Source organism: Rhodanobacter soli, from assembly GCF_040548735.1.
In the GTDB taxonomy this organism is placed as follows: Bacteria; Pseudomonadota; Gammaproteobacteria; order Xanthomonadales; family Rhodanobacteraceae; genus Rhodanobacter; species Rhodanobacter soli_A.
Genome location: NZ_JBEPSD010000005.1, coordinates 1 through 57,671, shown reverse-complemented (window position 1 = coordinate 57,671; position 57,671 = coordinate 1). Strand labels below are relative to the sequence as shown.

Sequence of the window (57,671 nt, the reverse complement as noted above, 5' to 3'; positions counted from 1 at the left end):
TGCTGCGGCTTGGCATTGGGTTCCGGTGATGATGTCGGGGGACTCCCGACTGGCACTTCGTTGCGGGAAGCCTGATCAGGCGAAACAACGCCGGCGTCTTGCGCCCCGGCAGTCCCGCCAGTCAACGCCAACGCCAACGCTGCCGCGAGGCAAACAGTTCGCACGATACATTCCCCCTGGTCGCATCATCATCCATTGACGGCGCGCCCCGAGACATCAGGGTCACGCCAACTGCGAAATTCCAAGCCCCCGGTAATCAGGCAATTGCTGCCTGTTGGCTCGTGTTACTTCTATCAGGATACACCTTTACGCGTTCAAAGGAAGCGTCGTTTGCGGTTGCAAAAAAGCGTGCAAACCAGATACGCAAACGCCGGCCCATGACTTCCGGCAAACCGGCTTTTCACGTTTGCCAAACTTCCGAGCGGTGCCGCGTGGCAGCTCCGGAAGTGGCTCCACAACGGGCTCCGCCGCGCGGGCGACCTGTCACCCCCATCGCGCATCGCAGCCTATTGCACAGCCCCCTCTTCATTGCACCACAGTCATGCACAAGCGCGTACGGGCGGCAGGCAACCGGATACCTGCCATGGACAGGATCGGCTTCATGCGGCGACTGCGATGGCAGGTATCTTCAGCCGCCCAGAAACAACCAGCACGCCACCAGTATCAGCAACGCGGCACCGCCCAGAAATGCGAGCAAGGGTTTCCATGCCACTGCCGGCCGCATCGACAGCAACGTCGTCAATGCATGCCCGGCATCGACCGACGTATCGCCGGACGGCATGGCATGGACACGGCGCGTACGCGACGTCGTGGTGGCCGATGGCAGCAGGGTCTTGCGCGCGGTGACGACGCTGCTGCTGTCGTGCAGCGACTGCAGTACGCGGCGGCGGCGCGCGCGGTATTCGGCGCGCGATAGCCGCCCCAGCCGATGCGCTTCGTCCAGGACATGCAGATCCTGATTGATGGCACGTTCCCGTTCGGTCATTTCAGCTCCCTGAGCACCCGGAAACCCACGTCCCGCTGCGGCGAACCACCGTCGGCGCGGCTGGTATCGACGCTGCAGTCCGACCAGTAGCTGCTGTAGCTGCCCCCGCGCACCATCACGCTGCCGCCGCTGACGACCCATTCCCAGACGTTGCCGGTCATGTTGACCAGGCCCCATGGGTTGCGCGAGCGGCCCCGCGCCGACACCGGCGCGCCGCTGCCGTCGCCGCCGCCGGCCGAAGGCAGCACGCAATTGCTGTCCTCGGCCTGCTTCCAGCCACCGCCACCCTTCGCCGCATGCACCCACTCCGCATCGGTGGGCAGGCGATAGGTGAATCCCCCACTGAGGTCGCTGAGCCAGCGCGCGTAGGCGCGGGCCTGGTCGAGGCTGATGTTGCTCACCGGCGCGTTGCCGAGGTCCTGGTCCGCGACCGTCATGGCGGCGCACTTGCCGCTGGCCCGGCAGAACTGATTGAACTCGTTGATGGATATCTCTGCGCGCGACATGGCATACGCCTTGCCGCCGCCGATACCGGGCACGACGACCAGCAGCGGTCCACGCGCACCGCTGATGCTGTCGGAACAGAACTTGCCCTTCCCGGCCAGTCCCGGCTTGGAGCACGAATCAGCCCCCGAGGGTGCCGCTGCTTCGGCAACGGCTGGCGGCTTGGCGCCCGGTGCGGCACCCGGCTTGCCGGTGGTCGTCGGCAAGCGCCCCGGGACCGCCGCCGGCGTTTCGGCGACAGGCGCGGTCACCGGCGCCTCGACGGACGGCCCCGCTGGCGCGGCGCTGGTGGGCTTGAGTTTGTCGAGCTGTTCGGCCAGCGACTTGGCGCTCAGCTGGCCGCGCATCTTCATGCTCGTCTCCAGTTTGCCAAGCTCCGTGGCGTCGGTCCTGCGGATGCCGTCGAGCTGCTTCTTCAACTGCGCATAATCTGCGCTGGCCAGCGGCTGCTTGCCCGCGGCCATGATCGCGGCGACCACGTCGTAGCGCGCCTTCGCCGCGCGCAGTTCCGGGTTCCCGCCAAGCGTGCCGAGGCCCTGCCCAAGCACGTCCGCCGCCCGCTGGTAGCGGCCTTTCTGGAACGTATCCTCGGCCTGGCCCAGATAGGCGTCGGCCAGCAGTTTCGGCCCCTCGGTCTTGAGGAACGGGTTGTCGGGCTGCAACGTCTTGATCCGCGCCAGCGACTGGCTGGCCTTGCCTACATCGCCAGCGGCCACCGCGCTCTTCATCGACTCGATGCGCGACTTCACTTCGGCGTCGGCGCTCTCCTGCGCCGCCTTGGCCTGCAGCTCCTGCTGAAGTGCATCGAGGGCAGCAGCCTGTGCAATCAGCTGCGTCGATTTCGGCACGTACTTGAGGCCGAAATCCACCGCGAGCCGGGCTTGCGGCAGATGCTGCGGGTCGGCGAGCCGGGCCGCCTCGTGCGCGATGGCGGCACCCAGCGCGTCGACCACACGCCTGGTCTCGGGTGACGTGTCGGCACGCAGCGTGTCCATCGCCGCCGCCACCGAATGCTGCCAGTCGGGCGTCAGTGTCGGTTTCGCGCCCAACCCGGCCAGCGTCGTGCGCGCATCGGCGAGGGCCTGCGCCTGTTGCTGCAGATTCTTCTGCTGGGCGGCGTTGCGCGCGCTGGTCACGTCGGCCAGGACTTTCGCATGACCGGCTTCGGCCGGATCGAGTTGCTGGCCGGCCTGGCCGATGCGCTCGGCGGCATCGAGATCGCCGGCGGCGATCCGCTCGCGCGCCAACTTGATGAGGCCGGCGTCGACCTGGCCGCGCACCGCGGCATAGTCCGGAGAATCGGCACCGATCTGGCTGCGCGCGTTGTTCAACGCGCTCTTGACGTCCTGCAGCCAGACCACGGTGCCGAGCGGATTGGCCAGCAGGTCGGTGACCCGGCTCTTGGCCAGCGCATTGCGCTGCGCCTCGGTGGCTGCCTTCTGCGCCAGCTGGTTCTGCTGCTCCAGCAAGCTCTGGCGCGTCGCCGAGAGGGCCGAGTCGCCGGGAAACAAGTCGATGCCGAAACCGGCGATGCCGATCGCGCCAGTCAGGTCGCCCGTACCCTGTTTCTCCGCCGCCTGCGCCGCCAGCGCCTGCTTCAAACGGGTGGCCTGCGCCGCCAGCCGCGGATCGTCGCCGAGCAGGCCCGCCGCGTCGTGATATGCCGTTGCCACCTTGGTGCGCCAGTCATCGGCGTTGCTCGCCTTGTCGAGCAGGCCGGTCAGGACCAGCAGGCTCTGCTCGCGCCGCTGCTGCAACTGCTGCGCCTGCTGTTCCTGCAGCCGTTGCGCCGCCAGCGCCTTGCCCATTTCGTCCAACTGCGCGCCGCGCTGCTTCAGGCGGGCGGAATCCGGAAACAGGCTGCTGGCCAGCTTGAGTTCGCCGGCCGCTTCGTCGACGTGTCCGGCCTCCAGCGACTTGCCGATGGCCGTGTCGTACTTGAGCTCCAGCTCGGCGTTCTTCAGCAGGCTACTGTTCGGATCGATCGCGCGGATGTGCGCCAGCGTGGGAACGACGTTGTCCGGCTGGTTCTCGAAAATGGCGTTCGCGTCGATCTGCTGGGTGAGTTGCGTATCCAGTGAATTGAGCAGGTCGTTCTTCTGGTCATCCACGCTGCTGCGCTTGATGTCCAGCGCCGGCGAGTACAGCTTCAGATCGTCGCGCAGCTTGAATACCCGTTGCGCCCCGGCATAGTCGTAGCGATCCTTGGCGGGGTTCCAGTAGGCGTCGATCCGGCTCAGTAGGTAGTTCTGGATCAGCTCGCCCTGGTCGACGATGATGCGTTTGCGGTCGTCGTCGCCCAGCGTGTCCAGCGCCTGCAGCGCCTGGTTCTCGTTGGCGTAGTGATCCGGGCGCGCCGGCGTGAACCGCGCGATCACTTCGGCCACGTGGTGGCTGTGCCGGTAATTGGTCCACGCCCAGACGCCGCCGGCGATTACCAGGGCGGCCGGCACGCCATACATGAAGTACGGCATGGCCCGTTCGCGCAGGCCGACTTCGCGCAAACCCTCGACCAGGTCGTTCGCGCTCTTCAGGCGCTGACCCTTGGTGAAGGCGACGCTGGCGCACAACACCTTGTACTGGTGCTTGGTCAGACCCTTCACCGGCGGTGGCTTGCGCCCTTCCTTCATCGCCACTTCGGCGCTGGCCTTGTCGTACGGGTGCTTGCCGGTCAGCAGCTCGAACGTCACGCAGCCCAGCGCATAGACGTCGTCGCCGGGTACCGGGTCTTCGCCGCGGATCATCTCCAGGCTGGCGTAGGCTGGGGTCAGCGCGCCCAGCGTTCCGGCATCGAACACGGTCTGTTCGCCGACCGCGTCACCCATGTGCTTGCCGGCGCGGGCGATGCCGAAGTCGAACACCTTCGGCACGCCGTCGCGGGTGACCATGACGTTCGCGGGCTTGAAGTCGGAATGCACCACGCCGGCGGCGTGCGCGCGGCTCAGTGCCCGTGCCATGCCCTCGATCAGTGGTCGCGCCTGCGCCAGCGGCATGCCGTTGTAGGCGCGCTCGCGGATCAGCTGCTTGAGATCGGAGCCGTCGACGTATTCCATCGTCATGAAGACGATCGTGCGGTCCTTGTCGAAATCGTAGACGCGCACGATGTTGTCGTGCGCCAGCTGCTGCGAGCGTCGCGACTCGCGCTGCAGCGAGATCAGCGAATCGGGATGGCGGCGGAATTCGTCGTTCAGCACCTTCACCGCGACGTAGGGGTCGCGGTCGCGCGCCTCGACCTTGCGCTCGTCGCGCGCCTTGAACACCACGCCCATGCCGCCGCGGCCGATCTCCCGCTCGAGATGGAAGCGGCCCTTGAGCAGCGAGCCGACCGTGACGAAATCGCCGGCTTCCGCGTCGGCGATGTGATTCCAGCTGGAGCTGTTCATGCTGGAACTGGTGCCGGTCCTGCCCTGCTGCGTGCCCTGCGTGCCGGTGACGCCGGCGGTATGTCCGTCGGTCGGCGGACGCGGCGTACCCGAGGCCGGCTTGACGATCGTGGCCTCGTCCGTGACAGGCGGCGACGTGGGGCGCGAGGTCGGCTTGACCACGGTGGCATCGTCCACGTCAGCCGCCGCCGGCGCGCCCGGACGCGAGGTCGGCTGCACCCGGGTGGCCTCGTCGTCGTTGCTGCCTGCCGCTGGAACCGATGGCACGGCCGGCCGCTGGGTGGCCGGCTTGATCATGGTGACATCGTCGTCGGGCACCGTCGGCACCAGCGGCACCTGCACCGCGGCCAGCTTGGCCAGCAACGCCTTGGCGATCAGCGGGTCGAGCGCGCCTGCATCGCGCTGCTGCTCGAGCCACTCGCGCTCGGCCTGGTACTCGGCCTCCGCCAGTGCACCACGCGCGCCCAGCGCATCGAATACGGCGGGGAGCTTGAGTTTGTCGGCCTGGTAGGCGGAGACCAGTTCGGCTATGGAATTCATGACTGGGGACTTTTCATCATTCTTGGATGCTGACGACGACGGCAGAAATGTTGTCCCGTCCGGCGCGGCTCATCGCCAGGTCGAACAGGCTGGCAACGAGATCCTGCGGCTGCGGGTTGCGGCGACACTCGTCGTCGAGTTCGGCATCCGACATTTCCTTGTTGATGCCATCGGAACAAAGCACGAAGGCCGTGCCGGGCCGGTTGCCGGCGACAACCCAGTCGACGAAAAGGCTCTCCTCGGCGCCGACCGCGCGCGTGAGCACGCCGGAACCGGCTTGCGGCGGCGCCGGGGTGGCGCCGAAGTGGGTGACGTCATCGTCGCCGCCATGCACGTGGTCGCGCGTGATCTGGCGTAGCCGGCCATCCTCGAAGCAATAGGCACGACTGTCGCCGACCCAGCCGCACAGCATGAAATCGGCGTCGGACACCAGCACCACCACGGTCGAGCCGATCAGGTCGACGCCGCGCGTGGCGGCGGTCTGCAGCAGGTCGGTGTTGATCTGGACCAGGGTGTCCTCGATCGTTTCGATGAAGTCCAAGGCGCTGCCCGGCCGGGGCAAGGCACCCAGGCGCTCGACGATCATCGTGCTGGCATAGTCGCCGGCCGAATGACCGCCCAGGCCATCGGCGACGACCCACAGGCCGACCTCGTCGCGTACCAGGATGGCATCCTCGTTGTGCTTGCGTACCTTCCCGGTCACCGTGCGTCCGGCCGAAACGTATCGAGTCGTCATGCGTCAATCTCGATGATCGCCAACGGCCACCGGGCCGCATCCGTGCCGAGACCTGCAGCGGTGGCAATGTGCAGGCTTGCGTCGCCGCAGGACGGCATCGCAAGGCTGCGGGCAAGGATGTCCGGCGAAAGCTGCAACAGTGGCTGGGTGGCCATCAGCAGCAGGCGGTCGCCGGCGTCGACGGCACACAGAACCTCGCCGCAAGTCGGCTGGGCCGTGGCGCCGAGTCCGGGCGCGCTCAGCGCTACCCGGCTGAACAGCAGGTCGTCGAAATCGTCATCGCCGCCCGCACCGACGGCCGGTGGCGTGCTGCTGTTGGCGAAGAAGGGCTGTAGTCGTCCACGTCGCCAATGCCAGGCCGCCGCGGTGCCGATCCGCAGCAGGCCGACCTGGCCGCCGGCAACACGCGCGGCGATCACCGCGCAATCCTCCAGCACGGGGTCGATCAGGTCCTCGCTGGCCTGCCGCAGTTGCGGATTCAGCGCCATGATCCGTGCGCGCAGCGCCTGCATGCCGACAGCCAGTTCGGCGTAGGGCAGGTCGCGGGCAATCGCGGACACGGCGGCGACTGCCTGTTGCCGCCGGTCGGGATGCCCCGCCTCGGCTGCCACCAGGGTCAACGCACCATCCGGCCGATGCAACACCGCCACGCCGGCAGCAGGCGCCTCCGATATCACGCCCACGGCGACATGCGCGACCGGCGCCGCCAGCGTCGACGCCTCCGCTACCACGCCAAGGTCGGACAGCAGTTCGAGGTCGTCCGGCAGCCATGCCGCAGACGGCGCCGCTGGCGACGGCGATGTGGCCACGTCGATCAGGCCGGTGGCCGCTTCCGGCATCGCATGCCGGCGCGGCGCGGCACCTTCGAACATCCCCAGCGACTGCCACGGCGCGACACTGCGGCTGGCGTCGAGAAACCCCGCATACGCCGCCGGTTGCGGCAAGCCGTTGGTGACCAGCACGCTCGCGGGCACCCGTTCGCCACCGGCCGTCCACCACAAACACCAGTGGCCGGGCGCGGCAGCCAGGCGCGCCCACAAGCCGCCAAGGAACGAAGCGGCAGCGGCGCCGGTCGGCAGCGGCAGGCGCCAGTGGCTCGCCGCATTCCAGTCGATGCCGCGCAGAAACTCCGGCACCGGCGGCTGCGACACGTCGAGCGGACCAGCCAGCGCGGCAACCTGCTCGTCGAACAGGTCCACGCCGATCGCAGCGTCGACCTGAGCGGCGCCGTGTACCCGCTCGGCAGCATCGAACCAGCCGCCGCCTTCGGTCAGTGCACGGGTGCAGGACGCGACATCGGCGGCGATGGGGGCGGCGATGACCATCGGAAAGCAGCGGCCGACCCGGTCCACGCCCGGCCCCATGATCCCGGCCCAGGCCGATTCCCCGCATACCCCCGGGGCGAGCAGGAAGCGCCACACCGGACTGGCGTGATAGGCCTCATGCCAGCCGCCCCCCAGTGCGCCGCGGCTCTCCGCCACCGCGTTCTCGAAATGGCGGTCCCACACGTCGACGAAGCCCGGCGGCAACCGTCGTTGCACGAAATCCCCGGCACTGGGCAGCTTTCCGAAAAAGCCGGCGGCGGGATTCGGCATGCGCTTATCCCCCGCACCGGAAACTGGACAATGCGTTGCTCAGGAACGGGTTCTTCAGGTTGTTGGCCTGGATCGTCACCTTCGCCACATGGCCGCCGAAATTGAAGCTGGCCACGAAGCGCAGGTCGGACTGCTTCTGCAGGTTCGCCGCCTGCAGCGCGCGGAAGAACGCCCAGTCGCCGCGATAGTCGAATGTCGTCAGCAGCGTGCCGGCCGGATCGTAGGCGGAGATCGAGACGCGCCCCGGGGTCGGCCCCGGCCATTTCATGCTGACGTTGGTCGCGCCGCCCGGCTGGTATTCGTACTTCTGGCCGTCGACCTCGATCACCAGCTTGCCGATGCCGGCATCGAGCACCGGCGTGAGCAGGGTGAAATCGACCTCGGGCATGTTGCCGCTGCGGAAGAACATCTGCTTGATCCGGTCGGCGCCCTGCAGTTGCGCCAGCATGCCGGCCGAGCCGCTGACCGCGCCGGGCCCGGTCTTCCATTGCCAGTTGCGGCCGCTGGCATCGATCAGCTTGCCGACCGTCTGGTTGTAGAAGCTGTCGAAGCGGCCGCCGTAGCCGAACATCTCGCCGAAGTTCTGCAACGGGATGTCGTTGTTGCTGGACGGTGAGAACGGATAGCGGCCGCGGGTGAAGTCGGCGCAATCCTTCGCGACCGCCTGCTGGTACTGGTCATCCAGCGCACCCTTGGTGCCGCTGGCCACCAGCGCCTGGCTCTTGCCGGTCAGCGCGGCAAACCAGCCGGAGGCCGGCGCCGGCAACTGCGTGGCCGCCTGTTGTGCCATCAGCAGTTGCGGATTCGGCTGCCCCGCGGCGGAACTGAAATCGCCCATGGTCAGCAGGGTCTTGCTGAGATCGTCGAGCACCCTCAAGGTCTGGTCGATCGGCGCCGCGCCCGGGCCGCCCTCGCTGAGCTTGTTGATCTGCTCGAAGTGATCGCTGATCGCCTGCCCCGGCTTCTCGGTCGCCGCGTCCGCCCCCGGCGTGCCGGCACCCGCGCCGGCCTGGGCCAGCGCGCGGGCCAATGCGGTCTGCGTGGCCTTCTTCTGCGCCAGCTGCTTGGCCACGTCCTCGGCCTTGTCCGTGGCATCGGCGGGCGGCGCGCGCATCAGGTCGTTGGTGTTGTCGCGCACCACCTTCAGCAACAGCTTCATCGGCGAATTGGGCCCGGCCAGCTTGGCCGCGATCGTGCTGGCGTCCTGGATGTTGCCGATCGGCTGCAGTTCCAGGTCGGCCAGGATGCCGTCCCAGGCCTTGATGTAATCCTGCTCGTACAGCGCCAGCACCTGCTGCGCCAGATGGGCCTTCTGCAGCGAATCGATCTTGCTGGCGCCGAACACCCAGTCGTCCGTGGCGAACTGCGTCACCGCCTGCTCGATGCCCTTGTCGACTTCGTCCTTGAACACCGGCTGGGTGAACAGCGCCGGCAACGGATCGGACAGCGCCGCGCCGCTCTTGCGCCGGTATACGTTGCCGAGCAGGCCCAGTTCCTTGTCCAGCCGCAACGGCGGATAGGCACCGTTGTCCGCGGTCAGCTTGATGTTGCCGTAGATCAGGCTCGGCAGGTCCGCGGTGCGCAGCGTGTTGCGCGCCTGCTCCACCAGGCTGCCGTCCAGGCTCAGTGCGCGCAGGCGCCCCTCATGTCCGACCAGCGCGTCGAAGTGCTTGGTCAGCGCCTTCTGCAGGACTGGATCGCTGGGAAACAGACGGCGCCACTCGATGCCAGCCAGGGCCACGATCTGGTCATGATCGAGATGCTTGGGCTCGCCCAGCATCAGGTAGCCCTTCAGGTAGTAGTACAGCATCTGCGGATCGGCGGCGTTCACCGCCAGACCGGCGCGGAATTGCGACGCCACGCCCGGCAGCAACAGGCCGTTGAGCTCGCGGAAGTACGCGTCACGCACCTCGTCGCCGACCGCGTTGCCCTGATACAGACCGAAGCGCATCGACAGCGGCACGTCGCCCTTGTGCTGGTCGGCGACATCCACCGCGCCGGACAGCGACTCCAGCCGCTCCAGCACCATCGCGAAATACGCCTGCTGGTTCGGCGCCAGCGACAGGTCGCTCTGCGCCGGGTATTTCTGCAGCGCGGCCTGCACCTGGGTCAGGTAACCGCCGTTGCGCCGGTAGCTGCTGGCCAGCCCGAAGACCAGCAGCGCGCACACCAGCAGCACGCCGACGTAGGATGCCGCCTGCAGCAGGATCTTCTGGCGCTCCAGCTTCGGATCGGTGCCGGCGAAGCCCGACTCCTTGAACAGCACGTCCTTGAGCAGGCGCTCGACGAAGAACGTGCGGCTTTGCGCACCTGGCACGTGCAGGCGCGACGCATCCAGGCCGAACGTGCGCGCCACCGCGCCCATCATGCGGTCGATCGGCGTGCCTTCCTGCGTGCCCGAGGTGAAATAGGCGCCACGCAACAGCAGCGGCGAACCGTACTGATGGCCGGTAAACACGCCTTCGACGAACTGCCGGGTGATCTCGCGCAAGGCGCCGAGCTGCTGCGGAAACGACAGGATCGCCGCGCGCCGGGTACGGTCGCGCTCGCCGTGCAGGCGGTCGAGAATGCGCGTGTTGAGCCGGTCCAGCAGCAGGTTGAACTCGTCGAGGAACTGCTTCGCGGCGGTGCCGTCCATGGTCTTGTCGACCGGGAACGACATGCCCCAGACCTGGCTGCGCAACTCCGGGTTGAGGTCGTCGAAGAACTCGGTGAAGCCGGCGACCAGGTCGCACTTGGTGAACACCAGGTAGGCCGGCACGCCGATGCGCAGGTGCTTGGCCAATTCGTCCAGCCGCTGGCGAACCGCCAGGATGTGCTGCTGGCGGCCGTTGGCGTCCAGCGTCAGCAGGTCCGACAGGCTCATCGCCACGATCACGCCGTTGATCGGACGGCGCTTGCGGTACTTGCGCAGCAGGTTGAGGAATTCCTCCCACGCCGAGGCATCGGCGCCGCGGTCGGAATCCTGCGTGGTGTAGCGGCCGGCGGTGTCGAGGAACACGGCCTCGTCGGTGAACCACCAGTCGCAGTTGCGGGTGCCGCCGACGCCGCGGATGGCTTCCTTGCCGAACTTGTTCGACAACGGGAAATTGAGGCCCGAGTTCTGCAGCAGCGTGCTCTTGCCGGAACCCGGCGGGCCGATCACCACGTACCACGGCAATGCATACAGGTTGGTGCCGCCGCTGCGGTTCTTGCGCAGTGTCTCGACCGCCTCCTGGAAACGGCCCTGCAGTTGCGCGCGCTCGTTGGCGGAGCGCTCGTCGCGCTCGCCGCCGCCGGCCGGCGCGCCCTGCTCGCTCAGGTCGCTGGCCATCTGCTTGGCCTTGCCGCGCACGCGCATCTGCTGGACTTGCAGCCACACCGCCCAGATCACCACGATCACGATGATCACCAGCAGCCGCACGATCGGGCTGGCCAGCGGTTGCGATTCGCCGAAGCCGAGATAGGGACCGCCAAACCAGATCAGCAGCGACAGCAGCAACAGGCCGACGAGGGTGATGAACAGGCGGGATTTGAACAGCGCAAGAAGCTTGCCCACGATGTTCAGTCCTCCGGGCTGTAAAGGATTTCGACGCGGCGGTTGCGCGCGCGATTAACCGGAAGATCGGCCGGCAGCGCGATAGGCTGCGACGAACCGGCGCCACTGGATTCCAGCCGCCCGGCGTTGTCGATGCCGTCCCCGAGAATCTGCAGCACCGAGCGCGCGCGTTCCGCCGACAGCGCGTAGTTGTCCTTGAAGCGCAACGAATGCACCGGCTGGTCGTCGGTATGGCCGACCACGATCACCCGCCCCGGCACCTGGTTCAGCGCCGCGGTGATCGCATGCAGCATCGGGATCTGCCTGGCAGCCACTTCCGTGCCGCCCGAGGCGAACATGGCGGCCGCGTTGAGGCGCACCAGCGCGGAGCCGTCCGGCTTCTCGTCCACGGTCAGCGCACCGGCCTGCTCCTGCGGCGCCAGCAACTGCTTCAGGCTCTTGCGCGCGACGGCCGGCGCGGGCTTCGGTCCGTCGCCCGGCGGCACCGCGCCGCGCAGGCCGATCTGCGCGACCTGCGCGCTGACCGGCGACGACAGCTCGTTCAGCCGCGTATAGAAGTACAGGAAGGCGCCGAGCAGAAGGCAGGCGCCGGCGGCGACGATCACCCACAGCGGCACGTAGCGCACCAGCGGGTTGCGCCGGTCCTCGAGGCCTTTCCAGTGCGGCGCCAGCTCCTCCGCCGCGGGCGGCCGCTGCGACTTGATGCGTCGGTACAGTTCTTCCTGGATGTCGGCCAGCTTGGCGCGGCCGTCGGCCTCGATCTGGTAGCGCCCGCCGAAGCCGAGCGTGAGGCAGATGTACATCAGCTCGATCAGGTCGATGTGCCGCGCAAAATCGGCGCACAGCCGATCGAGGATGATGAAGAACTTCTCGCCGCCGTACGACTCGCCGTGGAAGACCACCAGCAGCGTCTTCGCCGCCCAGCCGCTCTGCTGGCCCCACGGCGTGTTCATCACCGATTCGTCGAGCGTCGAGCACAGCACGTAGCGCGCCGCGGTGACCGTCTGCGCGGCAATGCCGGCGGCCTGCGCGTGGCTCTCGAACTGGCGCACCTGCGCAATCACCTGCTCGCGCAGGTGGGCTGCATCGGGCTGCGACACGCTGTTGCGCAGTTGCACCGCCAGCAGCAGTAGCGGGCTCGCCGCCTGAACCAGCGCGTTCAGTCCGCCACCGAGAAAATCGCTGATCGCCGCCGGCGGTGCCGCGTCGGCACGCGGTGCAGGCCCCCTCACCGGCGCCGCGCCCGGCCATGCGGCAGGCGCCGGGGCTACCGGAGCAGGGGCCGGTGCGGGAGGCGTCGGCGCTCCGCGCGGACGGACTACCGTGGCGTCGCGCAGGGGATCGTCGTCATGGGGGCCGTTGCTGCTCATGCGCTCAACCTCTGATCGCCCACAGTTGCAGGTCGAGACCGGCGAACTCGCCACCGAAATGGAAGGCAATGCCGCCCGACGTCTTCAAGGTCCGCCACATCGGCGAATTCTTGTCGAACTCGAAATACAGATAGCCGGAGTTGTATGGAATCTGGCGTGGCGCCACCGGCATCGGCGACACCGGAATGCCGGGCAACTGCAGGTTCACCAGGTCGCGGATCTTCTCGACCGGGCCGATCTTGGATTGCGCCGGCAACTGCCGGCGCAGGTCCTCGGACTTCAGGTCGGCCTTGGCCGCGAGCACGAACGCGGCGGTATCGATCAGGCTGAGGTCCGGCACCACCGCCACCCATACGCCGAACTTGCGCTGCTGCAGCGGGATCGGGATGGCGGTCTGCTCCATCACCGCGCTGAGGCTGCCGCGCAGCGCGACGATCAGCGGTTCGAAGCTTTCATACAACGCCTCGTGCCGGTACGGCGGGAACGCCGGCGGCCGCTTGCCGGGTGCGGTGAACGTGGACAGCTCGCCGGCCATCTCCGTCAGCACCCGGTAGAAGTCTTCCGGGTGCAGGATCGGCGCAGCGGCCAGGTGTGCGATCAGCGGCTGGTAGCGATTCACCACCTGCAGCAACAGGAAGTCGGCGATCTCGGCGGCGCCGCCGCGGTCGGTCACCGCCACCCGGCTGGCCAGCGCTTCACCACGCTGGTGCAGCAGGCCGAGCAATTCGGTGAGGAAGGTCGTCAGCCGCGGCACGGCATGGCAACTGAGCGCCGTCGGCATGAAGGCGTCCTCGAGGATCACGCGCCGGTCGGAGCGGCACTCGACGATCCGCGCCAGCGGGATCTGCGCCAGGCCCTCCAGCGGCTGCGACTGCGGCAGCAGGCGGCTGTTGAGGCCGCCCACTTCCAGCGCGGTCAACCCGTCGACGCTGCCGGATGCGTCCCGCACTTCGGTTTCGCGCACGCGGAAGCGGAACAGTTTCTCGGCCGGTGCCTCGGGCCGGCCGCTGTCCGGCTGCGCCGGCGAGCGCAATGGCAGGGTCAGGAAGACGGTCTGGTCGCGCCAGTTGCCATCGACCTCCAGCGCCAGCGGCAGCGGGTCGTCGCCCGGCATCGCGAACGGCGTGCCGTCGGGGAACACGCCGCGCGCGCGCTTGATGCCCAGCTTGCCGATCGCCAGCAGATCGGTCTCCAGCTCCAGCTCGGAGAAGCCCCAGGTGTAGGGCCGCAGGCTGCCGGCGCGCAGTTCCACGAAACGCTCGAGGTAACGCTCCTGCTGCTGCAGGTGCTGGGGCCGAAGGAAGAGTCCCTCGCTCCAGACAACTTTGTTGTTATCCGTCATGCGTCGCGCCTGCCCCTGTGAGATTCCCCCGGCAGCGCTGCCGGGTATTCCGGTGTCGACGGCATGGCCCTCGACACACCCCCTGGATCCATTCCCCAGCCCGCGGCTGCGGCGCCCCCTGCGCGCCTAGCGATGTGACTGCTGCATTCTCCGCGCCGATTTCAGGCGTGACAACTGTTCCTCGTAGGCCCGCGCGAATTCGTCGCCGAACAACCGGCGGAAGCATTCGTCCGGATCCCGCGACAGCCCTTCGAAATGCTCGCGATACTTGTCCCAGTACTTGCCCTTGCCGGCAAACGCCGAACGTTTCGCGCCATCGGTTTCCTGCTCGAAACGATCCGGATTGAAATGCACCAGCAACGATTCGAACGCGGCGCGCACGCCGGCGAGCATCGCCATCTGGTGGCAGCGGATATCGTCGAAGGCATCCTCGAACGCGGCCGTGCCCGACATGAAGGCGCCGTTCGACGGCGCCATGATCTTCTGCAGCGCCTCATCCGGGTTCGGTGCGAATTTCAGCGGGTTGTTCTCGGAGCGCTGGATGATCGTGACCGGCAGGCGGAACGTGTTCTTGATCTCGGCGCGGGCGCGCAGCACATCCATGACGCCATCGACCACGACCCGGAAGATCTGGTCCACATCCGCCGGCAACGCCGTCGGACCGGCCGTCTCGGCGAATGGAGCCGCCGGCGGCGGTGCATACGGCGGATGCATCGCAGCAGCAGCTGGCGGCGGGGCCGCCGGAGCGGGCGGCGGCGGACTGGGCGGCGACGAGAAGTCGCCCATCGTCAGGTCCCAGTTTTCCGGCAGCGCATTCACGCTGGCCTGGCGCTGCCCGGTCGTCATGGGCGGGTGGAAGAAATCTTCCGTGCTGGCCGAATGGTTCCAGCTCGAGCTGGCGTTGCCGGTGGTCGCGCCGGACAGCAGACCGGATGAGGTGTCGGTCGGGCCGAGAAAGCTCAGCGGATCGAGCTCATCGGCGGAAGCCGTGCCGATCGCGCCGGGAATCAGCTCCGCGTCAAGCGGAATCCCCGCGGTCGGCGGCGGATAGGCAGGCGCGCGCGGTGCGGGATCCAGCAGGCCGAAGTCCAGCGGATCCAGCGCCGCTGCGGCTGGCGCAGCCAGGGGCTGCGGGTCCGACATACCGGGGGTGGCCAGCGCGCCTGCGGCATCCTGCAGGCGCACTTCCACTTCGAAGGTGTCGATCAGCAGCCGGTCGCCATGTTTCAGCGCGGAGGGGTCGCCCTTGATCAGCGGCGCGTCGTTCAGCAGCATGCCGTTGGTGCTGCGGTCCTCGATGAAATACATCCCGTTGAGGTAACGGATCATCGCGTGGACACGCGAGACGCCGGAGGCGCCGAGCACCCAGTCGCAATCCTCGGAACGGCCGATGCTGCCGCCTGCGGCCTCGAATGCCTTGCTGCTGCGGCTGCCGAATTGGGCAGCCTGACGACCAGCAACGGCAAGGATCAGAGTCTGCGACGTCGGCACGCTTGTATTTCCCCTGCAACTGTCAGCCCATCAGGACAGCGATGAATTGGATCGCCCGCACTCGTGAATCAGTATCCGGGTACGCGGAAAGCCGGCCTTGCTGATCGTTCGCGAGCAGCGCGCCTTGCCCTGGAGTTGGTCGAACGTGCAGATGATTCCCCCCATCCGCGACGGAGCATCCCACTCCCTGCCTGCATCCGTGATCCGGAACCCCTGTCGCTGATGACTGCCGCGCTTGGCGCTGCGCTGGTCCAACCCATCCCGGGGCAACGGAACCTCGCGACAGATTGGCTGATGAGCCAGTCGGGCGCGATCAAACTACCGTTCACAATCGTATCGCCCATCCGCGCAACGGGCAAGCCGGCAGGAACCGGGAACGAGCGGGTTCAGGCTCCGCCTGCAGCGGCTCCCCCCGCGTTGAGCAGGGTCATCGCCGGTTCGATGAAGCCGACGCGGCGAGCCTCGAACTTCTCGGCCACCAGTGCAGCCAGCATGTTGATCCCGGCCACCACCGCGCATGCAGTCAGGTGATCCGGCGGCGGCACCGGGGTTTCCTGCGAGGCCGGCGCCATGCTGCCACCGGACCATCCGGCGGCGGCAGCCAGCCACGCTCCGGTCGACTTGTAGCCGCCGGCATTGGCAAATTCGAACGCTGCACGTCGATTGCTTTCGTTCGGTTCGCGCACCCACTTTTCCGCCAACGACGCACCGGCCCTGTCTTCGGGGTTCAACGCCTGGTCGCGCGCGCACTGGCACAGCCATGCCACGGCGTAGCGCTTTGGCAACAACCGGGCAATCAGCTTCAAGGCGTCCTGCACCTGGCCGGCATCGACCAGGGCCCGAACTGCGACCGGTGCCGTCATCTCTGACCGCAGCAAGGCATTGGCCTGCTCGGACAATTCCATCTGGATCGACGCCTGCACGATTCCTGACATCTGCGTCCCCTCCCGTTCAGCCAATCATGATCAGGCCGCCGGACAACTGCGCCATGCCGTCGCCCTTGAGCGTCAGCATGGGACCCTTCACGGTCGCCATGGCACCGCCTGCCACCTCGAGCATGGCATCGGAGTGCATCTTCAGCGAGGCCCCCGCGCCAATATCCATCGTGGCGCCGGCCTTGATGCCGACTTCAACCTGGCCCTCGACTTTCACGCCCATGCTGCCGGTGACCTTGATGTTGACGCCCTTGATCTCGATCGTTCCATCGCTTTTCATGACGATGCTGGAGGCGCCGGTGACCAGTTCGATTTCGGTACCGGCGCTGAGCTTGAATTTCTGACCGATCGTGGTCGTGCCGTTCTGGGTGACGTCGAGCTTGTCGTCGTTGCCGACCTTGGTCTTGCGATCGTGCTTGACCTCCTCGGTCTGGTCGTTCTTGATCGTGATCGTCTCGTCGTGGTCGATCTGCACGAAGTGGTCGTTCTCCACTTCTTCGCGCATGTCCTTCTGCGCGTGCAGGAACAGCTCCTCGCTGCCCTTCTTGTCCTCGAAGCGGATCTCGTTGAAATCCGCCGCGGCGCCGCCCTCGTGACTGCGGCTCTTGATGCCGCTCTGGGTCTTGTTGTCGGGCAGCGCGTACGGCGGCATGTTGTCGGCGTTGTAGACGCTGCCGATGACCAGCGGCCGGTCCGGGTCGCCCTCCAGAAAACTGATCACCACTTCCTGGCCGACCCGGGGGATGTGTACCGCGCCCCAGTTCTTGCCGGCCCATGACGAGGCCACCCTGACCGGGCAGGAAATGTGCGCGTTCTTCTTGTCCGGCTTGTTCCAGTGGAACGTCACCTGGATGCGCCCGTACTTGTCCACCGCGATGTCTTCGGCCTTCTCGCTGCCCGCCACCACGGCCGTCTGCAGGCCCACGATCATCGGCTTCACCGCGGTCGGCATGGTGCGGAACGGCTGCCGGCTGCGGATCACCGAAAAGTTGCAGAAGAACAACTCGCCGCCCTGCTGTCCGGACGTGCGCGCGGCATTCTCGATGTGCACGGTCGAGCCGGTGACCAGGTACTCCTGGTTCAGTTCGGCGCGCGGGAATTTCGTCAGCTTGAACAACGCGCCGGTCAGCAGGCCGGGGGCATTGGTCGAACCCGAGCACTGCGACTGGGATACGTTGATCGCCTCGAGGCGAACCTGCGCGTAGTGCTTGCCGGCATCGCCGGTCTCGTGATCCCCGGGGAAATCAAACGACTCGAGGCCGGGCACCGGATGGTTGTCGTCGGCATTGCTGATCGCCTCGGTCCCCAGCAGCGAGGTCTTCGGCTTCAGCGGATCGTAGTCGGTCAGCGAATACTTGGTCGTCTGCACCGAGCGCGCCGACGAGAAATCGGTGATCGAGACTTCCAGCGCCGCGCGGCTGTCCGTCGACTGCGGCCGGTACGGAAGTTCCTCATACCCTCCGGTGGTGGCGTGCGCGCCCAGCGAATCCGCCAGCACCATGGTGTGCACGCCGTCGGTGTGCTGGAAGAAATAATAGATACCTTCCTGCTCCATCAGGCGACTGATGAAGTTGAAGTAATCCTCGCGATACTGCACGCAGTATTCGCGCGGCGAATAGTTTCCGCTGAGGCTCAGCTTGACGTCGCCATAGCCGATTTCGGACAGCACGGTCTTGACGATGTCGGGCACCGACATCTTGAGGTAGATGCGGCAATCCACTTTGTGCAGCAGCAGCCATGCCTTGGGCACCAGGGTCACCGCGTACTCGGCGTAGCGCTCTTCCTTGTAGCTCTCGAACCCGGTCTGGGAAATTTCCGAGACCATGCCGTTGAAGTGGCGCTTGTAGCCGTCCGACTCGAACGCCACCGTCATCGAACTGCCGAGCAGGGGAAGAAGCTTGACTTCGCTGTCCTTGCTGAGCAGCTTCAACTGGTAGGAAAAAAGCTTCCCGAGCTGCTCGCTGCCCGACAGGCTCGCAGGCAGCAATTTTTCACCGAGGTCTGACTTCAGTGTCATCCGATGCGTCATATCCGATCTCCCCCAGCGAGCCCGCGAAAGCGCTCATGCAATCCCGTCTGTTTATCATACTCGCGCCTTGCGCGGGAGGTCCTTCGAAGCGCAGTACCCGCCGCCGCGGCAGTGCCTCCTTCCCCAATACTCCCATGGCCTTGGCGCGCACCTCGCGTCGCACGGCCCGGGTTCCGATACGCCTTCATGCCTATCATCCGCGCCGGCTCTTGCGTGCCAGCACCACCCAACCGGCCACCGGCTTGCCCACTTCCTTGCGCAGTGCCGACGCGGCAATGCTCACCTCCACGAAACCGGCCGCATCCAGCACACGTTCGACGTAGCGGCGCGCATGCCGATAGCGTCCGCTGGAAGACAGCTCGGAACGGTCCTCGTCGGCATCCATGGCCTCCAGCGTGAAAGCCACCCGACCGCCAGCCCGCAGCGCCGCATGGGTCGCCGCAAGGACCTCCACCAGGTCGCCGAAGTAGACCAGCGTATCGGCGGACAACACGACGTCCCAGGTTTCCGGGTGATCCTGCAGGTACGCGGTCAGTTCGGCCGCCACGAGATCGTCATAGCCGCCGCGCAGGCGGGCCTTTTCGAGCATGCCGCCGGACAGGTCCACGCCGTCCAGCCGGCGCGCATGCGGCCTGATCAGCGGACCGCACAGGCCGGTGCCGCAACCGGCGTCGAGCACGTCAAGCGCGCCTTCGGCCACCCCAAGCACGCCGATCAATGCGTCGACCAGCACCTGCGGCGCCCGATAGTCCAGGTTCTTCAGCAACTGCTCGTCGAAGCTTTCGGCGAACCGGTCGAACACCTCGCGCACATAAGCGTCGTCCGCCCGTGGCGGTGCCGCTTCGCCGCCGCAAGCGGCGAGCATGTGCCGTGGCACGGGATTGTCCGGCTCGCGGCCGAGCCAGTCACGATAGGCCCCGACCGCCTCGTCCTGCCGGCCAAGCATGTAAAGGGTGACACCGAGCGCGTCGAGGGCACGCACATTGCTGCCGTCGCAGCGGACCGCGTTCCTGAAGCAGGCCACGGCGTGCTCCAGATCCCCGATTTCATTCACATGCCTGCGCAGGTACATGCCCATCAGGTAATGGGCGAGACTGAGTCGCGGCGCCCGTTCAAGCAGCTCGGCATAGGCCTCAAATGCTTCCTGGAAGCGCTGCTGCGCTTCCAGCACCAGCGCCAGGTTGCTCAACGCATCGTGATGCTGCCCGTTGTACGCCAGCGCCTGGCGATAGCAGGCCTCGGCGTCGGCGAGTTTGCCGGTTTCCTTGTGGATGTTGCCGAGATTATTGTGCGCGTCGGCATGCAGCGGCGCGGCCCGCAGAGCCATCCGGATCAGCCGGATGCCTTCGTCGCTGCGCCCGCGCTGATGGCACAGCACGCCGAGAAAATGCAGCGCATCGGGCTGCCCGGCCTGCATCTGCAGCGTCCTGCGGTAGAGCGCCTCCGCTGCATCCAGTTGCCCGGCCTGATGCACCTCGACCGCCTGGCGCAACATGGCGACCACGCCATGATCGACATCCGTCGCATGGCGCTTGTGCCTCGCCCGGCTGATCGACGCCCGCCTCACCCCGGCATCCGCAGGTCATTCATGATCGGCCTTCCAGCTGCCCGCCCTCATTGCCATCCTCCTTGCCGCCCGGATCAGTGTCGCGCGAAGTCGTTCCATGCCATACCGCCGGCACGCACGCCGCCACTCAGCTGATCAGTACCGTGGGACAACCCAGCACGATGCTTCCGCCATGCGCCGTCAAATCGCCCATGCGCGCCGCGGGCATCTTGTTGATGAGCACCTTGAACGAGCCCATGACGATGACATCGGGCGGCCCCACGCAGGTTGCCATGTCGCCGACCCGCGCAGCCGGCAAACCGCCGATCAGTACGGTAACCGCGCCCGGCGGCAGGATCGGACCACCCACGTGCGGCACCACGCCCGTCACCATCGGGCAGACATGCATGTCGGTGATTCTCGCTGCCGGGGGCATATGGGATCTCCTGCTGTGGATGAGCCTGAGACGACGGCTCGATGGGTTGTTCAGTGGCCTGCGACCAGGCGGGCAGTCGCGGCATTTCCGCCGGACACCGGAAGCACTTCAGCTCAGCCCGATCTGCTTCATCGCCTTGCTCTTGATTCCCGCGAAGAAGCCCTTCTTGGTGTGCGTTCCCTTGTCGCTGCCCAGCCCCTCCAACTGCAGTCGCGAACTGCTGATGTTCTTGGTGGCGATCTTCAGCATGGGATCCATCTGCTTCTTCTTCATCAGTTCGACCTTGTCCATCCAGCCCGGCAAACCGATATCGGCGATGAACATGTTGGCCACCGCCGACGTATCGGCACACGTCAGCAGGTAGCAGCCGAGGATCGGGCACTCGTTGAACACCGTGAGATTCAGCGTACTGGGCGCCGCCAGGCGTTTGTTGCCGGCACGCATGTCCTTGATGTCCAGGCCCAACCCGTAGAGCAGCAAGCCCAGGCTGGCCAGTGAATTGGCGACACCGATACCGGCCGTGGTGGCGGTGCCGAAATCCGCGAACAGCCCGCCGATCTTGGCGCCGGTGGCAAGCGTCTGCTGCCCCAGTTGCACCGAGTGTTTGGCGAGATCGCGCTTGATGATGAGCTGGATCGCCTCGGCCGCCGCACTGGGATCACCCAAGCGGAAGCCGGCCTTGTAGTCGTCGCTCTTGTACAGATGGTAACCGTCCTCGGCCACGGCCTTGCCGGCCTTGACCAGCTTCACGCCGCTGGTCACCACCCCGAGGATCGGGGTGATCTCGTGCACCAGGTTCGCCAGCACTTCTCCGGTGATCGCCGCGATCACCTCGTGGATGTTGTCCACGTCGGCACATTCGACGATGAAATCCTGCACCGCCTCCTTCATGCCCGGCAGGCTTGCCACCGTGCTGGCTGCCTTGCCGCCTTTCGCAAGCTTGCTGCCGGACGAGACGATCTTCTTGCCCGTGGACAGCACCTGCTTGGCCGTGGACAGCTGGCTGCTGGTGCCGAACTTCAGCTTGGTGCCGCCGAACATGTTGACGACCAGCTGCTGGCGCGCGCGCGCCAGCTCGCCCATGGCCTTGAACTCGCCCATGCTTAGTGGTTTGGATGGCATAGTCTGTATCCCCTGATGTCTGAACTCTGAGTACCGCATGGATGAATCGGGTCGAGACACTTATTACCTGAACCAAGAAGTGCGCCTAAGGTGGCCCGACATGCGGCAGGCATTCCCTGACCGCACACCACTCGCTTGCTAGACCGCGTCCACCTCATCGGTCACCGCGTTGACCAAATCAACCGGCAGTGAGTGAAAAAGATCGACAAACTGCGTCGCAGTTAACGTCGGCTTACAGCCCGCGTTGAGCTTCACTGAGAGCGGGCCTTTGTCGGCGCTAGCAACTCTCCAGAGTCCTTCTACGTCCTTGTGACTGAGTCCTCCACGATCGATTTTCTCAAGCAGGGGAACCAAGACCTCCCAGTGCTCCGATCGCAGCTTCATCCGTCGCGCGTACCCCTTGAGAATCCTGGCAAGCGCATAGGCTGCCCATAGCTCATCGGTCCTGCTGTCGTACCAGGGCGGGCTGCAATGGTCATAATTTTTCCAGAACTGCACATTCCCCTTGTAGGCCTGCCAGTTGCGAAAAAGAAAACGCAGCTCCGAACTGCATATCGGCGTCTTGGTGTAACCACCCTTGTTGGTAACAGTGTCTTTGGTGATCACCTTGCCGATATCGATCCCGTCAAGGATGTAATGGATCTTTCCATCTAGATTTTTCGCGACATATTCGATGCCAAACTTGCTCGATCGACGCACTGCCATGTCGTACGCGGCTTCCCTAACGCCTCGAACGTCCGACGGATCCAGATTGATATTGCTCTTCCGAAGCTTCGCAATATCCCCCGGAGCGGGACGATCGGCCAGCTTCAATGCGTTTCCAGGACTGCTCCGGAGAGAGGCATCAATCGCCTTCATGTAATCCGAAACTTTTCCCTGCTCCTTCCGTACCTGAGCATTGTTCAATGAAACATTGTAGGTATTGATCGCAAAAAAACCCTCTTCCTTAAGCCGATGGGCCTCTTGAAAATCCGTGTCGGACAGCCACCCGTCCGGCCGCTTTTTGGGGTTCTGGTAATGAATGACGTAGCAGCTGATCCACACGCCGATGCCGTAGATCAGGTCCGTCTTCGGCGTGTACTCCAACTCAAAACTGGCCATCACCCTGTTCCCTGATGTGTACGGTTGAAAGCAAATGCAGAATCTTTGCCGCCGTGGGTCGACGATGGCTCACGACGGTATTCGTGACGGAGCGCTGGCCCCATCCCAAGTTGGAAAACGGAGCCAGATCACTTTCACTCGAGTCATCATCCAAACGCGTACGAAAACTCCCCATCCGTCACATTTACCTGCACCTTCGCAACCTGCTCCCCTTCCATCATCTTGGTCAGGAACGCGCGCGAGATGTCGGGCAGCATCGAATTGGTGAGGATCGCGTCGATCATGCGCCCGCCCGATTCGGTTTCGGTGCAGCGTTCGACCACCAGCTTCACCACGTCCTCGCTGTACTCGAACGGGATCTTGTAGCGTGCCTCGACGCGCTTCTTGATGCGGTTGATCTGCAGCTTGACGATCTTGCCCAGCATTTCCGGGCTGAGCGGGTAGTACGGGATCGTCACCAACCGTCCGAGCAGAGCCGGCGGGAAGATCTTCAATAATGGTTCGCGCAGTGCCTTGGCCATGCCCTCGTGGTCGGGCATCAGCTCGGGGTCTTTGCACAGGCCGGCGATCATGTCGGTGCCGGCATTGGTGGTGAGCAGGATCAGGGTGTTTTTGAAGTCGATGGAGCGGCCTTCGCCGTCTTCCATCACGCCCTTGTCGAATACCTGGAAGAAGATCTCGTGGACGTCCGGATGGGCCTTCTCCACTTCGTCCAGCAGCACCACCGAATACGGCTTGCGGCGCACCGCCTCGGTGAGCACGCCACCCTCGCCATAGCCGACATAGCCGGGAGGCGCGCCTTTCAGCGTGGAGACGGTGTGTGCCTCCTGGAACTCGCTCATGTTGATGGTGATGATGTTCTGCTCGCCGCCGTACAGCGCCTCGGCCAGCGCCAAGGCGGTCTCGGTCTTGCCGACACCGGAAGTGCCGGCCAGCATGAACACGCCGATCGGCTTGTTCGGGTCGACCAGTCCGGCGCGCGAGGTCTGGATGCGCTTGGCGATCATCTCCATCGCGTGGTCCTGGCCAATGACGCGCGCGCCCATCAGCTTGGCCAGGTTCATCACGGTCTCGACTTCGCTCTTGACCATGCGCCCTACGGGAATGCCGGTCCAGTCCGACACCACCGAACCGACTGCCTGCTGGTCCACCGATGCGAGGATCAGCGGGTTCTCGCCTTGCAGCTCGGCCAGCTGCGTCTGCAGACCCTTCAATTCATCGAGCGCTGCAGCACGCGCGGCACCATCCAGCGGCGCCTCGCCCGCCAACGGCACGGGCTTCGCTTCCGCCTCCTGGTTCGCCGATTCCTCCAGCGCGCTGCCGGTACCTTCGACCGGCGCAGTCGAGCCGCGCAGCTTGGAACGGATGTCGAGAATCTTCTCGACCAGCTCTTTCTCGACGATCCAGTTCGCCTCGAGGGTTTCCAGGCGCACCTTCTGCGCCGCCAGTTTCTCGCTGGCCGCTTCCTCGCGTGCCGCCACCTCGACGCCCACATTCTTCTCGCGGCCGATGATGCCGAGTTCGGTTTCCAGCGCCTGGATGCGCTTGCGGGTGTCGTCCACTTCCGCCGGCACCGCGTGCTGGCTGATCGCCACGCGTGCGCAGGCGGTGTCGAGCAGGCTCACCGCCTTGTCCGGCAGCTGCCGCGCGGGGATGTAGCGATGCGACAGCTTGACTGCGGCCTCCAGCGCCTCGTCGAGGATCTGCACCTTGTGGTGCTTCTCCATCACGCTGGCGACGCCGCGCATCATCAGGATCGCCTTCTCCTCGCTGGGTTCGTCGATCTGCACGGTCTGGAAGCGACGGGTCAGCGCCGGGTCTTTCTCGATGTGCTTCTTGTACTCGGCCCAGGTGGTGGCACCGATGGTGCGCAGGTTGCCGCGCGCCAGTGCCGGCTTGAGCAGGTTCGCCGCGTCGCCGGTGCCGGCTGCGCCGCCGGCACCGACCAGGGTATGCGCCTCGTCGATGAACAGGATGATCGGCTTCGTGGACGACTGCACTTCCTCGATCACCTGCTTCAGGCGATTCTCGAACTCGCCCTTCATGCTGGCACCGGCCTGCAGCAGGCCGACATCGAGCACGCGCAGTTGCACGTCTTTCAGCGGCGGCGGCACGTCACCGATGGCGATGCGCATGGCAAAGCCCTCGATCACCGCGGTCTTGCCCACGCCGGCTTCGCCGACCAGCATCGGATTGTTCTGGCGGCGGCGCATGAGGATGTCGACCAGCTGGCGGATCTCGTCGTCGCGGCCGACGATCGGGTCCATCTTGCCGCTGCGCGCCTGTTCGGTGAGGTCGATGGTGAACTGCGCCAGCGCCTCCTGCTTGCCCATCTGCGCCGGCGACATCGCACCGCTGGCTTCGCCGGGCGCGCTGCCTCCGCCCATGCGGAAACCGTCGTTCGCATGCTGCCCGTCTTCCGGCGAACCGGCCACGACCTCGGCGAACTTCTCCAGCAGCGTCTCGGGCTTGATCTTGTCGAACTCGGCCGAGATGTGCAGCAGCGCATTGCGCAGGTTGCGCGTGCGCATGCAGCCGACGAGAAGGTAGCCGGTGCGCACTTGCGCCTCGCCGAACATCAGGGTGGCGAACACCCAGCCGCGCTCCACCGCCTCCTCGACGTCGCTGGAAAGATCGGAGATCGACGACGATCCGCGCGGAAGCCGGTCCAGCGCATCAGTGATGTCGCGCGCCAGGTTCGATGGGTTCAGGTTGAACTGCTTGACGATGCGATGCAGGTCGGAGTCCTGCAGCTGCAGGATCTGGTGGATCCAGTGGACCAGCTCCACGTACGGATTGCCGCGCAGCTTGCAGAATACGGTAGCGCTTTCGATGCCCCGGAAAGCCAGCTTGTTGAGCTTTCCAAACAGGGCGCCGCGACTGATCTCGGCCATGGTCTTCGATCCTTATGCAGTTGTTGTCGATCCAGCTGTCTTTTGTCGCAAAGTCATTCCAAAGTCCGGGTCGCGCGTCCCCCCGCCGCCGCACTCCTAGCCGACCGGCTTCAACACCACGTCGTCGGCGTCGCCATCGCGCTGCGGCTGGCCCATCCATGTGCTCAGACCCATGCGGCCGCTCTGGCCCAGGCGGGTCGTGGGCACGTCGGCTTTTTTCAGCACCAGCTGCACGTCCCAGGCTTTCTCCTCGCCCACATAGGTCTTGACCGCGGCGATCAGCTGTTTGAGCGCCTCGCCACCGGGCAGGAAATTGTTGAACTCGGCCCGACTCAGCGGCCCCAGCCGCAGACGGAAACGCTGCTGGCTGCCCCAGACGTACTCGCCGGCAACCGCTGTGAGTCCCAGTGCCGCCACCTCGCCCGATCCACCGAGTCGGAGATGGGAAGATGCGGGCAGCCGCATCCACTCGGCCACGAATTCGACGATGCCCACCGGAATCCGGAAAAATCGTTCGAGCAGTCCGCGCAACCCCTCGGCATTGCGGGTCTGCTGCAGCAGGCGGCCGGCAAAGAAGCGCTTGAACTGGTCGGGCAGCGCATCGCGGCCGTCGAGGCCTGGCGTGGCCAAACCCACCAGCGCGCCCATGTACAGGCGGAAATGATCCTCGGCCGGACGGTCCAGCTCCACGGTGGGCTGCGAGTCGGCCCAGGCCCGGTAGAACAGGCTCATCATGCGGTGATGGAAAATGTTCGCGAACGCGGTGAAGGTGGTGTCCTTCGCATTCAGTTCGCGATCCATCGCATATTCGGTGAGGTGCAGCGGCAGCGGCGCATTCGGCCCGAACAGGCCGAAGAACAGGCCATGCAGGCGCGCCGGCCTGCCAGTGCCGCCGGGCTGGTAGCGGTCGACCGTTTTCGGGGCGAACGCCAGCGACGGCGTCTGGCACAGCCGCACGAAATCGTCCGCGGCCTTGGCCGAATGGCCCAGCCGCGGACGTTCGGAATACGCGCACTCCAGCCGACGGGCCGCTTCGAAGAACTCGAAGGCCTCGGGGTGGTCGCGCAGCGCGATCTCCAGCGCTACAGCGTCTGCCGTGTTCCCAGCCTGGCGGGCCATCGGGCAACCTCGTTGCGTTCCAGTGTGCGCAGAACGGTTTCGGTGAAAGAGTTGACGGATACGTAACGCGCAAAGAATTGCTGCATCACCGCGCCGAGCAGGAAGGCGCCGGTGCCTTCGAATGCGCCGTCGTCGCAGGTCAGGGTGATTTCCAGGCCGCGGCCGAAGGTGATCGGGCCGGGTACCGGGACGCGCCGCACGATGGGCTGCGAACTGACCGCCTTGACGCCTTCGATCTGGCGCAACGCGCTGGAGTCGAACTCGTCGCAGTACAGCGTCAGCATTTCGCGCAGCGCTGCGGCGCCTTCGCCCGCGTTGTTTTCGAGCAGCGACACGTAGTTCAGCTGCAGGTGACTGAGCAGACGCCACGCGGTCTCGCCGGTGGCCACCGATGCACGCGGCTTGGTCGGGCCGGCGACGCAGCGGATCGATTCCACCGGTGCACCGGTCTCCAGGGTGAAGTCGGTCTTCGACTTGCCCACCGGCATCTGCAGCGGCAGGTCGCGATTGGTGCACATCAGCATCATGCCGATCTGGCGCAGTTGGGTGGAGTAAGGCGCCTCGCTGGAGTCGACCAAGGAGATGAACATCTCGTTGCCGATGTAGCTGGACCGCGCGCCCTGCCGCTTCTGCCGCGACGAGATCAGCCGCGGCTCGCGACGAATCGTGTAGTAGGCCGAATGCTGACTGTGCCAGGTGCGCTCGTCACAGCCGTAGAACGGCAGGAAGCGCTGCTCCGGCTCCTGCTTGTCGCCGAAGCCCTCCACGCTGCCGATGCTGTGGACCTCGAAATCCATCGGCCGGGTGCGGTCGGCGAGAATGTGGTATTCCGTCTTGCCCTGCTGCAGGTGGATGCGGTCGGCGCGCCGCGGGAACAGGTTGATCGCCGGCGTGCAGAACAGCCGGAAGTTGTTCACGTCGACTGCGTTGTGCAGGCTGGCCACGCTGCGGTCGAACAGCACCACGATCTCGAACTCGCTGCCCTTTGAACGTGCCAGCACGGATTTCAGGCCGCAGAATTCGGCAAACAGGAAACGCTCGGGGCAGGCGAAGTATTCCTGCAGCAGCCGGTAGCCGCTGAACGAACGTCCGGTATAGGGAATCAGCGCCTCGTTCTCCTCGAAGCCCTTGCGATGGATGCTCGAGGCATCGAAATGCCGGCTGATCTCGCCGCTGGCGCCCTGCGTGCGCACGATGAAGCCCGTGGCGTTGCCCAGCAGTTGCTCGTACAGGCGCTTGGGAAGCTCGTCCGCGCCGGCGATGAATACCGGGAGGTCGTCCAGCGCCAGCATGTTCGCCTGCGCTCCGGCGGTTACCCGGAATTTCAGCCGCAGGCCGGCACGCACGGGCTTGCCCGCCGGCAAGGTCACGCCGGCGGCCGCTATCGCAGCGGGTGTTTCAAGGTACTTCGCGTCGGTGAGCTCCAGCGGCCACAGCGTGACGTCGTGGGCCGTGCGGTATTCGCAGGCCGTGCGGTCGTCCTTGCCGATAAGGCTGCGCAATGCCGTATGCCGCTCCACGACGTGGCCGGCCAGCAGGCCGCTTTCCTTCAGGTCCGGCTGCATCTGCACCACCGCCATCGAAGGCACCGGTGCGAGGTAATGGGGGTAGATCATTTCCAGCAGGTGCTGGGTGAACACCGGGAATTGCGCGTCCAGCTTGAGCTGCACACGGGCAGCGAGGAAGGCGAACCCTTCCAGCAGCCGCTCCACGTAGGGGTCGGCGCACTCGAAGCCCTCCAGCCCGAGTCGCCCGGCAATCTTCGGATACTCGCGCGCAAACTCGCCGCCCATCTCGCGGACGTGTTGCAGTTCCCGGTTGTAGTAACGCAGCAGGCGTGGGTCCATGGGCGATCAGCCGAAGCCCTCCGAAACCTTGAAGCTGCCGGTCTCCAGATCGACCTCGGTCTTCAGATAGAGATTCAGCGGAATCGGCTGGGCCCACATTTCCGACTCGATGTTGAACATCAGCGCCTGCCGATCCATCCGCGCGGATTTCGCGGTCGCCGTAACCCGCAGCGTATTGGCGGTGAGCCGCGGTTCAAAAGCGAGAATGGCATCCCTCACCTGCCGCTGCAGGATGTCCGAATTGATGCCCGACAAGGCCACACCGGTGAGGTCGGGAATACCGAAATTGAGTACCGAGCCGGAGACTTCCGGATAATCGCCCAAATCGGTATCCACGCTCAGATTCACGCAATTCAACAGCCACGAAATATCGCGCGTGACGCAATCGCGCAGTCGTGTCGCCGAGATCACGCGCTTCTCGCGACTCTCCTCGAGCTTGCCTGGCTCGTCGTCGGTAAGTCGATCGAGCAGCGAAGGCTGAAGTCTCTCCTGGGTGGTCAATTCAGCCATGGCACGCTCACGCTCCGGTCAGTGGGTGTCGAACGTGATCAGCCTGGCATCGAGCAACGCGTAGTCGTCCGTGTCGGTCGCCAGCATCCGTTGGCCCAGGCCCACCTGAAGATCCGCACCGGCATCGATCCATTCCGTCTTGCGCGCCAGTACGAGGTCGTTGTCGTCGGCCCGCTCGGAGCCGGGATAGCGCCCGGGAATGAACCCGATCGCCTTGCCGCCGTTGGTCCACGTCACTTCCGCGGGCACCCAGATCTTGTCGCGAAGATCGGTCGGCGCCTCGAATTTCAATTCCCGCAGACGCGAGAACGGCACCCAGGAATAGCCGCCGTTGACGACGATTTCCAGACACGGACCCAACCGCGTGTCAGCGTCAGCGATCCACTCGAATGGCGTGCCGTCGATGCTTCCGCTCACGGCGGGAGCCTGCTCGAAGGCCTGCCCGCGCAGGTCGGCAGCCTGTTCGTGGCGCCCCTCCGCGGTCAGCTTCAGCGCCTGCAACAACAACGCCAGCCACTGCTCCGGTTCGCCGATGACCACCGGCAGGCGCTTCCCCGCAAAGACGTCGGCACGCACCTGCTCGCCCTTCAACGCCTCGGTATAGGCACCGACCAGCATGGCGTTGAGAGGCTCCAGTTCGCCGCTGACGTTCAACTGGTTCTGTGCCCGCTCCCACTGTCCAAGCAGAGCCAGCAACTGGAATAAAAAAACCCGACGCTTGGCATCCGCCGGGTTGTTGCGCACTTCGGCTGCAAGCAGCTGCAGCGCCTCGTCTGGTCGGCCTTCTTTGAGTTTGCTCTCGGGTGTCATTTCATCTCTCGGAGGCCAACCATGGGTCATGTCGTCGACACGCCCGGTACGGGAGGAATGCCTGGACCAAGGCGACCTCTGGACAAGCAGCCGGACGCGCAACGCCACGCCGGGCCGAACCCGTGCGTGATGTTCGCTGCAGGACCAACTTGCACAGAGATCCCCTGAAGCCAGGCCTCAATCGGATACAGCGAGGGGCCGGATCAGCTGGCCTTCACTTCCTCGACGCTGTAGCCAACGGTGCCCGCCGAAGCCACGGCACCCTTGTCGTCCTGCTTGAAGTATTCGATGTCGAACTTCGCGAAGCTGAGCGACACGTTCTCGGTGAGCATGTCTTCACCGCCGGAGCCGCCCGTGGAATAGCTGGTGACCATCGCGCTGGTGAGCTTGATGGTGAAGTAGTCTTCCTGCTTGCCGCCGGCCTTCGAAATGAACAGGGTCACGGTGGTGATATGCGCACCGGTCACGAGTGCCTTGATGAAGGCCGTGGAGCTCTTGTCGAGGTACTTGGTGAAGCTGATGTCCTGCACGTTCGCCTTGCCGGCGCCGCCGCCGGTGCCGTGGCCAAACGAACCGCTCTGCGACAGGCCCCACGACCAGGCCAGAAGCTGGATCTGATCCTTGTGCTTTTCATGCTTGGACTCGCCAGTGAAGGTGACACTGCCGCCTTCCAGTTTCAGGTGCATGTCTAATGCCATGAGAATTCTCCTTGTCTATTGGGATCAGTTGAGCCGGACGGCCCGCATGTTTCGCGGACCTGCCAGGCAATAACGGGTGTTGCACCTACTTTGAAACCAAGAACATCCGGACCGGATCAGCTCTTGGCAGCCGACGGCAAACGAGACACGAGCCTCAAGGAAACAGTCAAACCTTCCAGCTGATAATGCGGCTTGAGGAAAAACTTCGACGTGTAATACCCCGGCGCCCCTTCCACCTCTTCCACCACCACTTCCGCCGCGGACAGCGGCTTGCGTGCCTTGGTCTCCTCGCTGGAGTTGGCCGGGTCGCCGTCGACGTACTGATTGATCCACGACGCCAGCCAGCGCTCCATCGCGTCACGATCCTTGAACGAACCGATCTTGTCGCGCACGATGCACTTCAGGTAATGCGCGAAACGGCAGCACGCAAACATGTACGGCAAGCGCGCACCGAGAGCCGCGTTGGCGGTGGCGTCCGGATCGTCGTATTCCTCCGGCTTGGCCAGCGACTGTGCGCTGATGAAGGCCGCCATGTCCGAGTTCTTGCGGTGCACCAGCGGCATCATGCCCATCTTGTCCAGCTCCGCCGAGCGCCGGTCGGTGATCGCGATCTCGGTGGGGCACTTCATGTCCACGCCGCCATCGTCGGTCGGGAAGGTATGCGCCGGCAGACCCTCCACCGCGCCGCCGGACTCGATGCCGCGAATCCGTGAGCACCAGCCGTACATCTTGAACGAGCGGTTGATGTTCACCGCCATCGCGTAAGCGGCGTTCTGCCAGGTGTACTTGGACGAATCCGCACCGGCGGTGTCTTCCTCGAAATTGAACTCCTCCACCGGATCCGTCGCTGCACCGTAGGGCAGCCGGGCCAGCGTGCGCGGCATGGTCAGGCCGATGTACTTGGCATCGTCCGACTCGCGCAGCGAGCGCCAGGCGGCGTAGTCCGGCGTGGAGAACACCTTGGCCAGGTCGCGCGGGTTGGCCAGCTCGTTCCAGCTGTCCATGCCCATCAGGGTGGAGCCCGCAGCCGAGATGAACGGCGCATGCGCGGCGGCCGCGACCTGCGCGATGCCGGTAAGCAGCTCGACGTCGGGCGGGCTGTGATCGAAGTAGTAGTCGCCGACCAGGCAACCGTAGGGTTCGCCGCCCAGCTGGCCGTATTCCTCTTCATACAGCTTCTTGAAGATCGGGCTCTGGTCCCAGGCTGTGCCCTTGTAGCGCTTCAGGGTCTTGGCCAGCTCCTTCTTGGAGATGTTCATCACGCGGATCTTCAGCTGCTGATCCGTCTCGGTGTTGTTGACCAGGTGATGCAGGCCGCGCCAGGCGCTTTCCAGCTTCTGGAAGTCGGCGTGGTGCATGATCAGGTTGATCTGTTCGCTGAGCTTGCGATCGATCTCCGCGATGTAGGCATTGATGGTTTGCGCGACGTCGTCGGAAACGATGTCGGACTTGTTCAGTACCTGCTCTGCCAGCGTGCGGACCGCCGATTCCACTTCCTCCTTCGCGCGGTCGCTCTTGGGCTTGAATTCCTTGCTCAGCAGTGCAGCAAAATCGCCTGCATCCAGAGTCTGTACGGCACCGCCCTGTTCGGCGAGTTTTTCGGTTGCCATGCTTGCTTACTCCCCGTCTTTGTTGGTGTCGTCGGCGGGCTTGGGCGCCGATACCAGGGACTGCAACAGTGCCGGGTCCTTCAGCGCCTGCGCGATCAGATTCTCGGCGCCAGCCTTGCCGTCCATGTAGGTGTCGAGATTGGCGAGCTGGGTACGTGCCTCGAGCAGCTTGGCCACCGCCCCCACCTTTCTGGCGACCGCCGTCGGCGAAAAGTCGTCCATGCTTTCAAACGTGATGTCCACGGCGAGATTGCCTTCACCCGTCAGGGTGTTCGGCACCGCGAAGGTGACCCTGGGCTTCATCGACTGCAGGCGACTGTCGAAATTGTCGACGTCGATTTCGAGCGCCTTGCGCTCCTCGACCGACGGCAGTTCGCCGGCATTGGCGCCGGAGAGGTCCGACATGACACCCATGACGAAAGGCACCTGGACCTTTTTCTGTGCGCCATAAACCTCGACGTCGTATTCGATCTGCACGCGCGGCGCACGGTTGCGTGCGATGAATTTCTGACTGCTTTGCTTGGCCATGCGATGTCTCCCAGTAAATGCTCTTCCGATGTTGAATGGAGCGACCAATTCGACGCGGCACGGGGCTGGCTTGCCGCGGGAAAGCGGGACGTCGGTGTAGCGGTCGTCAGGACGGCGCAATGAGCTGCGGCGCCGGAATGCCGTCGATCTGCTGTCGATGCCATTGACGACGCTGGCTTTGCCGGGGCTGCCGCGTGCCACGACTTGCGTGGGCCAGCGAAACACCCGGCTACACTCAGTTGGTCCGGTTAAGGCATCGACGGATATGCGTGTTCTTGAATGCCGCGATCAGTCGCATCTGGTACCGGACAATCCTGGCGTACGCCAAGCGGCCCGCGCGCCACGGATCAACTCCGTCGTCGCCAGATGTGTGCGTTCGCAAGCGTGATTGTCCCCCCTTCATTCCATGTGCTGGACAGGCATGCAGGGCATCCGTAACTCGCCCTACTTGAATCCTTGACCACTCCGCCGTCAGGTTCATCCCCACAACCTGACGAACACGCGCAACTTCATGGCGGCGAAGTGTCTTGCGGTCTTCCATCCGAACTGCCGTCACCGAAGTGCTGCCCGTTGCCAGCGCAGTTTCTGTGAAAAACGGTAGCCCCCACTCTGATGCACGAAGCGCTGTGCCCCCACGCTCCGCTTGAATCCTGAACCAGGCCGGTTCATTCATTAACGTACATCTGCCAACGCCTGTCTGCAAGCTGAATTTGAATTTGCCGGCGCTGCCGAGGGCAGGAAACATGCATAACCGTTGGGAAAGCCGCAACAGTTACTGCCGCGTGACAGGATGCATCGACGAAGCGGGACGGCTGTCCGGACGATTCCCGCGTTAGCAGCTGACGGATTTCTGCAGGATGGGCCTGCCGGAAATGACGGCGCCAACCCACAAAAAAAGCCGCCCACGAAGGACGGCTTTTTCAGGCTTGCTGCATACGGCCGCGATGGCAAGATAAATGCCGGCGCCACCGTCATAAGGTGGTGGGCGGTACAAGGATCGAACTTGTGACCCCTACCATGTCAAGGTAGTGCTCTACCGCTGAGCTAACCGCCCGTATCGCGCATACCAACTACGCGAGCCGCGCAGTATACGGGAGCTTCCGGCGCTCGACAATATCCCGCCGGGGATCGGGTTGCCGGCTCAGCGCAGGGCCTGCTCGCGCAGCTGGTGGATCTGGTCGCGCAGCCGGGCGGCGTCTTCGAATTCCAGGTTCTGTGCGTGCTTGTACATCTGGGCTTCCAGCTTCTTCAGCATGCCTGCCACCTGCGGCGCGCTGAGCCCGGCGTAGTCGGCGGCCTGCTCGGCCACGGCAGCACGGCCGCGCGAGGACGACTTGTTGCCGCGGCGGTTGCCCGCCTCGCTGCGCGCGCCCTCCATGATGTCGGCGATGCGTCGCACGATGGTGGTCGGGGTGATGCCCTGCTGCAGATTCCACGCCATCTGCTTTTCGCGGCGGCGGGCGGTCTCGTCCATCGCCGCCTGCATCGAGCGGGTGACGTTGTCGGCGTACAGGATCGCCTTGCCGCGCACGTTGCGGGCGGCGCGGCCGATGGTCTGGATCAGCGAGCCGGTGGACCGCAGGAAGCCTTCCTTGTCGGCGTCGAGGATCGCCACCAGCGACACCTCGGGCATGTCCAGGCCTTCGCGCAACAGGTTGATGCCGACCAGCACGTCGAACTCGCCCAGGCGCAGGTCGCGAATGATCTCGCTGCGCTCCACCGTTTCGATGTCCGAGTGCAGGTAACGCACCTTCACATCGTGTTCGGACAGGTATTCGGTGAGGTTCTCGGCCATGCGCTTGGTCAGCGTGGTGACCAGCACGCGGTCGCCGATCGCCACGCGCTTGTGCACCTCGCTGAGCAGGTCATCGACCTGGGTGCGTACCGGCCGCACCTCGACTTCCGGGTCGACCAGGCCGGTAGGACGCACCACCAGCCCGGTCACCGCGTCGCCGGATTTGTGCAGTTCGTAATCGCGCGGGGTGGCGGAGACGTAGATCGCCCGCGGCACGCGTTCCTCCCACTCCTCGAAACGCAGCGGCCGGTTGTCCATCGCCGACGGCAGGCGGAAACCGAACTCCACCAGGGTTTCCTTGCGCGAACGATCGCCCTTGTACATCGCGCCGAGCTGCGGCACGGTGACGTGCGACTCGTCCACCACCAGCAGCCCATCGGCCGGCAGGTAGTCGAACAGCGTGGGCGGCGGCTCGCCCGGCGCGCGCCGGGTCAGGTGGCGCGAGTAGTTCTCGATGCCTTGGCAGTAGCCCACCTCGGCCATCATCTCCAGGTCGAAGCGGGTGCGCTGGTCCAGCCGTTGCGCCTCGACCAGCTTGTTCTCGCGATACAGCAGCTCCAGCCGCTCCTTCAGCTCGACCTTGATCGTCTCGACCGCGTTCAGCACGCTCTCGCGCGTGCTGGCGTAGTGCGTGCGTGGGTAGACCGTATAGCGTTGCACCTTGCGGATCGTCTCGCCGGTGAGCGGGTCGAACAGCGCCATGTTCTCCACTTCCCCGTCGAACAGCTCGATGCGCAACGCCTCGGTCTCCGACTCGGCCGGGAACACGTCGATGATCTCGCCGCGCACGCGGTAGGTACCGCGGCGCAATTCCATCTCGTTGCGGGTGTATTGCAGCTCGGTCAACTGGTGAATCAGCTTGCGCTGGTCGATCCGCTCGCCCTTGGCCAGGATCAGCCGCAGGCTCAGGTAGTCCTCCGGATTGCCCAGGCCGTAGATCGCCGACACCGTGGCCACGATGATCGAATCGCGCCGCGACAGCAGCGCCTTGGTCGCCGACAGGCGCATCTGCTCGATGTGCTCGTTGATCGAGGCATCCTTCTCGATGAAGGTGTCCGACGCCACCACGTAGGCTTCCGGCTGGTAGTAGTCGTAGTAGCTGACGAAGTACTCCACCGCATTGTGTGGGAAGAACTCCTTGAATTCGCCGTACAGCTGCGCGGCCAGCGTCTTGTTCGGCGCCATCACGATGGTCGGGCGCTGGATGCGCTCGATCACGTTCGCGATGGTGTAGGTCTTGCCCGAGCCGGTCACGCCGAGCAAGGTCTGTGCGGCCAGGCCGGCCTCGAAACCCTCGGACAGACGCTGGATCGCCTGCGGTTGGTCACCGGCGGGCTGATAGGGGGCGGCGAGTTGGAAGCGGTCAGTCATCGGCTACAGATGTGGGTGCGACAGGTCATTTTAAATCGCCCCTGCTGACAGGACGCGTCAGCAGGAACCGACATCCGGATGGCAGCCGGACTGCTGGCCGGGCGATCGCAACGCCCTAGCATGAACCTCCCGGACCACGCAGGAAGCGATGCCGTGTCGGTTTCAAGGAATTCCAGGCCGCCGCACCGGCAGTGCGGAGTGACCCTGATCGAGCAGATCATGGTGCTCGCCATCATCGCGGTACTCATGGGCATCGCCGCCCCGCCCCTGCGGCAATTGTTGAGCCGCAACGAACTGCGGGTGGCCCAGACCGATTTCATCGCCGCCCTGCAACACGCTCGCGAGGCTGCCGTCATGAGCGGCAGGCGCACGTTGTTCTGCCCTACCCGGGACGGCAGCAGCTGCAGCGACGCCACGCGCTGGGAGAGCGGCTGGCTGCTCGGCCGCGACAGCAATCGCGATGACCAGCCCGACGGCGGTCCGCTGCACGTCGGCCAGGGCTACGCGGGGAAAGTGGCCATCTACAGCAGCGGCGGCCGTCACGTCGTGCGCTTCCATCCCGACGGCAGCGCCAGTGGCAGCAACATCACCTTGCTGTTCTGCCAGCCGTCCAGGGCGAGCGATGCGCTCGTCGTCGTGGTCTCCAATGCCGGCCGCATCCGCGGCGCCCCCGCCAACGCCGCCCAGGCCGCCACCTGCACTCAGCTGAAATGATTCGCTTCGGCGACATCGACGCGCCGGCATGACATCCACTTGACCCCGATCAATACCGGGTATGCCGGCGTGCACATGCTATGCCCCAATCCCCTGAGGAGGTTATGGCCATGGCAGATTGAGCGCGAACGCGTGTTCGGCGGCGCCACCCGACGCGTGCTGGAAGAAGCCTCCATCCCGGTGCTGATGCAGCATCAGGCCTGCACGTCCGCACTGGCCACGGACTCGTCAGCGCCCGGCGGACTCCATCGGCGCCGAAGCATCGCGCCGGCGGCGATCAGCCAGTCCTGGCGGTAGTGCGGCGAGATGCCGAGGGCTGCTGCCGCGAGCAGGAAAACGACCAGCAGCACCAGCGGAAAGCGGACTCCATCCAGCCTGGGTCGATCGTTCATGCCTGCCTGCGGTCCCGTCATGCGCAACGCGTCGCGTCGATCATGCCATGCCGGCCACATGCATCCGGCGACAGCCGCGACAATTCGCGCAGCGTGCCGTGGCGACTGCTTGACCTGCATCAAGATGGCCGGGCCGCACCTCGCCGAGCATGCGCGCATCTTTCAGGGAGATGCGCGATGAGTACCACCCGAAAACTCTGGCTGGGACTGGCGGCTTTGCTCGTCACGTCCTTCGCCGTGCTGCTGTGGGTCGGCAGCGTGGTCCACCAACAGGCGCCGCCGCTGCCCACGGCCGTCGTCACCAGCGACGGCCAGACGCTATACACCAAGGCCGACATGGAAGAAGGCCGCCAAGTGTGGCAGAGCATCGGCGGCCAGCAATTGGGATCCATCTGGGGCCACGGCGCGCTGCTGGCGCCGGACTGGAGCGCCGACTGGCTGCACCGCGAAAGCATGGCGATGTTGGACCTGCTCGCCCGCGACGCAGGCCTGGGTCCTTACGAATCGCTGGATGCGCAGCAGCAGGCGCCGCTGAAGGCGCGGGTGCAGGAAGAACTGCGCACCAACACCTACGACGCGGCCAGCAACACCATCACCGTCTCGGCGCTGCGTGCGCACGCGATGGAAGCCGTCGCGGCGCATTACATGAGCCTGTTTGGCAACGACCCGGCCACGCACAAGTTGCGCGAAGGCTATGCGATGCGCGAGAACACCGTCGCCGAGATGGAGCATCGGCGCGCAGTCACCGCGTTCTTCTGGTGGACCAGCTGGGCCGCCGCCACGCAGCGCCCGAACGAGGCGATGAGCTACACCCAGAACTGGCCGTACGAGCCGCTGGCCGGCAACGCGCCGACCTCGACCAGCTTCCTGTGGTCGGTCTTCAGCATCCTCTTCATGATCTTCGGCATCGGCCTGCTCGGCTGGCACCACGCGCGCCAGGTGAGCCATGAACCCTTGCCGCCGATTCCGGCGCGCGACCCGCTGACCGAGATGAAGGCGACGCCTTCGATGAAGGCCACCGGCAAGTACTTCTGGACCGTGCTGGCGCTGTTCCTGGCGCAGATCCTGCTGGGCGCCACTACCGCGCACTACCAGGTGGAAGGCCAGCAAGCCTACGGCTTCGCGCTGGCCAACTACCTGCCATACAGCCTCACCCGTACCTGGCACACCGAGCTTGCGGTGCTGTGGATCGCCACCGCGTGGCTGGCCACCGGCCTGTACATCGCGCCGCTGATCTCCGGCCACGAGCCGAAGTTCCAGCGGCTCGGGGTGAACTTCCTGTGGGTCTGTCTGCTGGTGATCGTGGTCGGCTCGTTCGCCGGCCAGTGGTTCGCAGTGATGGACAAGATGGGCCTCAAGTACAACTTCTGGTTCGGCCACCAGGGCTGGGAATACACCGATCTCGGCCGCTTCTGGCAGATCTTCCTGTTCATCGGCCTGATGCTGTGGCTGTTCTTGGTCGGCCGCGCGCTGCTGCCGGCAATGCGCGGCAAGAAGGAAGGCGCGTCGATCGTGGGCCTGCTGTTCCTGTCCACCGTGGCGATCGGCCTGCTCTACGGCGCCGGCCTGATGTGGGGCGAGCACACCCACATCGCGATGGTCGAGTACTGGCGTTGGTGGGTGGTGCACCTGTGGGTGGAAGGCTTCTTCGAAGTGTTCGCCACCGCGGTGATCAGCTACCTGTTCGTCCGGCTGGGCCTGCTGCGCGTGAGCAGCGCCACCACCAACGTGCTGTTCGCCACCATCGTGTTCATGGCCGGCGGCGTGCTGGGCACGTTGCACCACCTGTACTTCAGCGGCACCACCACGGCGGTGATCGCGCTGGGCGCCAGCTTCTCGGCACTGGAAGTGGTACCGCTGGCGCTGATCGGGCTGGAAGCCCACGACACCTGGAAGAAGCAGCACGCCGCGCCGTGGATGGCGCGCTACCGCTGGCCGATCATGTTCTTCGTGGCGGTGAGCTTCTGGAACCTGGTCGGCGCGGGCCTGCTCGGCTTCCTCGTCAATACGCCGATCGCGCTGTACTACATGCAGGGCCTCAACCTCACCGCCACGCATGGCCACACCGCGCTGATGGGCGTGTACGGCATGCTCGGCCTGGGCCTGATGCTGTTCTGCCTGCGCGGCATCAAGCCGGAAGCCCACTGGCGCGAAGGCTGGCTGCGTAGCTCGTTCTGGTGCCTCAACATCGGCCTGTCGCTGATGGCCGTGCTGACCCTGCTGCCGCTGGGCATCCTGCAGCTGAAGGCGGTACTGGAACACGGCTACTGGTTCGCCCGTTCGGCCGAGTTCATGGACCGCCCGCTGATCCACATGCTGGTGTGGATGCGCGTGCCGGGCGACACCTTGTTCGCCGTCGGCGCCCTGCTGATATCGGTGTTCGTCGCTGCGCTGTGGCTGGCACCGAGACGCCGGACGGCGCCCGCGGCGCTGCCACAGGCCGCTCGCGAGAACGCATGACGTACATCAGGGCGCGCCGCGAGGCGCGCCCTGATCCTTTGCTCCCTCATAGAAGTGCTCCGGAAATTCCGTGTTCGAGTTCTATCCACAGATCAAATGGGTGCACATCGCCTGCGTGCTGGCCAGCGGTACGCTGTTTGCGCTGCGCGGATTGCTGGTGCAGGCCGGCCACGCCGGTGCCGCGCAATGGACACCCGTGCGCTGGCTCAGCTACGCGATCGACACCACCCTGCTTACCGCCGCGCTGATGCTGCTGAGCATCCTGCCCGGCGCGCTGTTCGCCAACGGTTGGCTCACCACCAAGCTGGTGCTGCTGGTGGTCTACGTGGTGCTCGCCATGCTGGCGCTGAAACGGGCGCGCACGCCGCGCGCGCGACTGGCCTTCTATGTGGCTGCACTGGCCACCTACGTCTACATGCTCGGCGTCGCCCGCATGCATCACCCGCTGGGCTGGCTGCATGGATGGCTGGCATGAGCGCGGCCCAGCCCTTTCCGGCGGAAGAGCCGCGCGACCACACCCTCGACGCCTGTTTCCTCGGCCCCTACGGCGAGAACGACACGCTGCTGGAAAAGCTACTGGTCGAATTCCTGCGCGACCACGTGTACTGGCGGCGCAACTTCCACCCGGAGGACCCGCCGGCGATCGCCACCGCCGCCGCGCATCACCCGGACTACCTCGCCTTCGAATCGCGCATGCGCCGCGAGCTGCACCAGCTCTCCGCCGCGCTGAAGAAGTCGGTGCCGTTCCACAGCCCGCGCTACATCGGCCACATGGCCTCCGACCTGCTGCTGCCGGGACTGGCCGCGCAGATGCTCACCCTGCCGTACAACCCCAACAACGTCAGCGAGGACGCCGCCCCGGTCACCGTCGACATGGAAGTGCAGGCCGGCCTGCAGCTGGCGCGCATGCTCGGCTATCCGCACGACCCGGCGCAGGACGCCTGCGCGTTCGGCCACCTCACCTCCGGCGGCACCCTGGCGAACTACCAGGCGCTGCGCTTGGCGCTGGCGCTGAAGGCGTTCCCGGTGGCGCTGCGCGCGGCCGGTGTGCCGGAACTGGCGTTGCCGGCGGACGACTGGGCCGCCTTCAATCTTTCCAGCGCCGACGGCATCGTGCTGCTGGAGGCATGGCAGCACTGGCTGGCCGCGCAACCGCCGGCCGAACGTGCGTGCTGGCTGGAACGGGTGGAGAACGAGCGCATCGAGCAGCGCGGCCTGGTAGGCTTCTTCGCCGCACATCCACAGCTGCGCGTGCCGCTGGTGCTGGCACCGGTCACCGCGCACTACTCGTGGAGCAAGGGACTGAAGCTGCTCGGCCTCGGTCGCGACCAGCTCGAACTGTTGCCCACCGACGGCATGCGGCTGGACTCCGCCGCCTTGCGTGACACGCTGGAACGCTGCGCGCGCGAGCGCCAGAGCGTGCTGATGTGCGTGGCCGTGCTCGGCGGCACCGAGTACGGCACCATCGACCCGATCGACGCCGTGCTCGCCGCACGCAGTGAATCGCGCCGGCGTGGACTCGACTTCGCCGTGCACGTCGACGCCGCCTGGGGCGGCTACCTGGCCACGCTGTTCCGCAACGAAGACGGCTCGCTGCGTCCACTCGACGACGTGGCCGCCGACTACACGCAGTTCCCCACGCCCGCGGTGCACGCCGCGTTTGCCGCGCTGGGCGACACCGACTCGGTCACCGTCGACCCGCACAAGCTCGGCTACCTCCCTTACGGCAGCGGTGCCTTCATCTACCGCGACCACCGCGCGATGGCGCTGCTGGCCGAGCGCGCCGACTACGTGTTCCACGCCGCCACGCCCGCCGGCTACCTGGCGCGCTACCGCAGCCTCGGCCAGTTCATCCCGGAAGGCTCGAAATCCGGTGCGGCGGCGGCCGCGGTGTACGTGACGCACAAGGTCCTGCCGCTGGACCACGTCCACTTCGGCCGGCTGCCGCGCGCCACCGTGCGCGCGGCCGAGACCTTCCATGCACGCGCGCAACGCTTCGCGCTGGAACTGGCCGGCTGCGTCCACGCGCTGGTGCCGTTCGCACCGGACAGCAACCTGGTCTGCCTCGCGCTCAACCCGCACGGCAACACCTCGGTGGCGGCTGCGAACGCGTTCGTGCGCGCACTGCACGACGAACTGCGCTGCGACCCGCAGCAGCCGCTGCAGACCAAGGAGTTCTTCGGCTCGGTGACCACCCTGCGACCAGACATGCTGGGCCCGGCACAGACCGCGCGCATCTTCGCCGCGTTGGGCCTGGACGTGGCCAGCCTCGACCCGGACGAAGACCGCCTGCTGATCCTGCGCCATACGCTGATGAACCCGTACCTGATCGACCACGAGAACGGCATCAGCTACATCGACCGCTACTTCGACTTCCTCGGCCGTCGCGTGCGCGCCCTGCGCAGCGCCGCCGGTTTCCAACCATGATCACGGAGCCTTCGTTGGACAGCGTCCTGCGCCTGGTCAACCCGCAACGCGAAACCGACCGCCGCTGGGTGCACACCGCGCTGGCGAAACTGGCGCAGGAAGCGGCGCGTTCGGCCGACACCCACCTGCTGAAGCTGAACTTCCCCGGCTTCCACGGCATCGACTTCTACTTCAAGGACGAGGCCGCGCATCCCAGCGGCAGCCTGAAACATCGCCTCGCGCGCTCGCTGTTCCTGTACGCGCTGTGCAACGGTCGGCTGCGCGGCGGCCAGGCCGTGGTGGATGCCTCCTCCGGCAGCACGGCGATCTCGGAGGCGTGGTTCGCGCGCCTGCTGGGACTGCCGTTCATCGCAGTGATGCCGGCCTGCACGGCGCCCGGCAAGATCCGCGACGTGCAGGCGCTGGGCGGCGAGTGCGACCTGGTCGACGATCCCGCGCAGGTGCACGCACGCGCCGCCGAGCACGCCGCGCGCGGCGCCTGCCACCTGGACCAGTTCGACCTCGCCGAACGCGCCACCGACTGGCGCGGCAACAACAACATCGCCGAGTCGATCATCGGCCAGCTTGCACTCGAGGCCGAGCCCGAGCCGGCCTGGATCGTCTGCGGCGCCGGCACCGGCGGCACCTCGGCCACCATCGGCCGCTACCTGCGCTACCGCCGGCTGCACACGCAGCTGTGCGTGGCCGAGCCGGCCGGCAGCGGCTTCGTGCACGGCTGGCGCACGCGCGATCCCCTGGCACGGGCCAGCCAGCCCACCCTGATCGAAGGCATTGGCCGGCCGCGGGTGGAACCGGGCTTTTTGTTCGACGTGGTCGACCGGGTGATCGAGGTACCCGACGACGCCTCGATCGCCGCCGCCTGGCTGCTGGAAGAATTGTTCGGTCATCGCTATGGCGGTTCGTCCGGCACCAACCTCGTCGCCTGCCTGCAACTGGCGGCCTCGATGCGCTCCCGCGGCGAGCGCGGCAGCATCGTGAGCCTGCTATGCGATCGCGGCGAACGCTACGCACAGACGCTGTTCGATCGCGACTGGCTTGTCGCGCGCCGGATCGACATCGCACCGTGGAACGCCGCACTGCGCGCCAGCCTGGCCAGCGGCCGCCCGCCTCTCGCGGCATGAGCGCCACCGAGCCGCGCGATCCTGTGCCATCCGCCACGACTTTCGTCGTGCTCGGCTACGGCCGCTTCGGCAAAGCCTTCGCCGACCTGCTGTTGCAGGCGGGGCATCGCGTGCGTGCCTGGGACCCGCACGCCGATATTTCCGCCGCACTCGCCGCCGCGTCGATACCGGCCGCCATCGGCGACGCGCGCTGGATCGTGCTGGCAATGCCGGTGCCGTACATGCGCGATGCCCTGCTCACGCTGCGTCCGCTGCTGCATGCCGGGCAGACCGTACTCGACGTGGGCAGCGTGAAGCTGCACCCCTGCGCAATGATGGACGAGGTGCTCGGTGCGAATGTTCCTCACGTGGGCACGCATCCGCTGTTCGGCCCGCTGAGCCTGGCTCGTGATGAGCAACCACGGCGCGCAGTGATCTGCCCCGCCGCGGATCATCCGCGGGCCGCCGCACGCGCCGGCGAACTGTTCCGCGACCTCGGCTGCGAAGTCATCGTGCAGGACCCGGAAAGCCACGACCGCGCCATGGCCAGGACCCACGCGCTGGCATTCTTCATCGCCAAGGGGCTGATCGACCTCGGCGTGGATGATGGCCTGCCGGTGGCTCCGCCGTCGTTCCAGGGCATAAAGCACATGCTGGCGGCGGTGCGCGGCGACGCCGGCCACCTGTTCGCCGCGATCCAGCGCGAGAACCCGTTCGCCGCCGATGCGCGCGCGCAGCTGCTGGCGGAACTCGCACGGGTGCATCGGCAACTGCTGGCCGACGCGGACGGCGACAGCCTGGCCATCCCCGGGCCGCCCGCATGAGCTTCCACGACCTGCGCGGTTTCCTCGCGCATCTCGAACGCGAGCGGCAGCTGCAGCGCGTGGCGGCGCCGGTCGATCCGCACCTGGAATCCACCGCGCTCAGCCTGCGCGCGTTGCGCGAGGGCGGCCCCGCGCTGCTGATGGAGCGCCCCGGCGACTCTCCGCATGCGCTGCTGGGCAACCTGTTCGGCCACCGCCGGCGCATCGAACTGGCTCTGGCCGGGCGGCCACTGGCTTCCTTGCGCGAACTCGGCCAGTTGCTCGCCGCGATCAAGGAGCCGCGCTGGCCGTCCAGCCTGCGCCAGGCGCTGGCGACCTGGCCGGAACTGGCGCAACTGGCGCACGTGGCGCCGCAGCGTGTGCGCGAGGCGGCGTTCGAACAGGAAACATTGCGGGGCGGCGACATCGATCTCGCGCGCCTGCCGGTCCAGCACTGCTGGCCCGACGACGCCGGCAAGCTGATCACGTTCGGCCTGGTGGTCACGCGCGGCACCAGCAAGCCGCGCCAGAACGTGGCGATCTACCGCCAGCAGGTGATCGGTCCGAACCGGGTGATCATGCGCTGGCTGCCGCATCGCGGCGGCGCGCTCGACTATGCCGACTGGTGCGCCGCGCATCCGCAGCAACCGTTCCCCGTGCTGGTGGCGATCGGCGCCGATCCGGCCACGATGCTGGCCGCGGTGGCGCCAGTGCCGGATACCTTGTCCGAATACGAGTTCGCCGGCCTGTTGCGCGGGCAGCGCACGCACGTGTGGCGCAGCGAATTGACAGGCCTGGATGCACCGGCCGGTGCGGAGATCCTGCTGGAAGGCTTCATCCATCCCGGCGACATCGCGCTGGAAGGCTCGTTCGGCGACCACACCGGCTACTACAACGCGCAGGACCACTTCCCGGTATTCACGATCGAGCGCATGCGCCTGCGCCGCGACGCGATCTACCACGGCAGCTACATGGGCCGCGCACCGCACGACGAGCCGTCCGTGCTGGCGATGGCGCTGAACGACGTGTTCGTGCCGATCCTGCAGAAGGTGTTTCCGGAGATCGTGGACTTCTACCTGCCGCCGGAGGCGTGCTCGTACCGCATCGCGGTGGTCAGCATCCGCAAGCAGTACGCCGGCCACGCGCGGCGAGTGATGATGGGCGTGTGGTCGTACCTGCGCCAGTTCACCTACACCAAGTTCGTGATCGTCACCGACGACGACATCGACGTACGTGACTGGTCGGCCGTGATCTGGGCGGTGTCGACCCGCGTCGATCCGGCGCGCGACACGATGCTGGTGGAGAGCACCCCGATCGACTACCTCGATTTCGCCAGCCCGGTTGCCGGGCTCGGCTCCAAGCTCGGCATCGACGCCACCCACAAATGGCCGTCCGAAACCAGCCGCGCCTGGAGCCGGCCGATCGTGCCTGATGTTGCGGTAGAACGGCGCATCGATGCGCTATGGGCAACCCTGCAGACAGCCCGAGCCAACCAGTAGATACCGAACTACCCGACAGCCGTAGGGCGGGCAGTGCCCGCCTTACGAAGCTGCGCTCCTGTGGCCTCAGGGCTCGTCGTGCATCACGTGCTCGACCGGGACCGGCTGGTCCCAGCCCGGGTCGTTGAAATACTGCGGATAGTGCGCGATCGCCGCGCGCATGTCGGCCACCGCCCCAACCTTCTTCGGATCGGCCTTCAGCGCTTGTGCCGCGCTCAGCAGCGGCACCAGGATGCCGTGCAGCGCGGCGTCGGGCTCGGCCGCCAGCTTGCAGTGGGCGAACATGTAGGTCACCGCCTCCTCGACGCTGGTGGCCCGGTCCACCGCCATCGGCGCGCTCATGTGGCCCATTTCGTAGTGACGCAACTCGTCCACCGCGGCATGCGCACGGCGCATGCCCTCGCTCAATGGCGCATCCGGCGCCCAGCGCTGCGCCGCTGCCGGCGCGGCCGTCGGTGCGGCGGCGTGATGGTGAGGCTCCTGCGCAACCGCCTGCGCCAATGGCGCCAGCGAGAACGCGCTCAGCAGGACGGCGGCGACAGCATGCTTGTATTTCATCGAATCGACTCCTCGGTGGGAAGCAACACCATGCACGTGGCGGATGTGGGCATGGTAGCTCCGGGCAATGCGGTTCCAGCTGATCCACGTCAACGCAGGCACCGGCAACGACCGCCACGATGCGCCCCGAATTCCCAGCTTCGAGGTGACTCATGCAACTGGTCTGTCCTGCCGGCAACCTGCCGGCGCTGCAAGCGGCGATCGACGCCGGCGCCGATGCGGTCTACGCGGGCTTCCGCGACCAAACCAACGCGCGCGCGTTTCCCGGGCTGAACTTCAGCGACGACGAGCTGCGCGATGGCATCGCCTACGCGCACCAGCGCGGCAGGCAGGTCTACCTGGCGCTGAACACCTATCCCGACAGCGCGCGCCTGCCGCAGTGGTACGCCGCGGTGGACAAGGCCGCCGAATTCGGCTGCGACGCGATCATCGCGGCGGAAATGGCCGTGCTCGACTACGCCACGCGCACGCATCCCGCGCTGAAGCGGCATCTGTCGGTGCAGGGTTCGGCGACCACCGCGCCGGCGCTGCGCTATGCGCACGAGCGCTTCGGCATCAGCCGCGCGGTGCTGCCGCGGGTGTTGTCGATCCAGCAGGTCGAGCGGCTGTGCGAGGGCTCGCCGGTGCCGCTGGAAGTGTTCGCGTTCGGCAGCCTGTGCATCATGGTCGAAGGCCGCTGCCAGCTGTCCAGCTACGTCACCGGCGCCTCGCCGAACCGCCACGGCGTGTGCTCGCCGGCCAGCTTCGTGCGCTGGGAGGAACACGACGACGGCCGCCGCAGCGTGCGCCTCAACCAGGTGCTGATGGACCGTTTCGAACCGCGCGAACCGGCCGGCTATCCGACCGTGTGCAAGGGCCGCTTCGAGGTCGGCGGCGAGGTCTTCCACGCGCTGGAGGAACCGACCAGCCTGAACACGCTGGAGCTGCTGCCGCGACTGGCGCAGGCCGGCGTGGCGGCGCTGAAGATCGAGGGGCGCCAGCGCGGCGTCGCCTATGTCGGCTCGGTCACGCGCACCTGGCGCGATGCGCTGGACCGCTACCGCGCTTCGCCGCAGGACTGGGCGGCGCAACCGCGCTGGCAGTCCGCGCTGTCGAAGCACGCCGAGGGTCACCAGACCACGCTCGGCCCCTATCACCGTTCCTGGCACTGACTTTTTGGCACTGAACCGATGAACACGATGAAGCTGAGCCTGGGCCCGCTACAGTATTTCTGGCCGCGCGAACACACGCTGGCGTTCTACCGCGAGGCGGCCGACTGGCCGCTCGACATCATCTACCTGGGCGAAACGGTGTGCAGCAAGCGCCGCGAGCTGGGCACGCGCGACTGGATCGCGCTGGCCGCCGAGCTCGCCCGCAGCGGCAAGCAGGTGGTGCTGTCGTCGCTGGCGCTGATCGAGGCCGAGTCGGAACTGGGCGTCTTGCAGCGGCTGGTCGACCACGGCGACTGCTGGATCGAGGCGAACGACCTCTCGGCGGTGCAGCTGTGCCGCGAGCGCGGCGTGCCGTTCGTCGCCGGGCCCACGCTCAACGTCTACAACCACCACGCGCTGGCGATGCTGATGGACGACGGCCTGCGCCGCTGGGTGCCGGGTGTCGAACAAGGCCACGTCTTGCTGCGCGAATTGCGCGAGGCGATGCGTGCCGAACAACGCGAGATGCCCGAGCTTGAGGTGATCGCGTTCGGCCGGCTGCCGCTGGCCTTCTCCGCGCGCTGCTTCACCGCGCGTGCGCTGGACGTGGCCAAGGACCAGTGCGGCTTCCGCTGCATCGACTATCCCGACGGCATGCCGCTGGCCACGCGCGAGGGCCGGCCGTTCCTGCGCATCAACGGCATCCAGATCCAGGGCGAGGAGATCACCGATCTCGGTCCCGAACTGCCGCAGCTGCGCGAACTGGGCGTGGACGTGCTACGCCTGTATCCGCAGGCCGAAGGCATGGCCGAGATGGTGGCGCACTACCACCTCGCCCGCCGTTCGCCGGTGGCGCCGCCGCGGATCGGCGCGCGCAACGGCTACTGGCACGGCGAGCCGGGCATGCGCGTACCGGAAACTACTTGAGTCGCCTCCGCTAGCCGGACACGCCCGGCCGATCGAACCAATGCCTGTCGTGCGACAGGAACGCATCGAGGATCTGCGGATCGTGCTTGGTGCCCCTCTCGCCGGCCAGGATGGCCACCGTGGATTCATGCGAATGGGCCGCATGGTAGGCACGACGCTTGCGTATCGCGTCGTAGCTGTCGATCACGGACAGCACCCGCGACGGCAGCGGAATGGCGTGTCCGCGCAGGCCATCCGGATAGCCGGTGCCATCGTAGTGCTCGTGATGATGACGCACTGCCAGCGCGATCTCGTCACCAAAGGGCAGCCCCGGGTCCATCCGCACGATGTGCTCGCCATGGAGGCTGTGGCCCTTCATGATTTCCCACTCGGCGTCGTTCAGCGCCCCCTGCTTGTGCAGGATCGCATCGGGAACCCCGATCTTCCCCACATCGTGAAACCGGGCTGCCACATCCAGAACCAGCAGTTCTTCGCCGGCCAGGCCAAGATCTCCTGCGAACGCCAGGGCCAGCCGACCGACTCGCCCGCAATGGGTCGACGTGTGAACGTCACGCCGTTCGAGTGCAGCGCCCAGTACCGGCTCCACGCGCGAAAACCACGCTTCCATGTATTCGTCGTTCACCACGGCCTCCGCTGCTGTCGCCGTGCCATGCCACCGACGTCCCCCATCCGGCAGCACACGCGCCCCGCCGCGATCCTATCGCGCCGACCCCCCTCGGTATACCCCGGCCCCCATACCCCACCGGACCGATGGCATGTGCCGGCTGCCGCTGCAGGCCAACCGGCTTGTCGGAAATGGCTGCCGCCGGCTCACACCTTGGCGAACACCAGGCTGCCATTGGTGCCGCCGAAGCCGAAGCTGTTCGACATCACCGTGTGCAGCTTCGCCGGGCGACTTTCGCGCAGGATCGGGAAACCTTCGGCGCGCGGGTCGAGTTCGGTGATGTGGGCCGAGCCGGCGGCGAATCCTTCCTTGAGCATCAGCAGGCTGTAGATCGCCTCGTGCACGCTGGCGGCACCCAGCGAATGGCCGGTCAGCGCCTTGGTCGAGGACAGTGGCGGCACTGCCTCGCCGAACACTTCGCGCACCGCGTCGAGCTCGACGATGTCGCCCAGCGGCGTGGCGGTGCCGTGGGTGTTCAGGTAATCGATCGGCGCGTTGACCTTGGCCAGCGCCATCTGCATGCAGCGCACCGCGCCCTCACCGGACGGCGCCACCATCTCGGCACCGTCGGAGGTAACGCCGTAACCGACCAGTTCGGCGTGGATGCGCGCGCCGCGCGCCTTCGCGTGCTCGTACTCCTCCAGCACCAGCATGCCGCCGCCGCTGGCGATGACGAAGCCGTCGCGACTGCTGTCGTAGGGGCGCGAGGCGGTGACCGGGGTGTCGTTGTGATGGCTGGACAGCGCGCCCATCGCGTCGAACTGCGAGGTCATGCCCCAGTGCTCTTCCTCGCCGCCACCGGCGAACATCACGTCCTGCGCGCCGTGCCGGATCAGGTCGGCCGCGGCGCCGATGCAATGCGCCGAGGTGGCGCAGGCGGCGGAGATCGAATAGCTCAGGCCCAGGATGCCGAACGTCGTGGCCAGCGTGGCCGATACGGTCGAGCACATCGTGCGCGGCACCATGTACGGACCGATCTTGCGCACGCCCTTGTTGCGCAGCAGGTCGCCGGTTTCGATCTGCCAGCGCGGCGATCCACCGCCGGAACCGGCAATCGCGCCGATGCGCGGGTCACGAACTTGTTCCGCGTCCAGTCCGGCATCGGCCATCGCCGAACGCATCGACACGTAGGCATAGGCGGCCGCATCGCCCATGAAGCGCTTCAGCTTGCGATCGATCACCGCCTCCAGGTCGATGTTCGGCACACCGGCCACATGGCTGCGCATGCCGAGCTCGGCATATTCAGGCATCGCCCGGATACCGCTGCGGCCATCACGCAAGGCGCCGGTCACGGTCTCCAGGTCATTGCCCAGGCACGACACGATGCCCATGCCTGTCACTACGACGCGGCGCATCTCAAAAGCCCTCGGTGGACTGGAACAGGCCCACGCGCATGTCGCTCGCCTCGTAGATCAGGCGATCGTCGACGAAGGTCTTGCCGTCGGCGATCACCATCCGCAGCTTGCCGCGCATGACGCGGCGGATGTCGATCTCGTAACGCACCAGCTTCGCGCTCGGCAACACCTGGCCGGAAAATTTCACCTGGCCCACGCCGAGCGCGCGGCCGCGGCCGGGTTCGCCCAGCCACGGCAGGAAGAAACCGCTGAGCTGCCACATCGCGTCCAGGCCGAGGCAGCCGGGCATCACCGGATCGCCGATGAAGTGGCAGTCGAAGAACCACAGCTTCGGATGGATATCCAGTTCGGCGTGGATCACGCCCTTGCCATACGCGCCGCCCTCGCTGGCGATGTGCGTGATGCGGTCGAACATCAGCATCGGCGGCGACGGCAGCCGGGCATTGCCATCACCGAAAAGTTCGCCGCGGCCGCAGGCGCGCAGTTGTTCGTAGTCAAACGAAGAAGGACGTGTCATGAAAAACTCACAGGGTCGGGAGCCTATAGTTTGCACAGCTCCCGGCTCAATTGTCTTGATCCGGGTCAAACCCCTCGCGGCAGCCACCGCACATGCCGCTGCCGCCAGGGCATATCGTGGCACTGCAGGTCGCCTTTTTCAGGCAGCGCAGCAGCGATCGTGACGGCAATGGGCGCCCAGGCTGTGCTTGCGCAGCAAGGCCGCGCGCAACAGCGCCTTGGCCAGCCGCGCCTGCCATCCGGCATCCGCCGCCGCTGCACAGGTGCGCCATGCATCACGCAGCGACGATGCCTCGCGCACAGGCCCAGCCGTGCGCCACAGCAGATCGCCCAGCGCGGTCAGCTGCGGCAGCGACAGGCTGTCGCCACGCTCGATCCAGCGGTACTCGCCACGACGACCGGGCCGTGGTTCGGCAGCGGCCAGCACACGGCCAAGCCGGCGCCCGCACAACACACCTTCCAGCAGCGAATTGCTGGCCAGCCGGTTCGCGCCATGGATGCCGTTGCATGCCACCTCGCCCACCGCATGCAGACCCGGCATACCGGTTCGCCCGTCCGCGTCGGTGGCCAGCCCGCCCATGTGGAAATGCGCTGCCGTCGTGACCGGTATGGGGGCCAGCCGGGGATCGAAACCCTGGGCACGGCATGCCGCCAGCACGGTGGGAAAGCGCCGCTCCCAATCGCCCGCCACGCCCGTCGCATCGAGCCAGACCTGTCCGCCCTCGCCTTGTGCCTGCGCGACGCGTCGCGCCACCACGTCGCGCGGTGCGAGGTCGCCGAGCGGATGCATGCCGGCCATCAGTGGTCGCCCATCGACATCGAGCAAGCGCGCACCGGCACCACGCAGCGCCTCGGTGATCAGTGGCAGGCAGTGTCCGGCGACATCCAGTGCGGTGGGATGGAACTGCACGAATTCCAGATCGCGCGGCGAGGCACCACCCGCCAGCCCCAGCGCCAACCCGGCACCGTCCGCGCCCGGCGGGTTGCTGGTACGTGCAAACAGCGCACCGATGCCGCCGGTGGCGAGCACCACGGCCGCCGCCTCGATGTGTTCCTGGCGCCCGCGCTCATCACGGGTACGCACGCCGACCACACCGCCATCGCGGACCAGCAAGGCATCGACATCGACGCCGCCGCGCCACTGCACGTGCGCCGCAGCCTGCGCCTTCGCGCGCAAGGCATGCACCAGCGCGGCCCCGCTGGCATCGCCGCCGGCATGCACGATCCGCGCGGCGGCGTGACCACCCTCGCGTCCCAGCTGCAGGCGGCCATCGGCATCGCGATCAAACAGCACGCCCTGCGCCTGCAGCCACGCGATGGCGCCTGGCGCCTCGCGTGTCAGCCACTGCGCCATCGCCACGTCGTTGTGATGGGCGCCGGCCAGCAAGGTGTCGGCGGCGTGGGCGGCGGGGCTGTCGCGCGGATCGAGCGCGGCGGCAATGCCGCCCTGGGCCATGGCGCTGGCACTGCCACTGCCGTCGTGCGCGCGGCACAGCAGACGCACCGGCGCGGGCGCAGCGGCCAACGCCGTGGCCAGGCCGGCCACGCCACCACCCACGACCACGATCGGCAGGCGTGCGCGCTTCACACGCTCTCGCGCCGTCCGATCGCGAGCATGCGCTCCAGCGCGGCACGCGCACGCACACGGATGTCCGCGGGCACCTCCACCGCATGCTTCATGTCGCGCAGGCACGCGTAGATGTTCTGCAAGGTGATCCGCTGCATGTGCGGGCACAGGTTGCACGGCTTGATGAACTGCGTCGCCGGGAACTGCGACCGCAAATTGTCGGCCATCGAACACTCGGTGATCAGCGCGACCCGTGCCGGCTTCTCGCGTTCCAGCCACTTGCCCATCGCCGTGGTGGAACCGACGAAGTCCACCTCGGCGAGCACCTCGGGCGGGCATTCCGGATGCGCCACCAACATGGCATCGAACTGCTCGCGCGCATGCCGTGCCTGCTGCGCGGTGAACCTCTCGTGCACCTCGCAGCGGCCGTGCCACAGCACCAGCTCGACCCGGGTCTGGCTGGCGACGTGACGGCCCAGGTACTCGTCGGGCAGGAAGATCACCTTGCGCGCGCCCATCGACTCGACCACCTGCACCGCGTTCGCCGAGGTGCAGATCGCATCGGACTCCGCCTTCACCGCAGCCGACGTGTTGGCGTAGCTCACCACCGGCACGCCGGGGTGCTGCGCGCGCAGCGCACGCACGTCGGCGGCAGTGATCGACGAAGCCAGCGAGCAGCCGGCTTCCAGGTCAGGAATCAGCACGGTCTTTTCCGGCGCCAGGATCTTCGCGCTCTCGGCCATGAAGTGCACGCCGCACAACACGATCAGGTCGGCGTCGCAATCGGCGGCGGCCTGCGCCAGGCCGAGCGAGTCGCCGGTGATGTCGGCCACGCCGTGGAAGATCTCCGGCGACTGATAGCTGTGCGCCATGATCACCGCACCGCGCTGCTTCTTCAGCTTGTTGATGGCGTCGATCCACGGCAGGTGCAGCGGTATTTCCAGGCACGGCACCAGCGATTCCAGGCGCTCGGCCAGCGCGGCGTATTCGTGTTCGAGTTCGTCGCGCCAGACCGGCACGGGCAGCGTTGCGGAGGCGGTCATCGTGATCGCTTGTCAGTGGAAGGAAACGGGATGGCTCAGGCGGCTTCGCCGCGGTGCGCGGCGCGGGCGGCACGGGCGAAGCGCGCGCCGCGGTTCAGCGCGATGCGCAGGCCCAGCGGCACGGACTCCCACGGCAGCCGCTCCAGCAGGTTGCGCGCGGTAAGGCCCAGTTCGGTGTCGCCGGTCAACTCCAGCGCACGCTGGAAGAACAGCGTGTCGGCATCCTCCAGCCGGCCGGCCAGCAACAGCAGGTCGGTGGCGCTGCCGCGCACGCTCGCTTCGGGCTCGGCGTCGACCACGTCGAGGCGGTCGCCGCGCAGTTCGAGCACCCAGCGCAGGCGCAGGTCGCTCACCTCGATGGCGAGCCGGCGGCCACGCATGAAATCCAGCGAGCCGTCGCGCAGCGGCGTGGCCAGCACGCGCGCCATTGCCGCTTCCAGCAGGCGGCGCTGCCAGCGCGCCGGCAGCGCATGCAGCAACGGCGCCACCCGTGTCGGCGGCGGCAACAGGCGCAGCAGGCGCGGCGCAAGAGAGGGCGGAAATGTCTGGCTGGGCATGATGGGCGGCATCATGACGGGCGCGGCCAACGGCACGCCTTGACCCAGGTCAACCGCCATGCCCTGCCGCTGGCAGGCATCGGCGATCGCCAGATCGAGCAGCCGCTCGGCGGTGCTTGCAGGCAGCGCCAGCCGCTGCGCCAGCGCCTGCGTTCGCGCGCGCACCTGCTGCTCACGCAGCGAATCGCGCGGCGACACGCCGGCACGCCGCTTGAGCATGCCGGCGGCAGCGGCCAACCGACGCCGCGCTGCGAACAACGCGACGAGGCCATCGTCGATGCGGTCGATCGCCGTTCGAACCCTGCCGAGTGCGAAACGTTCAGGCCCGGGCAGCGACATCGGCGGATTCCATCGTCAACAGGAAACGACTGGCGCGCCGGCGCACGCCGTGCAGCGTCCACGCCATGCAGCCCCAGGCCAGCAGCAATGCCAGCCCGGCCGCACGGGCCAGCCACGCCGACGGCCACACCACGGCAACCGGCAACAACAGCAACGGCACTTGCGCCAGCAGTGCGCGGGTCTTGTCGTATGCGGGCAGCAGCCGCTGCACGCCGGGCGACTGCACGCCGCGACCGCAGCGCCGGTGCAGTTCGATCCAGCCGATGAAGGGCACGATCTCCAGCATCATGCCGGCGACCAGCAGCGGCAACGCCACGCCCAGCCCCAGCGCGGCGGCCAGCATGCCGTTACGCACGCCTGTGGACAGCGCCAGTGCCGCCAGCGCCAGCACGATCAGGCCGGCGCGCCAGCTCCACAGCAATGGCCCGCGACGCAATCGCGGTGCGCGCCATTGCAACCACAACGCGGCAACGGCGAACAGCAGCGCGTGTGCAGCTATCGTGCCGGCCAGCCAGGCGCCGCTACCATCGGTCAGACGCCAGCATGCCGCGCCGAACAGCATCAGCAGCACGCTGCCCAGCCATATCGCCTGCACCGGTTCGCGCACCGTGCCGGTGCCCTGGAACATCGGCATCACCACCCGCGCCACGCTGGCCATCAACACCACCACCCAGCCCAGCACGCCCCAGCTGGCATGTACGTCGGTGAGCGCCGTCAACGGCAAGGTCAGGCGTCCGGCGAAGCCCAGCGCAAGCATGCCGCCAAGCAACGCGGTGAGCGCGGCGAACCCGATCGCCACGCCGAAGCCCGCACGCAGCAGGCGCTGCCCCGCCGCGGCCAGCAGGCCAGGCACGGTCATCGCCGCCAGCAAGACGAATCCCAGCGGCAACAGCACGGCAGCGGCAATCAGTGCCGTACGCCAGCCCTGGTGCAGTCCCATCACCAGCAGCAGCACGCCGAGGTTGAACAGGGCATGCAGCCATGACCCAAACGTCGCGCTGCCGCGCACCCGCACGCCGGCAGCGGCGGGCAGGAACTGCAGCACGCTGCCGAACATCGCGTTGCCCAGCACGCCCAGCGTGAACACGTGCACCAGCGCCAGGGTGGCCGGGTTCCAGCGTATGCGCAGCGCCGTAGCGCCGTCGACGATCAGCAGCACGCCGGCCAACATCCCCCACCACGGCGCACTGGACAGGAAGCGCCGCGGCAACGAGGGAGCCGGGCCCTGCTCAAGCCGAAGCTGCGTCATCGCCGCCCGGACAACGGATCAGCACGCGCGCGCCGCCGGTCGGCAAGGCGAACGCCGTCGCCTGCATGCCGCGCGATACCAGCGCGTCGAGCAACGGCGTCGGCAGCAACGGGGTGAGCACCTGCACCGCCTGCCCCGGCAGCAACGCGTCGGCAATCGCCAGCGCGCGCAGCATCGGCTCCGGCGACGGCAGCCAGCGCAGGTCGAGTTCGGGAAGTACCGCGTCGTCGGCGCGGCGGTGGGGTGATGGCTGGGCTTTCATGGCGTCATCTCAACGCAGTCGCGGCGCGGACGCGCTGACCTGGATCAACGCGCCCGCCTGCGTTTCCGCTTCGTTCAACGTGCGCCGGCCAATGCCTGCTGGCCACGCCACTCCAGTTGCAGCCACAGCTTCGCGCTGTCGCGGCCGAAACCGTCGGCGCGATAATCCGCCACCTTCAACAGGCCGCTGAGGCCCTGCGCCAGCGGAAACGCCAGCGAGGCATCCCACTCGCTGCCGTAGCGACCGCCGTGATCGGCGCGGTAGTCGTGGTACGCCACCGTCCAGGCCAGCTTGCCGGCAACGCTGCCGCGACCGAAGTTGCCGTTGACACCGACGTAGCGGTCTTCCAACCCACCGGCTGGGGTCACGTTGAACTGGTCGTTCCAGCCGTTGAACGCGTGCAGCGTGGCCAGCGGCGTCTGCAGCGCATGCCGGCCGTTGCCGCCCAGGTGTTCCCAGCCCAGCTTCGCGGTGATCCCGGACTGCGTCCAGCTCGGTTCCAGCAGCCAGTAGCTGTGCGCGAAGTGCTGCGGGTTGTTGGCATAGTCGACTTGCCGCGCTCCCTCCAGCGTCCAGCCGAGGCCGCTGCCGTCGCGCAGCGCCTTGCCGTTCCAGCGCAGGCCGTAGGTGGCGCTGGAGGCGCTGGCCACGTCACGGTCCTCGTGCAGGTAGGCGTAGCCGCCCCATTGCTGCGCGTCCCGGGTCCAGGCCAGGTTGAGCAAATGAGTATTCAACTGGCGCTCGCGTGCCAGCGGATTCAGTGCATCGCGGCCGGCCACCCGGTGCACCCGGTCGAGCCAGTCGTAGCGCACCGTCAACGCCGCCAGTGGTTGCCAGCGCAATTCGACGGCATCGAAGGTCTGCTCGTGCTGGCGCCAGCCGCTGTTGCCGACCCAGCGCTGGTTGTCCAGCAGCAGCCGCTGGCGGCCCGCGGTGGCGCCGAACCGGTCGCCCTGCCAGCGCAGCCAGTACTGGTTGAATTCGCTGCCGCGCGGATCGGTCACAGCCGGATACAAGGTACGGCCATTGGCGCCGCTGTTGTAACGGTCGCCGGCACTGGCCACGCCGGCGCCTTCGACCAGGCCGCTCCAGCCATGCCCGAACTCGGCATGCAGGCCGAGGCGCAGGCGCAAGGTGTCGGCATGGGCGTTGCGCGCGAACGCATCGTCGTCGACCTGTTCGTGGCGCAGGCGGGCATCCCATTCCAGCTGCCACGATGGTCCGGCCGATGCCGCCGGCTCGCTGATGTTGGCGGTTCCGTCGCCCGCCCAGGCCGGTGTGGCCAGGATAGCGAACAGGCAGGCGGCCGAAAGATAGTTGCGTGCATGGTTCATTGCGTTGCTCCCTTGTGGTCGGCGGCAGTCTCGAAGCGAGCGCACGTGCCCGACCTGACCCCGGTCAAGTCCCCGCCATGCAAGATGCGGCTGTGACAACGCGCCGCGGCCATGCATGCCGCCGAAACGACAACGCCGACCACGAGGGCCGGCGTTGCGCGTTGCAGTGCTCCGTCTGGACGTCTTTACTTCCAGACATTCTTTTTCGTACCGCTCCGCATCAATGTTCCGCCGCCGGTGCGGGCGCGGCCGCGGCACGGGCCTTGGCCACCTCTTCCTTGCTGATCTGCCCGCCCGGGTTGTCCCAGCTGTTCAGCACGTAGGTCAGGATGTTCGCCACCTCGTCGTCGGTCAGCTGCGCCATCGGTGGCATCACCGAGTCGTACTCGTGGCCGTTCACCGTGATCTTGCCGGTTAGCCCGTGCGTCACTATGGTCATCGCCCGCTTCGGGTCGGCCGCCAGGAAGTCCGACTTCGCCAGCGGCGGGAACACGTTCGGCAGGCCTTCGCCATTCGCCTGGTGGCACACCGAGCAGGTGCCGGTGAACAGCTGCTTGCCCGCCGCGATCTGCTCGGCCTTGGTCAGCGTGCCGGCCGCATGCGCCTTCGCCGCCGTGCTCACCGCCGTCAGGTTCGGCTCCGAGCGGTCGCCCAGGTAGACCGAGTCCACTTCCTTGCCCGAGTAGACCGTCTTGTCTTCCGGGCCGTCCACCTTGAGGATGCCCAGCGCGCCCTTGTTGAACGCGCGGAAGATCGAGTGGTCGACCAGCACGTAGCTGCCCGGCACGTCGGTGTGGAACTCCACCATCGCCGCGCCGCCGGACGGGATCAGCGTGGTCTGCACGTTGTGCTGCGCCACCGTGCCGCCTTCGGGCTGCACCTTGTCGAAGATCTCGCCGATCACGTGGAAGCTCGACACCAGGTTCGGCCCGCCGTTGCC

The 57,671-nt window shown here is 66.6% G+C and carries 45 protein-coding genes and 1 tRNA gene (1 of these 46 running past the window's edge); 9 read left to right on the top strand and 37 right to left on the bottom strand.

Annotated elements, in window-relative coordinates:
* The 25 genes from ABIE04_RS17560 to uvrB all read right to left on the bottom strand — a co-directional run.
* Positions 1 to 164: the beginning of a ShlB/FhaC/HecB family hemolysin secretion/activation protein gene (locus tag ABIE04_RS17560; RefSeq protein WP_436410400.1), read on the bottom strand. 1,606 nt of this gene lie to the left of the window's left edge; only the first 164 of its 1,770 coding nucleotides appear in the window; it begins with the start codon at positions 162 to 164; the stop codon falls past the left edge of the window.
* 464 nt (positions 165 to 628) lie between these two features.
* Positions 629 to 985 (bottom strand): hypothetical protein, encoded by a 357-nt coding sequence (locus ABIE04_RS17555; RefSeq protein WP_354553199.1) that lies wholly within the window; start codon positions 983 to 985, stop codon positions 629 to 631.
* Positions 982 to 5,412 (bottom strand): protein kinase domain-containing protein, encoded by a 4,431-nt coding sequence (locus ABIE04_RS17550; RefSeq protein WP_354553197.1) that lies wholly within the window; start codon positions 5,410 to 5,412, stop codon positions 982 to 984. Before ABIE04_RS17550 ends, ABIE04_RS17555 begins: the two co-directional genes overlap by 4 nt.
* Positions 5,413 to 5,428: 16 nt before the next feature.
* Positions 5,429 to 6,148 carry a PP2C family protein-serine/threonine phosphatase gene (locus ABIE04_RS17545; RefSeq protein ID WP_354553194.1) on the bottom strand — a complete coding sequence of 240 codons (720 nt, stop codon included), beginning with the start codon at positions 6,146 to 6,148 and terminating at the stop codon, positions 5,429 to 5,431.
* Positions 6,145 to 7,743 (bottom strand): type VI secretion system-associated protein TagF, encoded by a 1,599-nt coding sequence (gene tagF / locus ABIE04_RS17540; protein WP_354553192.1) that lies wholly within the window; start codon positions 7,741 to 7,743, stop codon positions 6,145 to 6,147. Before tagF ends, ABIE04_RS17545 begins: the two co-directional genes overlap by 4 nt.
* A gap of 4 nt (positions 7,744 to 7,747) precedes the next feature.
* Positions 7,748 to 11,281: a type VI secretion system membrane subunit TssM gene (tssM, locus tag ABIE04_RS17535; RefSeq protein WP_354553190.1), complete on the bottom strand. Its 3,534-nt coding sequence runs from the start codon at positions 11,279 to 11,281 to the stop codon at positions 7,748 to 7,750.
* Between the two features lie 5 nt (positions 11,282 to 11,286).
* Entirely contained in the window at positions 11,287 to 12,651 is a 1,365-nt protein-coding gene (icmH, locus tag ABIE04_RS17530) for a type IVB secretion system protein IcmH/DotU (protein ID WP_354553188.1), read from the bottom strand.
* 4 nt (positions 12,652 to 12,655) lie between these two features.
* The gene (gene tssK, locus ABIE04_RS17525) at positions 12,656 to 13,993 is read right to left on the bottom strand and encodes a type VI secretion system baseplate subunit TssK (protein ID WP_354553186.1); all 1,338 of its coding nucleotides are present in this window, start codon (positions 13,991 to 13,993) and stop codon (positions 12,656 to 12,658) included.
* Between the two features lie 126 nt (positions 13,994 to 14,119).
* Complete coding sequence (gene tagH, locus ABIE04_RS17520) at positions 14,120 to 15,484, bottom strand: type VI secretion system-associated FHA domain protein TagH (protein WP_354553184.1); 1,365 nt, start codon at positions 15,482 to 15,484, stop codon at positions 14,120 to 14,122.
* A 386-nt stretch (positions 15,485 to 15,870) separates the two neighbouring features.
* A complete protein-coding gene (locus ABIE04_RS17515; RefSeq protein WP_354553210.1) occupies positions 15,871 to 16,419 on the bottom strand; it encodes a DUF6931 family protein in 549 nt (182 codons plus the stop codon).
* Positions 16,420 to 16,435: 16 nt separating this feature from the next.
* Entirely contained in the window at positions 16,436 to 18,448 is a 2,013-nt protein-coding gene (locus ABIE04_RS17510; protein ID WP_354553181.1) for a type VI secretion system Vgr family protein, read from the bottom strand.
* A 193-nt stretch (positions 18,449 to 18,641) separates the two neighbouring features.
* Positions 18,642 to 19,943 (bottom strand): tetratricopeptide repeat protein, encoded by a 1,302-nt coding sequence (locus ABIE04_RS17505; protein ID WP_354553208.1) that lies wholly within the window; start codon positions 19,941 to 19,943, stop codon positions 18,642 to 18,644.
* Between the two features lie 199 nt (positions 19,944 to 20,142).
* Positions 20,143 to 20,430 carry a PAAR domain-containing protein gene (locus ABIE04_RS17500; RefSeq protein WP_354553179.1) on the bottom strand — a complete coding sequence of 96 codons (288 nt, stop codon included), beginning with the start codon at positions 20,428 to 20,430 and terminating at the stop codon, positions 20,143 to 20,145.
* Positions 20,431 to 20,538: 108 nt separating this feature from the next.
* Positions 20,539 to 21,552, bottom strand: coding sequence for a hypothetical protein (locus ABIE04_RS17495; RefSeq protein WP_354553177.1), 1,014 nt, complete (start codon positions 21,550 to 21,552; stop codon positions 20,539 to 20,541).
* Positions 21,553 to 21,690: 138 nt separating this feature from the next.
* The gene (locus ABIE04_RS17490; RefSeq protein ID WP_354553174.1) at positions 21,691 to 22,653 is read right to left on the bottom strand and encodes a hypothetical protein; all 963 of its coding nucleotides are present in this window, start codon (positions 22,651 to 22,653) and stop codon (positions 21,691 to 21,693) included.
* A gap of 146 nt (positions 22,654 to 22,799) precedes the next feature.
* Positions 22,800 to 25,547, bottom strand: a complete 2,748-nt coding sequence (tssH, locus tag ABIE04_RS17485) for a type VI secretion system ATPase TssH (protein WP_354553172.1) — start codon at positions 25,545 to 25,547, stop codon at positions 22,800 to 22,802.
* Between the two features lie 96 nt (positions 25,548 to 25,643).
* Positions 25,644 to 26,666 carry a type VI secretion system baseplate subunit TssG gene (gene tssG, locus ABIE04_RS17480; protein ID WP_354553170.1) on the bottom strand — a complete coding sequence of 341 codons (1,023 nt, stop codon included), beginning with the start codon at positions 26,664 to 26,666 and terminating at the stop codon, positions 25,644 to 25,646.
* Positions 26,630 to 28,513: a type VI secretion system baseplate subunit TssF gene (gene tssF / locus ABIE04_RS17475; RefSeq protein WP_354553167.1), complete on the bottom strand. Its 1,884-nt coding sequence runs from the start codon at positions 28,511 to 28,513 to the stop codon at positions 26,630 to 26,632. The genes tssG and tssF overlap by 37 nt, the downstream gene beginning before the upstream one ends.
* A gap of 6 nt (positions 28,514 to 28,519) precedes the next feature.
* Entirely contained in the window at positions 28,520 to 29,023 is a 504-nt protein-coding gene (gene tssE, locus ABIE04_RS17470; RefSeq protein WP_354553165.1) for a type VI secretion system baseplate subunit TssE, read from the bottom strand.
* 18 nt (positions 29,024 to 29,041) lie between these two features.
* Positions 29,042 to 29,863 (bottom strand): type VI secretion system accessory protein TagJ, encoded by an 822-nt coding sequence (locus ABIE04_RS17465; protein WP_354553162.1) that lies wholly within the window; start codon positions 29,861 to 29,863, stop codon positions 29,042 to 29,044.
* A gap of 173 nt (positions 29,864 to 30,036) precedes the next feature.
* The gene (locus ABIE04_RS17460) at positions 30,037 to 30,531 is read right to left on the bottom strand and encodes an Hcp family type VI secretion system effector (RefSeq protein ID WP_354553159.1); all 495 of its coding nucleotides are present in this window, start codon (positions 30,529 to 30,531) and stop codon (positions 30,037 to 30,039) included.
* A gap of 116 nt (positions 30,532 to 30,647) precedes the next feature.
* Positions 30,648 to 32,141, bottom strand: a complete 1,494-nt coding sequence (gene tssC / locus ABIE04_RS17455; RefSeq protein ID WP_354553157.1) for a type VI secretion system contractile sheath large subunit — start codon at positions 32,139 to 32,141, stop codon at positions 30,648 to 30,650.
* Between the two features lie 6 nt (positions 32,142 to 32,147).
* Positions 32,148 to 32,669, bottom strand: coding sequence for a type VI secretion system contractile sheath small subunit (tssB, locus tag ABIE04_RS17450; protein ID WP_214556754.1), 522 nt, complete (start codon positions 32,667 to 32,669; stop codon positions 32,148 to 32,150).
* Positions 32,670 to 33,648: 979 nt separating this feature from the next.
* Positions 33,649 to 33,723, bottom strand: a tRNA-Val gene (locus ABIE04_RS17445).
* An 87-nt stretch (positions 33,724 to 33,810) separates the two neighbouring features.
* On the bottom strand, positions 33,811 to 35,835 hold the full coding sequence (uvrB, locus tag ABIE04_RS17440; protein WP_354553154.1) for an excinuclease ABC subunit UvrB: 2,025 nt from the start codon (positions 35,833 to 35,835) through the stop codon (positions 33,811 to 33,813).
* Positions 35,836 to 35,955: 120 nt separating this feature from the next.
* Here uvrB and ABIE04_RS17435 point away from each other — a divergent pair, with 120 nt between their 5' ends.
* Positions 35,956 to 36,549 carry a GspH/FimT family pseudopilin gene (locus tag ABIE04_RS17435; RefSeq protein ID WP_354553205.1) on the top strand — a complete coding sequence of 198 codons (594 nt, stop codon included), beginning with the start codon at positions 35,956 to 35,958 and terminating at the stop codon, positions 36,547 to 36,549.
* 194 nt (positions 36,550 to 36,743) lie between these two features.
* On the opposite strand, the gene ABIE04_RS17430 is transcribed toward ABIE04_RS17435, so the two are convergent.
* Entirely contained in the window at positions 36,744 to 36,941 is a 198-nt protein-coding gene (locus ABIE04_RS17430; protein ID WP_354553152.1) for a hypothetical protein, read from the bottom strand.
* Between the two features lie 177 nt (positions 36,942 to 37,118).
* Between ABIE04_RS17430 and ABIE04_RS17425 the strand changes: the two genes are divergently transcribed.
* From ABIE04_RS17425 to ABIE04_RS17400, 6 genes are all read left to right on the top strand, one after another.
* The gene (locus ABIE04_RS17425) at positions 37,119 to 39,401 is read left to right on the top strand and encodes a nitric-oxide reductase large subunit (protein WP_354553150.1); all 2,283 of its coding nucleotides are present in this window, start codon (positions 37,119 to 37,121) and stop codon (positions 39,399 to 39,401) included.
* 70 nt (positions 39,402 to 39,471) lie between these two features.
* Entirely contained in the window at positions 39,472 to 39,876 is a 405-nt protein-coding gene (locus ABIE04_RS17420) for a SirB2 family protein (protein ID WP_354553148.1), read from the top strand.
* On the top strand, positions 39,873 to 41,828 hold the full coding sequence (locus tag ABIE04_RS17415; RefSeq protein WP_354553145.1) for a pyridoxal phosphate-dependent decarboxylase family protein: 1,956 nt from the start codon (positions 39,873 to 39,875) through the stop codon (positions 41,826 to 41,828). Before ABIE04_RS17420 ends, ABIE04_RS17415 begins: the two co-directional genes overlap by 4 nt.
* Positions 41,829 to 41,842: 14 nt before the next feature.
* Positions 41,843 to 42,949 carry a PLP-dependent cysteine synthase family protein gene (locus ABIE04_RS17410; protein WP_354553143.1) on the top strand — a complete coding sequence of 369 codons (1,107 nt, stop codon included), beginning with the start codon at positions 41,843 to 41,845 and terminating at the stop codon, positions 42,947 to 42,949.
* The gene (locus tag ABIE04_RS17405) at positions 42,946 to 43,752 is read left to right on the top strand and encodes a prephenate dehydrogenase/arogenate dehydrogenase family protein (protein WP_354553141.1); all 807 of its coding nucleotides are present in this window, start codon (positions 42,946 to 42,948) and stop codon (positions 43,750 to 43,752) included. Before ABIE04_RS17410 ends, ABIE04_RS17405 begins: the two co-directional genes overlap by 4 nt.
* Positions 43,749 to 45,230 (top strand): UbiD family decarboxylase, encoded by a 1,482-nt coding sequence (locus tag ABIE04_RS17400; RefSeq protein ID WP_354553139.1) that lies wholly within the window; start codon positions 43,749 to 43,751, stop codon positions 45,228 to 45,230. The genes ABIE04_RS17405 and ABIE04_RS17400 overlap by 4 nt, the downstream gene beginning before the upstream one ends.
* A gap of 66 nt (positions 45,231 to 45,296) precedes the next feature.
* Here ABIE04_RS17400 and ABIE04_RS17395 read toward each other — a convergent pair whose 3' ends face one another.
* A complete protein-coding gene (locus ABIE04_RS17395; RefSeq protein WP_354553136.1) occupies positions 45,297 to 45,788 on the bottom strand; it encodes a DnrO protein in 492 nt (163 codons plus the stop codon).
* Positions 45,789 to 45,940: 152 nt separating this feature from the next.
* On the opposite strand from ABIE04_RS17395, the gene ubiU reads away from it, so the two are divergent.
* Positions 45,941 to 46,939, top strand: coding sequence for a ubiquinone anaerobic biosynthesis protein UbiU (ubiU, locus tag ABIE04_RS17390; RefSeq protein WP_354553134.1), 999 nt, complete (start codon positions 45,941 to 45,943; stop codon positions 46,937 to 46,939).
* Positions 46,940 to 46,966: 27 nt separating this feature from the next.
* Complete coding sequence (locus ABIE04_RS17385) at positions 46,967 to 47,845, top strand: U32 family peptidase (RefSeq protein ID WP_354553132.1); 879 nt, start codon at positions 46,967 to 46,969, stop codon at positions 47,843 to 47,845.
* A 10-nt stretch (positions 47,846 to 47,855) separates the two neighbouring features.
* On the opposite strand, the gene ABIE04_RS17380 is transcribed toward ABIE04_RS17385, so the two are convergent.
* The 10 genes from ABIE04_RS17380 to ABIE04_RS17335 all read right to left on the bottom strand — a co-directional run.
* Positions 47,856 to 48,467 carry an HD-GYP domain-containing protein gene (locus tag ABIE04_RS17380; protein ID WP_354553129.1) on the bottom strand — a complete coding sequence of 204 codons (612 nt, stop codon included), beginning with the start codon at positions 48,465 to 48,467 and terminating at the stop codon, positions 47,856 to 47,858.
* A 188-nt stretch (positions 48,468 to 48,655) separates the two neighbouring features.
* Positions 48,656 to 49,864 carry a beta-ketoacyl-ACP synthase I gene (fabB, locus tag ABIE04_RS17375; RefSeq protein ID WP_354553127.1) on the bottom strand — a complete coding sequence of 403 codons (1,209 nt, stop codon included), beginning with the start codon at positions 49,862 to 49,864 and terminating at the stop codon, positions 48,656 to 48,658.
* Between the two features lies 1 nt (position 49,865).
* A complete protein-coding gene (gene fabA, locus ABIE04_RS17370; protein ID WP_354553125.1) occupies positions 49,866 to 50,381 on the bottom strand; it encodes a bifunctional 3-hydroxydecanoyl-ACP dehydratase/trans-2-decenoyl-ACP isomerase in 516 nt (171 codons plus the stop codon).
* Positions 50,382 to 50,519: 138 nt separating this feature from the next.
* Entirely contained in the window at positions 50,520 to 51,968 is a 1,449-nt protein-coding gene (locus tag ABIE04_RS17365; protein ID WP_354553122.1) for an L-aspartate oxidase, read from the bottom strand.
* Positions 51,965 to 52,990 (bottom strand): quinolinate synthase NadA, encoded by a 1,026-nt coding sequence (nadA, locus tag ABIE04_RS17360; protein WP_354553120.1) that lies wholly within the window; start codon positions 52,988 to 52,990, stop codon positions 51,965 to 51,967. The genes ABIE04_RS17365 and nadA overlap by 4 nt, the downstream gene beginning before the upstream one ends.
* A 35-nt stretch (positions 52,991 to 53,025) precedes the next feature.
* On the bottom strand, positions 53,026 to 53,886 hold the full coding sequence (gene ubiT / locus ABIE04_RS17355; RefSeq protein ID WP_354553117.1) for a ubiquinone anaerobic biosynthesis accessory factor UbiT: 861 nt from the start codon (positions 53,884 to 53,886) through the stop codon (positions 53,026 to 53,028).
* Positions 53,867 to 55,135 carry a hypothetical protein gene (locus tag ABIE04_RS17350; protein WP_354553114.1) on the bottom strand — a complete coding sequence of 423 codons (1,269 nt, stop codon included), beginning with the start codon at positions 55,133 to 55,135 and terminating at the stop codon, positions 53,867 to 53,869. Before ABIE04_RS17350 ends, ubiT begins: the two co-directional genes overlap by 20 nt.
* Positions 55,116 to 55,397, bottom strand: coding sequence for a DUF2249 domain-containing protein (locus ABIE04_RS17345; RefSeq protein ID WP_354553112.1), 282 nt, complete (start codon positions 55,395 to 55,397; stop codon positions 55,116 to 55,118). Before ABIE04_RS17345 ends, ABIE04_RS17350 begins: the two co-directional genes overlap by 20 nt.
* 74 nt (positions 55,398 to 55,471) lie before the next feature.
* A complete protein-coding gene (locus ABIE04_RS17340; protein ID WP_354553110.1) occupies positions 55,472 to 56,731 on the bottom strand; it encodes an alginate export family protein in 1,260 nt (419 codons plus the stop codon).
* Between the two features lie 220 nt (positions 56,732 to 56,951).
* Positions 56,952 to 57,671 (bottom strand): c-type cytochrome (locus ABIE04_RS17335; RefSeq protein ID WP_354553108.1); only part of this gene is annotated, 720 nt, incomplete at its 5' end.

Excerpts from the sequence above, each read along its gene's own strand:
- ABIE04_RS17555 (WP_354553199.1), bottom strand. The coding sequence starts at position 985 with ATGACCGAACGGGAACGTGCCATCAATCAGGATCTGCATGTCCTGGAC.
- ABIE04_RS17550 (WP_354553197.1), bottom strand. The coding sequence starts at position 5,412 with ATGAATTCCATAGCCGAACTGGTCTCCGCCTACCAGGCCGACAAACTC.
- ABIE04_RS17545 (WP_354553194.1), bottom strand. The coding sequence starts at position 6,148 with ATGACGACTCGATACGTTTCGGCCGGACGCACGGTGACCGGGAAGGTA.
- tagF (WP_354553192.1), bottom strand. The coding sequence starts at position 7,743 with ATGCCGAATCCCGCCGCCGGCTTTTTCGGAAAGCTGCCCAGTGCCGGG.
- icmH (WP_354553188.1), bottom strand. The coding sequence starts at position 12,651 with ATGAGCAGCAACGGCCCCCATGACGACGATCCCCTGCGCGACGCCACG.
- tssK (WP_354553186.1), bottom strand. The coding sequence starts at position 13,993 with ATGACGGATAACAACAAAGTTGTCTGGAGCGAGGGACTCTTCCTTCGG.
- ABIE04_RS17515 (WP_354553210.1), bottom strand. The coding sequence starts at position 16,419 with ATGTCAGGAATCGTGCAGGCGTCGATCCAGATGGAATTGTCCGAGCAG.
- ABIE04_RS17510 (WP_354553181.1), bottom strand. The coding sequence starts at position 18,448 with ATGACGCATCGGATGACACTGAAGTCAGACCTCGGTGAAAAATTGCTG.
- ABIE04_RS17505 (WP_354553208.1), bottom strand. The coding sequence starts at position 19,943 with ATGTTGCGCCAGGCGGTCGAGGTGCATCAGGCCGGGCAACTGGATGCA.
- ABIE04_RS17500 (WP_354553179.1), bottom strand. The coding sequence starts at position 20,430 with ATGCCCCCGGCAGCGAGAATCACCGACATGCATGTCTGCCCGATGGTG.
- ABIE04_RS17495 (WP_354553177.1), bottom strand. The coding sequence starts at position 21,552 with ATGCCATCCAAACCACTAAGCATGGGCGAGTTCAAGGCCATGGGCGAG.
- ABIE04_RS17490 (WP_354553174.1), bottom strand. The coding sequence starts at position 22,653 with ATGGCCAGTTTTGAGTTGGAGTACACGCCGAAGACGGACCTGATCTAC.
- tssH (WP_354553172.1), bottom strand. The coding sequence starts at position 25,547 with ATGGCCGAGATCAGTCGCGGCGCCCTGTTTGGAAAGCTCAACAAGCTG.
- tssG (WP_354553170.1), bottom strand. The coding sequence starts at position 26,666 with ATGGCCCGCCAGGCTGGGAACACGGCAGACGCTGTAGCGCTGGAGATC.
- tssF (WP_354553167.1), bottom strand. The coding sequence starts at position 28,513 with ATGGACCCACGCCTGCTGCGTTACTACAACCGGGAACTGCAACACGTC.
- tssE (WP_354553165.1), bottom strand. The coding sequence starts at position 29,023 with ATGGCTGAATTGACCACCCAGGAGAGACTTCAGCCTTCGCTGCTCGAT.
- ABIE04_RS17465 (WP_354553162.1), bottom strand. The coding sequence starts at position 29,863 with ATGACCCATGGTTGGCCTCCGAGAGATGAAATGACACCCGAGAGCAAA.
- ABIE04_RS17460 (WP_354553159.1), bottom strand. The coding sequence starts at position 30,531 with ATGGCATTAGACATGCACCTGAAACTGGAAGGCGGCAGTGTCACCTTC.
- tssC (WP_354553157.1), bottom strand. The coding sequence starts at position 32,141 with ATGGCAACCGAAAAACTCGCCGAACAGGGCGGTGCCGTACAGACTCTG.
- tssB (WP_214556754.1), bottom strand. The coding sequence starts at position 32,669 with ATGGCCAAGCAAAGCAGTCAGAAATTCATCGCACGCAACCGTGCGCCG.
- uvrB (WP_354553154.1), bottom strand. The coding sequence starts at position 35,835 with ATGACTGACCGCTTCCAACTCGCCGCCCCCTATCAGCCCGCCGGTGAC.
- ABIE04_RS17435 (WP_354553205.1), top strand. The coding sequence starts at position 35,956 with ATGAACCTCCCGGACCACGCAGGAAGCGATGCCGTGTCGGTTTCAAGG.
- ABIE04_RS17430 (WP_354553152.1), bottom strand. The coding sequence starts at position 36,941 with ATGAACGATCGACCCAGGCTGGATGGAGTCCGCTTTCCGCTGGTGCTG.
- ABIE04_RS17425 (WP_354553150.1), top strand. The coding sequence starts at position 37,119 with ATGAGTACCACCCGAAAACTCTGGCTGGGACTGGCGGCTTTGCTCGTC.
- ABIE04_RS17415 (WP_354553145.1), top strand. The coding sequence starts at position 39,873 with ATGAGCGCGGCCCAGCCCTTTCCGGCGGAAGAGCCGCGCGACCACACC.
- ABIE04_RS17405 (WP_354553141.1), top strand. The coding sequence starts at position 42,946 with ATGAGCGCCACCGAGCCGCGCGATCCTGTGCCATCCGCCACGACTTTC.
- ABIE04_RS17400 (WP_354553139.1), top strand. The coding sequence starts at position 43,749 with ATGAGCTTCCACGACCTGCGCGGTTTCCTCGCGCATCTCGAACGCGAG.
- ABIE04_RS17395 (WP_354553136.1), bottom strand. The coding sequence starts at position 45,788 with ATGAAATACAAGCATGCTGTCGCCGCCGTCCTGCTGAGCGCGTTCTCG.
- ubiU (WP_354553134.1), top strand. The coding sequence starts at position 45,941 with ATGCAACTGGTCTGTCCTGCCGGCAACCTGCCGGCGCTGCAAGCGGCG.
- ABIE04_RS17385 (WP_354553132.1), top strand. The coding sequence starts at position 46,967 with ATGAAGCTGAGCCTGGGCCCGCTACAGTATTTCTGGCCGCGCGAACAC.
- fabB (WP_354553127.1), bottom strand. The coding sequence starts at position 49,864 with ATGCGCCGCGTCGTAGTGACAGGCATGGGCATCGTGTCGTGCCTGGGC.
- fabA (WP_354553125.1), bottom strand. The coding sequence starts at position 50,381 with ATGACACGTCCTTCTTCGTTTGACTACGAACAACTGCGCGCCTGCGGC.
- nadA (WP_354553120.1), bottom strand. The coding sequence starts at position 52,990 with ATGACCGCCTCCGCAACGCTGCCCGTGCCGGTCTGGCGCGACGAACTC.
- ubiT (WP_354553117.1), bottom strand. The coding sequence starts at position 53,886 with ATGTCGCTGCCCGGGCCTGAACGTTTCGCACTCGGCAGGGTTCGAACG.
- ABIE04_RS17350 (WP_354553114.1), bottom strand. The coding sequence starts at position 55,135 with ATGACGCAGCTTCGGCTTGAGCAGGGCCCGGCTCCCTCGTTGCCGCGG.
- ABIE04_RS17345 (WP_354553112.1), bottom strand. The coding sequence starts at position 55,397 with ATGAAAGCCCAGCCATCACCCCACCGCCGCGCCGACGACGCGGTACTT.
- ABIE04_RS17340 (WP_354553110.1), bottom strand. The coding sequence starts at position 56,731 with ATGAACCATGCACGCAACTATCTTTCGGCCGCCTGCCTGTTCGCTATC.